35 protein-coding genes and 1 pseudogene are annotated in these 41,346 nt (G+C 40.5%); 22 read left to right on the top strand and 14 right to left on the bottom strand.

The genetic code is table 11. The annotated features are described in order from the left end of the window. Positions 1-87: 87 nt before the first annotated feature. The gene (gene dapE / locus AAEY57_RS10645) at positions 88-1,293 is read right to left on the bottom strand and encodes a succinyl-diaminopimelate desuccinylase (protein WP_350607833.1); all 1,206 of its coding nucleotides are present in this window, start codon (positions 1,291-1,293) and stop codon (positions 88-90) included. 71 nt (positions 1,294-1,364) lie between these two features. Continuing rightward, a complete protein-coding gene (locus tag AAEY57_RS10640; protein WP_013464459.1) occupies positions 1,365-2,783 on the bottom strand; it encodes an MATE family efflux transporter in 1,419 nt (472 codons plus the stop codon). A gap of 273 nt (positions 2,784-3,056) precedes the next feature. Here AAEY57_RS10640 and AAEY57_RS10635 point away from each other — a divergent pair, with 273 nt between their 5' ends. Beyond that, positions 3,057-3,710: an OmpW/AlkL family protein gene (locus tag AAEY57_RS10635; protein ID WP_013464458.1), complete on the top strand. Its 654-nt coding sequence runs from the start codon at positions 3,057-3,059 to the stop codon at positions 3,708-3,710. Positions 3,711-3,762: 52 nt separating this feature from the next. Here the strand turns inward: AAEY57_RS10635 and AAEY57_RS10630 are convergent, their stop codons facing one another. Further along, positions 3,763-4,299 (bottom strand): thioesterase family protein, encoded by a 537-nt coding sequence (locus AAEY57_RS10630; protein ID WP_016899430.1) that lies wholly within the window; start codon positions 4,297-4,299, stop codon positions 3,763-3,765. 112 nt (positions 4,300-4,411) lie between these two features. Continuing rightward, positions 4,412-5,968 (bottom strand): transcriptional regulator TyrR, encoded by a 1,557-nt coding sequence (gene tyrR / locus AAEY57_RS10625; RefSeq protein WP_013464456.1) that lies wholly within the window; start codon positions 5,966-5,968, stop codon positions 4,412-4,414. A gap of 743 nt (positions 5,969-6,711) precedes the next feature. On the opposite strand from tyrR, the gene AAEY57_RS10620 reads away from it, so the two are divergent. The 5 genes from AAEY57_RS10620 (at position 6,712) to AAEY57_RS10600 (ending at position 13,087) form a co-directional block, all read left to right on the top strand. Then, positions 6,712-8,211, top strand: coding sequence for a peptide MFS transporter (locus AAEY57_RS10620; protein WP_350607832.1), 1,500 nt, complete (start codon positions 6,712-6,714; stop codon positions 8,209-8,211). Positions 8,212-8,751: 540 nt separating this feature from the next. Then, the gene (hppD, locus tag AAEY57_RS10615; protein WP_016899429.1) at positions 8,752-9,798 is read left to right on the top strand and encodes a 4-hydroxyphenylpyruvate dioxygenase; all 1,047 of its coding nucleotides are present in this window, start codon (positions 8,752-8,754) and stop codon (positions 9,796-9,798) included. Between the two features lie 197 nt (positions 9,799-9,995). Next, positions 9,996-11,309, top strand: coding sequence for a fumarylacetoacetase (gene fahA, locus AAEY57_RS10610; protein WP_076921480.1), 1,314 nt, complete (start codon positions 9,996-9,998; stop codon positions 11,307-11,309). 142 nt (positions 11,310-11,451) lie between these two features. Continuing rightward, a complete protein-coding gene (locus tag AAEY57_RS10605) occupies positions 11,452-12,615 on the top strand; it encodes a M23 family metallopeptidase (protein ID WP_273001621.1) in 1,164 nt (387 codons plus the stop codon). Beyond that, complete coding sequence (locus AAEY57_RS10600; protein WP_013464451.1) at positions 12,605-13,087, top strand: bactofilin family protein; 483 nt, start codon at positions 12,605-12,607, stop codon at positions 13,085-13,087. The genes AAEY57_RS10605 and AAEY57_RS10600 overlap by 11 nt, the downstream gene beginning before the upstream one ends. Positions 13,088-13,164: 77 nt before the next feature. Here the strand turns inward: AAEY57_RS10600 and AAEY57_RS10595 are convergent, their stop codons facing one another. Next, positions 13,165-13,638, bottom strand: coding sequence for a hotdog fold domain-containing protein (locus AAEY57_RS10595; protein WP_016899426.1), 474 nt, complete (start codon positions 13,636-13,638; stop codon positions 13,165-13,167). Between the two features lie 184 nt (positions 13,639-13,822). On the opposite strand from AAEY57_RS10595, the gene AAEY57_RS10590 reads away from it, so the two are divergent. From AAEY57_RS10590 to AAEY57_RS10575, 4 genes and pseudogenes are all read left to right on the top strand, one after another. Then, entirely contained in the window at positions 13,823-14,998 is a 1,176-nt protein-coding gene (locus AAEY57_RS10590; protein WP_013464448.1) for a multidrug effflux MFS transporter, read from the top strand. Positions 14,999-15,223: 225 nt separating this feature from the next. Continuing rightward, positions 15,224-16,997: pseudogene (locus AAEY57_RS10585) on the top strand (S8 family serine peptidase). Positions 16,998-17,142: 145 nt separating this feature from the next. Then, positions 17,143-17,775: a LysE family translocator gene (locus AAEY57_RS10580; protein WP_041695849.1), complete on the top strand. Its 633-nt coding sequence runs from the start codon at positions 17,143-17,145 to the stop codon at positions 17,773-17,775. 15 nt (positions 17,776-17,790) lie between these two features. Continuing rightward, on the top strand, positions 17,791-18,255 hold the full coding sequence (locus AAEY57_RS10575) for a methylglyoxal synthase (RefSeq protein ID WP_013464445.1): 465 nt from the start codon (positions 17,791-17,793) through the stop codon (positions 18,253-18,255). 4 nt (positions 18,256-18,259) lie between these two features. On the opposite strand, the gene yegD is transcribed toward AAEY57_RS10575, so the two are convergent. The 6 genes from yegD to AAEY57_RS10545 form a co-directional block, all read right to left on the bottom strand. Then, the gene (yegD, locus tag AAEY57_RS10570; RefSeq protein WP_013464444.1) at positions 18,260-19,624 is read right to left on the bottom strand and encodes a molecular chaperone; all 1,365 of its coding nucleotides are present in this window, start codon (positions 19,622-19,624) and stop codon (positions 18,260-18,262) included. A gap of 79 nt (positions 19,625-19,703) precedes the next feature. Then, on the bottom strand, positions 19,704-20,546 hold the full coding sequence (locus tag AAEY57_RS10565; protein WP_013464443.1) for a DNA ligase: 843 nt from the start codon (positions 20,544-20,546) through the stop codon (positions 19,704-19,706). Positions 20,547-20,580: 34 nt separating this feature from the next. Next, complete coding sequence (locus AAEY57_RS10560) at positions 20,581-21,237, bottom strand: HAD family hydrolase (RefSeq protein WP_350607831.1); 657 nt, start codon at positions 21,235-21,237, stop codon at positions 20,581-20,583. Between the two features lie 96 nt (positions 21,238-21,333). After that, a complete protein-coding gene (locus tag AAEY57_RS10555) occupies positions 21,334-21,633 on the bottom strand; it encodes a hypothetical protein (RefSeq protein WP_013464441.1) in 300 nt (99 codons plus the stop codon). A gap of 115 nt (positions 21,634-21,748) precedes the next feature. Further along, positions 21,749-24,013, bottom strand: coding sequence for a TonB-dependent receptor (locus AAEY57_RS10550; RefSeq protein ID WP_350607830.1), 2,265 nt, complete (start codon positions 24,011-24,013; stop codon positions 21,749-21,751). A 348-nt stretch (positions 24,014-24,361) separates the two neighbouring features. Continuing rightward, positions 24,362-25,234 (bottom strand): mechanosensitive ion channel family protein, encoded by an 873-nt coding sequence (locus AAEY57_RS10545; RefSeq protein WP_350607829.1) that lies wholly within the window; start codon positions 25,232-25,234, stop codon positions 24,362-24,364. Between the two features lie 340 nt (positions 25,235-25,574). Between AAEY57_RS10545 and AAEY57_RS10540 the strand changes: the two genes are divergently transcribed. The 4 genes from AAEY57_RS10540 to AAEY57_RS10525 all read left to right on the top strand — a co-directional run bounded on the left by AAEY57_RS10540 (position 25,575) and on the right by AAEY57_RS10525 (position 30,871). Then, the gene (locus AAEY57_RS10540) at positions 25,575-27,710 is read left to right on the top strand and encodes a M3 family metallopeptidase (protein ID WP_350607828.1); all 2,136 of its coding nucleotides are present in this window, start codon (positions 25,575-25,577) and stop codon (positions 27,708-27,710) included. Between the two features lie 109 nt (positions 27,711-27,819). Continuing rightward, on the top strand, positions 27,820-28,665 hold the full coding sequence (locus tag AAEY57_RS10535) for a carboxylate/amino acid/amine transporter (protein WP_171039108.1): 846 nt from the start codon (positions 27,820-27,822) through the stop codon (positions 28,663-28,665). Between the two features lie 69 nt (positions 28,666-28,734). Continuing rightward, complete coding sequence (locus AAEY57_RS10530; RefSeq protein ID WP_350607827.1) at positions 28,735-30,060, top strand: glycerophosphodiester phosphodiesterase family protein; 1,326 nt, start codon at positions 28,735-28,737, stop codon at positions 30,058-30,060. Between the two features lie 61 nt (positions 30,061-30,121). Further along, a complete protein-coding gene (locus tag AAEY57_RS10525; protein ID WP_055011695.1) occupies positions 30,122-30,871 on the top strand; it encodes a dienelactone hydrolase family protein in 750 nt (249 codons plus the stop codon). Here the strand turns inward: AAEY57_RS10525 and AAEY57_RS10520 are convergent. Beyond that, complete coding sequence (locus AAEY57_RS10520; protein ID WP_350607826.1) at positions 30,851-31,771, bottom strand: LysR family transcriptional regulator; 921 nt, start codon at positions 31,769-31,771, stop codon at positions 30,851-30,853. The genes AAEY57_RS10525 and AAEY57_RS10520 overlap by 21 nt on opposite strands. Positions 31,772-31,924: 153 nt before the next feature. Between AAEY57_RS10520 and AAEY57_RS10515 the strand changes: the two genes are divergently transcribed. From AAEY57_RS10515 to AAEY57_RS10500, 4 genes are all read left to right on the top strand, one after another. Next, the gene (locus tag AAEY57_RS10515; protein WP_008108786.1) at positions 31,925-32,608 is read left to right on the top strand and encodes a type 1 glutamine amidotransferase domain-containing protein; all 684 of its coding nucleotides are present in this window, start codon (positions 31,925-31,927) and stop codon (positions 32,606-32,608) included. Between the two features lie 113 nt (positions 32,609-32,721). Further along, the gene (locus AAEY57_RS10510) at positions 32,722-33,327 is read left to right on the top strand and encodes a rhomboid family intramembrane serine protease (protein ID WP_350607825.1); all 606 of its coding nucleotides are present in this window, start codon (positions 32,722-32,724) and stop codon (positions 33,325-33,327) included. A gap of 17 nt (positions 33,328-33,344) precedes the next feature. Then, a complete protein-coding gene (yghU, locus tag AAEY57_RS10505; protein WP_350607824.1) occupies positions 33,345-34,187 on the top strand; it encodes a glutathione-dependent disulfide-bond oxidoreductase in 843 nt (280 codons plus the stop codon). A gap of 171 nt (positions 34,188-34,358) precedes the next feature. Beyond that, complete coding sequence (locus AAEY57_RS10500) at positions 34,359-35,687, top strand: MFS transporter (RefSeq protein ID WP_350607823.1); 1,329 nt, start codon at positions 34,359-34,361, stop codon at positions 35,685-35,687. Positions 35,688-35,702: 15 nt separating this feature from the next. Here AAEY57_RS10500 and AAEY57_RS10495 read toward each other — a convergent pair whose 3' ends face one another. After that, positions 35,703-36,311 (bottom strand): flavin reductase family protein, encoded by a 609-nt coding sequence (locus AAEY57_RS10495; RefSeq protein ID WP_350607822.1) that lies wholly within the window; start codon positions 36,309-36,311, stop codon positions 35,703-35,705. 104 nt (positions 36,312-36,415) lie between these two features. Here AAEY57_RS10495 and AAEY57_RS10490 point away from each other — a divergent pair, with 104 nt between their 5' ends. The 4 genes from AAEY57_RS10490 to AAEY57_RS10475 all read left to right on the top strand — a co-directional run bounded on the left by AAEY57_RS10490 (position 36,416) and on the right by AAEY57_RS10475 (position 39,581). Beyond that, positions 36,416-37,924 carry a cryptochrome/deoxyribodipyrimidine photo-lyase family protein gene (locus tag AAEY57_RS10490; protein ID WP_350607821.1) on the top strand — a complete coding sequence of 503 codons (1,509 nt, stop codon included), beginning with the start codon at positions 36,416-36,418 and terminating at the stop codon, positions 37,922-37,924. A gap of 2 nt (positions 37,925-37,926) precedes the next feature. After that, the gene (locus tag AAEY57_RS10485) at positions 37,927-38,061 is read left to right on the top strand and encodes a DUF2256 domain-containing protein (RefSeq protein WP_076921450.1); all 135 of its coding nucleotides are present in this window, start codon (positions 37,927-37,929) and stop codon (positions 38,059-38,061) included. A gap of 124 nt (positions 38,062-38,185) precedes the next feature. Beyond that, positions 38,186-38,614 carry an OsmC family protein gene (locus AAEY57_RS10480; protein WP_138607614.1) on the top strand — a complete coding sequence of 143 codons (429 nt, stop codon included), beginning with the start codon at positions 38,186-38,188 and terminating at the stop codon, positions 38,612-38,614. A 205-nt stretch (positions 38,615-38,819) separates the two neighbouring features. Then, on the top strand, positions 38,820-39,581 hold the full coding sequence (locus AAEY57_RS10475) for an EAL domain-containing protein (protein WP_024601923.1): 762 nt from the start codon (positions 38,820-38,822) through the stop codon (positions 39,579-39,581). A gap of 61 nt (positions 39,582-39,642) precedes the next feature. Here the strand turns inward: AAEY57_RS10475 and AAEY57_RS10470 are convergent, their stop codons facing one another. After that, positions 39,643-41,130, bottom strand: coding sequence for a dipeptidase (locus AAEY57_RS10470; protein ID WP_350607820.1), 1,488 nt, complete (start codon positions 41,128-41,130; stop codon positions 39,643-39,645). Positions 41,131-41,346: the final 216 nt, after the last annotated feature.

The raw sequence follows: 41,346 nt of genomic DNA, 5'->3' as shown, positions 1-41,346 counted from the left end.
TATGATAATTTAAACGAGTCAGGTAAAGTGGCCTGACTTAAACAAACTGGTCTCCGATGAACTCGGGGCGATTCAATTTCATATTTATCAAATCCCCTGATTATTAGACTGAGTAAATATATGTACTAATAGTTGAGTGTATATTTTCTCTATTTGTAACAAGTCGCTAATGGGCACATGTTCATTAACTTGATGAATGGTCTGGTTTAAAACCCCGCACTCTATCACTTGCGTGTTTTTACTTGCAAAAAACCGCCCATCTGAAGTCCCGCCGCTGGTACTAAGTACTGGATAGCTTCCGGTCACGTTAAATATTGCCTGCTCTAGCTGAGCGAGTAAGCAGCGCTCTGCCCTATGGCTTGTATAATAAGGTTCACATGGACGCTCCCATTGCACCGTTAAATATTCGTTTAAATCATTCAGTGCAGTAAGTACCAGCTGTTTCACATCTGTACTTTTATACCCATGGCTGTAGCGAATATTAAACGTAATATCACATTGAGCAGGCACTAAATTATCAAGCACGTTATCAATATTAATACCGGTAACTTGCAAGCTTGTTTTTGAGCTTGGCTCATCTAAAAGCCAATCAATTTGGATTAATCTATTCACTACTTCAGCGCTGATATGCGCAGCATTGATAGTATTTTCAGGATAGGCCACGTGTCCTGCTTTTCCTTGAATAGTTAAACGCGCTGACAGCGCGCCACGTCGGCCATTTTTTATGGTGTCGCCCACTTGCAAATGACTTGTAGGCTCACCAAAAATACAGCCATCAAGTACAACACCTTGTTGTGCTAGGCGTTTCGCAATCAACACTGAGCCATGCTCTGCCTCACCTTCTTCATCAGAGGTGATCAACCAATACAAGGTGCCCTGCTTTTGCCGCGCACTATGTATTAACGACTGCGTTGCACTGAGCATGGCTGCAATGCCTCCTTTCATATCGGCGGCACCACGCCCATAAATCGCATCATTAATTATTTTTCCATCAAACGGATCAGCTAACCAGCCACCTTGCGCAGCAGGGACCACATCAATATGACCAGAAAATGCCACCACAGGACCTGCTCCAAAAGATACTTTAGCAATTAAATTAGTGACATTATGGGTACTAAACTGCTCAATGCTAAAACCTAAATTAGTTAGCTGATGTGCCAGCCACTCAATACCTCCTGCGGAATTAGGCGTAATTGACTTAAATCGGATCAGCGTTTGTAAGTGAGTGAGCTTTTTTAACTGTGGAATAGTTAAGTACGGCGCGGGTACTTTTTTGTTGATAGCTTTTGTCATAATAAACACACCTCGTTTTAGCAGTGTATTTATTACAACGACTTTTTATGACCGCATTATGAAAATACAGGCTAACGTGTGCCCTCTTCTATTAATGTTTCTCGTGTCACCTGCACAATGTGTTTATCTTCTTTGGTTAATCTGGTTTTTTTCCATGCGCCACGCATAAACCAAGCGAACGCTATCAGTGCGATGGTTATGTTCGTAATCGCAAACGAATACCATATTCCCTGATCGCCAAGCAAAGTGTGATTAGAAAGAATATAAGCGGCAGGAAACTGCACCACGCATTGTGATAATAACGCGATAATCATGGCATTAAGCATATTCCCAGAGGCACGAAAAGCAGCAACAATACAAAGCTGAACACCAATTCCCCCCCAGCTTAAACACATCACTTGAACAAACTGCGCGCCTTTATTTATTACACTGTTATCTTCGGGAATAAAAAATGCCACCAGCGTATCAGCATACAAGTAAGCAATGCCCCCAACAAAAGAAAGGCCTATTAATCCCCACATACTGGCAAGCTTCGTTATTTGCTCAGCCCGTTTAATATTTCCGGCGCCCATATTTTGCCCCACCAAGGTTGATACCGCCATTGATAAACCCATGGCAGGGATCATCACCATTTGCAAAATATTAGAGCCCACGCCATAAGCCGCAATGGTAACGGTTCCAAAGCTTGCCACTAAAAATGACATGATAATCAAGCCAAAAGCACGTGTTGATAATTCAATAGAACCAGGCGCTCCTAAGAAAAAAGCCCGTTTCATATATTGCCAATCGGGATAGAAGCTTTTTAGCTGTAATTGAATCCCATGGCGACCGCGTAAAAATATAATAATTCCCGCCAGCGCCGCTAAACTTTGTGTAACCAAAGTCGCCAGCGCAGCGCCCATAACGCCAAGCCCTTCAAAGCGGCCGTAACCAAAAATAAATAGCGGATCGAGAATAAAATTAAGTAACACTGTGGTGCTAACTATGATTAAAGGTACTTTAGTTTGCCCAATGCCCCGCATTAGCGATTGGAACATGGCGTAAATAAACACAAAAATAACGCCAATAAAGGACACATGCATAAACTTAAGCGCATCACTGTAAACCGCCTGCTCAACGCCTAGCAGTTTTAAAAAGTATGGGGAAAGTACATAACCAAGTAGCCCTAACACTAAGGCGGTAAATGCAACCATTAACACCGTTTGCGCTGCAACATGGTTCACTTTATCTTGCTGACCTGCGCCCATGTATTGCGCCGATAAAATAGCACCGGCCATTGCAAGCCCAGAGCCTATAGCAATGACTAAAAAAGTGATCGGGGTACTAATAGACACTGCAGCGACTTGGGTTGCTCCTAATCGCCCAACCCAAAATGCATCCGTAAGCTGATAAGCCGACTGCAATATATTAATGAGGATAATAGGAATACCTAATTTCAACAGCGCTTTAGCAATGGAGCCTTGAAGAAATAGTTGACCAGAGGGATTCATGAGGTCGCTTACTTTTATTAAACCGTGAACATAGCCTTAGTTTAACAAAACTAGCTGATTATATTATGAATACTTCGTTTGCGGCTTGTATTTAAGTGATCAGTCAATAATTTTTAAGCACTAATTAAGTAAAAGTTTAATCTAAATCAATAAATAGAGGCTCTTTACTCATCCGCTTTTGAAACTTTGATCTAGAACAGGTTTTTATTTTTAACCTCGAGCAATAATAGCCTCAATCAACAAATAGTCACACAGTAGTTCACGGAGAACAACATGAAAACTAAACTAAGCATTGCAATACTTACTTCTTTACTGGCTCTTTCTCCTGCAGCACACGCTAACTTTAGTGTTAATGTTGGCGCAATTAATGTTAATCCAGATAACGATGGTTCAAAAATTAACGAAGCACCTACTCTAGGCTTAAAAGGCGACTCAGATACTCAGTTAGGTATTACTGTAGATTACGCATTTAACGACCAATGGGTATTAGAGCTTATTGCAGCAACGCCGTTTTCTCATGATGTAGAAGGTACTGGTGGTTTAGCTGGTAATAAAATTGCTGATATTAAACATTTACCACCATCACTGGTTGCACAATACCACTTTTTAGATAGCAGCTATGCACTTCGTCCGTTTGTAGGTGTGGGAATTAACTATACGACGTTCTTTGACGAACAGCCTTCTGCAGCACTTAAAGCAACGTTAGGAACTAACGATGTAGAAGTAAAACTAGATGATTCATTTGGTTTTGTTGCTCAAGTAGGTGCTAACTACAAGATTGATGAAAAATGGGGCCTACACGCTATGGTATCTATCATGGATATTGATACTGATGCGACTGTTTATGCTAATGGCGCAAAAGCATTAACATCAACCGTGTCACTTGACCCTGTTGTTGCCATGTTTGGTCTTAAATACTCGTTTTAATAACGTTTATGTGTGTGTTAAAAAGGCCGTTAGGCCTTTTTTTTGCCTGTGTTTAGCGAGGTAAGTTATTTACTTTTTTTTGCTCAAGCATTTCTTTCCAGTGAATTATTTCAGCCGGTAAAATGGGGGCAACCCCGTCAAAGCCTGCAACCTCGAGCATATGCTCAACACTGACCACCCCTTTCTTACTTTTAAACACGCCGCGCACATAAGCAATGGCATGTAAGCCACGTTCTGAATGAAACTTTTGTTCAATATAAAAGTATTTATGATCCCAGCCAACCAAACGCGTACTAATGGTAAAACGTTGCATTGGCTTAATATCGCGGATGTAGGTAATGGCTGTCGCATTAACAATAGGAAACCAACGACGTTTCATTATTTGCTTAAGCAAACCAACCCGTTCAGTCATCCAGGTACGCGACAAGTCCATCATCGCTAAATAGCGCGAATTGGTTAAATGCAAATTAATATCGCAGTCACTTGGTAATGCTTTGTAGTCTATATCAACCGTATCTAACAACGATTGATAGTCACGATTACGTTTAATTTTAAAAAATAACAGCAGTAGTCTAAAATATAAGTTCACAGTAGAGGTCTTACCAGTTGAGTTTTTATCAGTGTATCATAGCGATTGACTCCTTTGGTTGTTTTTAAACCAAGGAATCAATCACTAAATGAGGATGTTTGGGTATCTATCTTTAAACTTTAACCGTTTTGCGGTTAATGCCGTAATCACGCAATTTATTAGCCACAGCAGTATGACTCAGTCCCAAGCGTTTAGCTAACTGACGAGAGCTAGGATAGGCAGGATAAAGCTTACGAAGCAAGGTGGCTTCAAAACGCTTAACCGCTTGATCAAGCGAGCCCTCAAAATCAGACTCTAAATAGCCTAAATCATGGGTAAACGTGGGTAACTGTAAATGTTCAACGCGCAGTTCACTGTCTTCCAACAAAGATACCGCACGATAAATCGCGTTTTCTAATTGGCGCACATTACCAGGCCATGGGTAATCTTGTAAAAATGTTAAACATTCTTCAGATAACTCGGGGACTGTATGACCATTTTGCTGCGCATATTTTTGAATAAAGTGTTCAGCAAGTGGCCCAACATCCGCTTTACGATCTCTAAGCGGCGCAATTTCCAGTGTTAATACATTAATTCGGTAGTATAAATCTTCTCTAAATACGCCCTCTTGAACCATTGCAGGTAAATCTTTTTGCGTGGCAGCAATAATACGCACGTTCACTTTAACTTCGTTTTCGTCGCCAACTTTTCTAAATGTACCGTCTTGTAAAAAACGTAGCAATTTAGTTTGTAGCTGCGTCGACATTTCACCTACTTCATCTAAAAATACCGTTCCACCATCCGCTTGTTCGAGTACACCGCGTTTAGGGGCTGCGTTTTCTTCATACCCGGCATAACCGAATAGTTCGGACTCAGCAACATCATCTGGTAACGAGGCACACGATAAAGCAATAAATGGTTTTACTGAGCGGTTAGATGCATAGTGACAAGCTCGTGCTAGCAACTCTTTACCCGTCCCCGTTTCACCCGTAATAAGAATGGGAGCTTCAAGTTGCGCCATTTTTCTCGCTTCGCGAACCACACGGCGCATCGCTGTGCTAAAGTTATGAATAGTCGCAAAGCTTTCTTGGCCATAACGCCTAAAAGCACTCACTTGCTGACCTAAACGGCTTTGCGATTTTATATTAATTACCGCGCCCGCTAACACATCGCCTTCGCTGCCTTGAGGGACCGCAATAGGCAGAATATCAGCAATAAAATCTTCACCTGCTACTTCAACACGCGTGGTTTGCCCCAGTACTTCTTTGCCCTCTAACCAACGGGTAAAGTTAAAGCCTTTGAGCAAATTATTAATATTAGCACCGGTGACTTCTTTTTCTGTTAATTGTAAATCTTTGCAGGCTGCGTCGTTACACAGGCGCACCCACCCTTTAGCATCAATAGATATAACGCCATCAGGAAGTGCTCTTAATAAGGTGTTAAGTTCGTTGTGCTCACGTTCAGACGGTAAAAACGCGGTTGTGCGTACATCATGTACACCATCGATTAAGCGAATAGACGGCATGATTTTTTGAAATTGTTCAAATTCAATCTCAGGAAAACTCACATACATACGACAATTTACTGAGTCGACTTCAATCCCCTTTAAGTCAACATTGTAGCTAACTAAAATATTAAGAATCTCTTGAGCAATACCAACTCGGTCTGCACAGTGAATATCTAAACGCATACACCCTCAGGTAAGGAAAAACTAGTTGGCGTGAATAATACGCTAACTCTGTTTACGAGCATAGTTTATTGTAAAGAAATTTGGACGAAAAAATGTTTTTTTACTAACTAGAGGGCTTTTTCAAGCACTTAACGCATTCAAGCTTGGCTGTTCACTAAAAGTCGGGGTTATTGCAACTCAATTTAGTCAAGCTGGCCTTGTATAAATTATATGCTGCAATGAGCGAATCATTACTGTCCATACGCCAATATTCGCTCATGTTTAATCTAAGTGGTGATTATTAAATTAAAGTAGTAAAGGTTAACTATTATTAAAAATTTAGTAGCTGTAACTACGCGTAAAACAAAGCTTTTATTTATTTTTCAAGCTGTATTTAAACAGTGTTAAAGATAACGTTGGTATGACAATGTTACCTATGATGTTAAAGATATTTTTTGATAAGTTTAGGTGTTTACTGCAGCAAATAGGGGTTCACACACTGGTATTTAACAATTACATAACCGATGTATGATAGCGCGCTCAACGCTTCCCCTCGCACAAAGGTCTATGTATACTTAGGCGCAATTGTAACTAGGATAAGGGTGTGACGCTTACCTAAACGTATAGCTGCGTTTAGCAAACCATTACCTTAGCTGCATAAAAAACACTGATGATCGAGCATTTATTATACTTTTTATGAGTAAAAATTTAGCTAAATAAAAAACCACAAGGTCATCAAAACAATAATGAATTAGGAAGTAAATATGAGTTCAAATTCTGACAGTGGCTGGTTTGGTCACCCTAAAGGACTTTCAACCCTGTTTTTCACAGAAATGTGGGAACGAATGAGTTACTACGGTATGCGAGCGATGCTCGTATTATTTATGACAGCAAGTTTACAACAAGAAGGCCTAGGATTTACCGTTGCTTCTGCTGCTGCAATTTATGGCTTATACACAGGTTCAGTATACTTTTTAGGTTTACCTGGTGGTTGGTTAGCAGATAGATTATTTGGTGGTCAAAAAGCAGTATGGTATGGCGGTATTATTATCATGTGTGGCCATATTATTTTAGCCGTGCCACATGAATATTCATTTTTTATTGGTTTGATATTTGTTGCAACTGGTACTGGTTTACTTAAACCTAATATCAGTGCCATGGTTGGTCAGCTTTATACTGACGAAGATGAGCGCCGTGATGGTGGTTTCGCTATTTACTACATGGGTATTAACTTAGGCTCTTTAATTGGTTACTACGTGTGTGGTTACTTTATGGAAAACGTAGGTTGGCACTGGGCATTTGGTGCCGCGGCTGTCGGTATGGGTATTGGTTTAATTCAATACAAGCGTACACTTAAAAACTTACCAGATCACAGCGCCTTACCTGCTAACCCATTAAGCCCTAAAGGTACTTCGCGCGCATGGGGTGGTATTGCTGCATTTGTTATCGCGACCGCCAGTGTCACCGCTGCTGCAATGACAGGTGCTATTGTCATTAACCCATCGATTGTTGCAGGGTACACCGCAGTTATATTTACTGTTATCTTTTTCGTTTACTTTGGCCTTATATACTTCAAAGGCAAACTAACCGATGCTGAAAAACAAAGAATGTGGGCGCTATTTTTAGTCTGTGTCGCTTCAGCCTGTTTTTGGTCTGGCTTTGAACAAGCCGGTTCTTCATTAAATCTGTTTGCTCGTGACTATACAGACCGTCTGGTTGGCACATTTGAAATTCCAACGACTTGGTTCCAATCTCTAAATTCATTGTTCATTATTGCGCTATCACCATTCTTTGCCGCTTTTTGGATTAATTTATCTAAAAAAATGGTCTCGCCTACTTACAGCGTAAAATGTGCGTTGGGCCTCGTTATTATGGCTTCAGGCTTTTTAGTAATGTTTATGGCAGCACACTATGCCGCTGAAGGCTTAAAAGTAGCACCTTATTGGCTTGTTACTACGTATTTCTTACACACAGTGGGTGAGCTTTGTTTAAGCCCAGTTGCATTGAGCGCTGTAAGTAAGTTATCGCCTCGCCGCTTTACTGGTCAAATGATGGGGGTATTCGTACTTACATACTCTATCGGTAACGTTATTTCAGGATTACTTGCTGGTAACTTTGATCCTAACAATGTTGAAGAAATCCCGAACCTTTACCTACAAATTGCCTTATTTAGTATCGGTGTAGGTATCATCTTAGTACTGATGAGTTTTAAAGCTAAAATATGGGAAAAACAAGGTTTAGAACAAACCGCACCAACACAATAATTTAGATTTATCACACGCATAATTATGAGCTTTGATAAATGATATCAAATACCTCCTGTAGTTAACTGCAGGGGGTATTTTTATGGCCGCTAGATTAAACCACACAATTTTTACATTCAGCCGTTTATTATTTATACCTCATCACTGTGCACAAACGAGTTCATAGCAGCAAAGCATCAATACTCTTTGTTTTTATATATATCGCAGCTAACCATACTCATTAAAAGTGTAAATAATAAAATACAAAAACCGCACTTTTTTTAGCGCAAAAAAACTAAAAATACATATAAATAAATTAAATTAAACTATTAACAATCAATAATTTAACAAGAAAACCTGCACTTTTATCTCGCTACCTAATTTTTACTTTCACCTGCTCGTATGTAAATAAACAACATACTTTGATAACCGTCTCGTAAAATTTACACACGCGCTATTTACTAAATAACAACACCCTCTTCCCCAAAACACTAATCTGGTTAATCATGCAGGCAATACGATAACTAATAATCGCAGTGCTTAATTGCGGGAGTAATTATAATGAGTGAAGTAAATAACCCTTTAGGTTTGGTTGGTATTGAATTTACCGAGTACGCAACACCCGATGCCGATTACATGGATAAAGTGTTTACCGATTTTGGTTTTTCAAAGTTAAAAAAATTCAAAGGTAAAGACATTGTTTATTACAACCAAAACGATATTCATTTTTTACTAAATAATGAACGCGATGGTTTTTCAGCTGAATTTGCTAAAAATCATGGCCCAGCAATTTGTTCTATGGGTTGGCGCGTAGAGAACGCTCAAGCGGCGTTTGAAGCAGCGGTTGAGCGTGGCGCTAAGCCTGCTACTGATGCAGCAAATAAAGACTTACCGTACCCTGCTATTTACGGCATTGGCGACAGCTTAATATACTTTATTGAACAGTTTGGCGATAAAGGCTCTATCTACGCAAACGACTTTGAAGATTTAGCTGAGCAAAACGTCGTTAATGATAAAGGGTTCTTACGTATCGACCACTTAACCAATAACGTATATAAAGGCACGATGGAAACATGGGCTAACTTTTATAAAGACGTGTTTGGTTTTACCGAAGTGCGCTACTTTGATATTAAAGGCCAAAAAACAGCCTTACTCTCTTATGCATTAAAATCACCTTGTGGCACTTTCTCTATTCCAATCAATGAAGGTAAAGGTAACGACAATAACCAAATTGATGAATACCTAGGCGAATACAATGGCCCAGGTGTACAGCATTTAGCCTTTTTAACCGACGACTTAGTGAGCTCACTTGATAAGTTAGATAAATCAACTATCGCCACTTTAGATATTATCCCTGAGTACTACGATACTATTTTTGACCGTGTACCATGGGTTAAAGAAGACAAAGAAAAGATTCGTGAGCATCAAATCCTGGTTGATAGCCAAAGCGAAGATTGCTACTTATTGCAAATTTTCTCTAAAAACTTATTTGGCCCTATCTTCATTGAGATGATTCAACGTGTTGACGATGGTGGCTTTGGTGAAGGTAACTTCCAAGCGCTGTTCGAATCAATCGAGCGAGATCAAGAACGCCGTGGCGTTTTATAATTAAAATTATGACTCTAAAAAGCAGCGTATTTCGCTGCTTTTTGTCGTTTAATCGTAACTAAGAGAGCTTATCTCTCTTTGCGTGTTTAAATCGCGCTTTTCATCACCATATAACTAGTAGATATTTAAAATTTGCTGGTGCTATGTTCTTATCTAATAAATTGATATGCGCGACCAACTAAACCAAAGGAAATGTAATGAGTTTAATTAACGAAACCCATGATATAAATTTAACTAGCTGGGTTGCATCAGCAAATGATGCACAATGTGACTTCCCTATCCAAAATCTACCTTTTGCCGAAGTACGTCGCAAAAATAGCAACGAAGCTTTCCGTGGCGCGGTTGCCATTGGCGATCAGGTTATTGATTTAGCAAAAGTAAATGAACTCGCTATTTTTAGTGGCGATGCTCAAGTCGCCATTGCTGCAGCAAGCAATCCTACACTAAATGAGTTTATGGGTCTGGGTGAGCAATATTGGTCAGCCCTACGTTTAGCATTATCGAAAGCATTACGTGAAGGTTCTGAGCATCAAGAACAACTTACACACGCACTTATTGCGCAAAGCGAGATTGAATTTGCTCTGCCGTGTCGCATTGGCGATTACACCGACTTTTACACCTCGATTTATCATGCTACGGCCGTAGGTAGTTTATTCCGCCCTGATAACCCACTGCTACCGAATTACAAGTGGGTACCGATTGGTTATCACGGTCGTTCGTCATCTATTGGCGTATCTGGTCAGCAGTTCCATCGCCCTAAAGGACAAACTAAAGCGCCAGACGCAGAAGTACCTTCATTTGGTCCGTGTAAGCGTCTTGATTACGAGCTTGAACTGGGTATTTACTTGGGTAAGGGTAATGAGCTGGGTGATGCTATTGCCATTGAAAATGCTGAAAAACATGTGTTTGGCTTTTGTGTTTTCAACGATTGGTCAGCACGTGATTTACAAGCATGGGAATACCAACCGCTTGGTCCCTTTTTAGCAAAAAACTTTGCATCAACCGTGTCACCATGGATTGTAACTACCGAAGCACTTGCACCATTTAGAACAAGCTGGACGCGTGATGAAAATGATCCGCAACCATTGGAATATTTAGAATCAACGGCTAACCGTGATCAAGGCGCATTTGATATTCAAATGGATGTTAAAATTCAAACGCAAAAAATGCGTGATGAAGGCTACAACCCAACACAAGTGTCTAAATCTAGCTTTAAGCATTCATACTGGACTGTGGCACAAATGGTGACTCACCATACGGTAAACGGTTGTAACTTTATGCCAGGCGACATGCTGGGCTCTGGAACGCAATCAGGCCCAACTCATGAAGAAGCAGGTTCATTACTTGAGCTTTCTCGTGGTGGTAAAGAAAAAATCACCTTAAGTAACGGCGAACAGCGTAGCTTCTTGGAAGACGGCGACAACGTGATAATGCGTGGCTGGTGTGAAAAAGAAGGTTTTGCACGTATTGGCTTCGGCTCCGTGGAGAGTACGGTACTGCCTGCAAAATAATTGCAAAATCAATAAACTAGTAAAAAAGGGTGGCCGAATAAGCCGCCCTTTTTTATTAATTAAGCCATAGTTACAATTTTTTTCTGGCTTTTTTAGTTGAAATTGCTATCTTGAATCCGTTAATAGCCAGTATATATGTGACATGTCTGTATTCATAAAATCTTTTTTTCATAAAAACTTCCCAGCTCGCCAGCTGCTTATTCGCCAAAATGGCGAAGTAAAGCATGTGGTTTTGGCACCATGGTTACAAGTTTCTGTACTCGCTATTATTATCACCGCTATTGTGTGGATGAGTGTCTCTAGTATTCGTGTGTATATGCAAACACACCAAATATCTCATATCGAACAAACTCAACTTGATAAGCAAGCGCAGTGGCAACAAAAAGTAAAGCAGCAGCAGCAACGCTATGCATTACAACAAGAACAGTTAGCTGAACTAGAACAAAAACAAGCTTTATTACAAGGTATGATTGAATCATTGCCTGCTTCTATTAGCAAAGACGCCATTAAATTAGAGGGTGAGCTTGACTCCTCCCCTATAAATGAGAGCGAGAGCGAATTCCATGAACCGCTCGAAGATGACAAGTCACAAAACAAACAGGCCGACAATAATGCCACCAGTTTTGAGCAGCGCTACACTTTATTAAACCAGCAATACGATACTAATTTTACCTTATTAGCTGCGCAAATTAATCAACGCCACGACGCTATTTTAGAGATATTGCAAGACACAGGTCTCGAAAATGCACTTGCACAGCACCTCGCCTTAGCGGCACAAACAACGGCGCAAGGTGGCCCGCTGGACATACTTGATGAAAGTAAAATACCCAATACATTTTTAGCCATTGCCGATAAGTTGCTTGTTTTAAATCAGCTAGAAAACTTTTTAACCGCCTTGCCGAACACATTACCCTTACCTGCCGCAAAATATTATATTTCGAGCAACTTTGGGCTTCGAAAAGATCCCATGAATAAAAGACGCGCATTTCATAAAGGCGTTGATTTAGCTGGCTGGCATAAAACAGAAATTTTTGCCCCTGCCGATGCAACGGTACGCCGAGCTGGGCGCAATGGTGGTTATGGTAACTTTATTGAATTAGAACATAAAAATGGCGTTGTAACGCGCTTTGGTCACTTAAACAAAGTTAATGTTAAAAAAGGCCAAGTTGTTGCAAAGCATGATGTCATTGGTTTAATGGGCAGTACCGGAAGAAGTACAAGTACTCATTTACACTATGAAGTATTAATAGACGACAAGCATGTCAATCCACTAAAAATAACAAAGGCGCTTTCTCGTGTTTGGTAAAAATAAACAAGCAAAAACGGACTCATCAATCAAGCGAGTGAGTCATACTCCCTCAATTATTTCTAACGATGTGCGTATTACGGGCTCTTTAGTTAGCCAAGGTGAAGTGCAACTTGATGGACGTATTGACGGTGATATTAAAGCTGAGCATTTAGTTATCGGCTCCTCCGGTGTTGTTGAAGGCGTTGTTGAGGCGAGCAGCGTTGTTGTTAAAGGTAAAATCATAGGCTCTTTAAATGCAAGCGAAGTGAAGATCGAAAATAATGCCCATGTACTTGGCGATATTTTTCATGACACACTAAGCATAGAAGCCGGTGCGATTATTGAAGGTAGTTTAAAGCAGCGCTTTGAAAAAGAAGTCATTGAGCATGCTAAAGATAAACCAAAACCGGTTAACGATGTAAAAGCCATTGTTGATAATGAAGACAGTGGCCTTTCGTTTGTAAACAAGTCGTCTACTGCAAAAAGTTAAACCTGAACAAAAAATGGTTTAGTCAATAAACTAAACCATTGTTTTTAATGCTTTATATAAAAAATATAATTTAGCAATTACTTCTTCTTTGTGATGTACATGGTTATATCTGCAGTAAACACCAACTCATTTCGGGTATTGTAAAGCTTTACCGGCACCACTAAATCTTCTTTATCAATCCATTGATGAGGTAACTCAATTTCAGCAATCGCGGTAACGTCTGTGTCTACTTTAGCTAAATATTGTACTGTCATACCTTTAGGTATCCAACGGTGTGTTTTATACGGTACCGTCGCATCCACCATTACTCCTGCACACAGCTCAGCCAAATTACATTGAGCAATCGCATGAATTGTTCCAATGTGATTATGTACACGGCGTGTGTTTTTAACCACAGCACTACAGTGCCCTGCTTTTAAATCTAAAATAGTGGGTTTCATAGAGCCAAAATAAGGTGCCTTGAAACACACTGCTTTACTGAAAAGCCAGTTACCGCATGGCCACTTTTTAAATTTATGCCATGTTTTTATTAATGCAGACTCATTACTCATTATTATTTTTCCATTGTCTTTGCTTAAAAAGCAAATTAACACATCGGATCAGTTTAAAGAAGTGTGATACTTAAACAAAAATAATCATAATAAGGTTAAAAGTAGGTAAGTTGGCTGATACATCGGCCATAAGCCCTTTCTTTTTCATCAGTCGCCACTTAAAATACCGACAAAAGGAGACCTGATGCATACACAGCCCGCTAAACCCAATTTTACTTTATTACTTATCTTAGCGTTACTCGTCATTTTTTGTCCGATGGGCATTGATATTTACCTGCCTGCCTTTCCCACTATCGCAGAGCAATTCTCAGTGAGCGAAAAGCAAGTACAGCAAACGGTGGCTATTTTTATGCTTACTGTTGGTTTGGGGCAGTTAATTGCAGGTCCACTCGCTGATCGTTTTGGCAGAAAGCCCGTCGCCTTAACTGGGGTCGCTTTGTATGGACTGGCGGCATTGGGTGCATATTATGCTCCTAGCTTTTTAGTACTGATGTTTGCTCGTGCTATTCAAGGGTTAGGCGCGTGCGCTACCTTTGTTGTCGCTTTTGCAATAGTAAGAGATAAGTTTGGTAGTGAACGCAGTGGCCAAATAATTACCTATCTAAACGGTATAGTTTGCTTTATTCCAGCATTAGCGCCTATTTTAGGTGCTTGGCTAACCGTACAGTTTGGTTGGCAAATGAACTTTCTATTTTTAACCGGTTTTGCATTACTGGGGTTTATTGTCACCTTATTCTTGTTTAGGGAAACACGACCAGCAGACAGTCATTACCAGGGGCATATTTTAGATTTAAGACGCTTTTTCCCCATCATTTCAACCCCATTATTTTTATTTAATAGCTTGTTATGTATGGTCACTATGTCAGCTATATTGGTGTTTGTAACACTGGCTCCCGGTTGGCTCATTACTGAATTAGGTGGCAGCGTAGCCGACTTTACCTTTTGGTTCTCGCTCAATGCGGTGCTTAGTATTCTTGCTAGTTTTATTATGCCTATTTACATTAAACGCCAACCTAAAAGAGCCTTAAAAATAGGCCTTTTAGTGCTAGTGAGTGCCGGCTTACTTATGTTGTTATTAAGCCAATATAAAACGCCATTGGCATTAATGATCCCTATGTTCATTGCAGCATTTGGTTTTGCTTTAACACTTGGCTCTGCCGCTGGGCGTGCTTTGAGTTTATTTCCTAAACAAGCAGGCACCGCCTCTGCTCTTTTGGGAGCAATGCAAATGAGTGGAGCAAGCTTATTGGTTTTTATTACTCAATACTTAAACTTATCAACCCCAGAGCTTATTGGTACGCACTTTCTATTATTAATTCCTTTTTGTTATTTACTGTTTCGTTATGCTAAATATGCTTAGCCACTAACGCATTTTCAATACTTCTCTCATTTTGGCTAATTCAGGTGCTACTTGATTAGCCGCCCCTAATCCAAACAAAATATATATTTTTTGTTTAAAAATTGTTAATTTTAGTTAAGCAATTTCGTTTTTTGTAGATAAAACACCTTATTTTTTGCTTTTTATTATTTTAATGCTGGTTTAAGTTAACAATAAGTTAATAAATTAATTCTAAGATATTATAATATGAAAAAGAATAAACTCGCCTTAGCATTAGTTCTTACTGGTATTTTTGCAGCCGGAACTGCCCATGCTGCAAACGATCGCTTCATCATTCAAGTTGATAATAATAAAAAAGGTGTTGTTAAAGCGCTTACTAAAAAACTAGGTGGTGAGATTAAAGTAGATGGTAATGGATTTATTGCCGCAAAATTTACTGGTCAAGATTTAAGTAGCTTAAAAGGCCTACTCAACAACCCACATATTAAACTCATTGAAGAAGATCACAAGCGTGTACCTATGTCATTATTTAACGATGATGTAGGCGATGTAATGCAGCAGCAAATTACGCCTTATGCCGTTTATCAATCACAGGTTGATCAAGTAACTTTTGATGCCAATGCAGGCATGAAAGTCTGTGTTATCGATTCCGGCTTAGATAGCTCAAACCCTGACTTTATTTGGGGCAACATCACCGGTAATTGGTTTGATAATGGCGGCCCACATGGGAAGCATGTAGCCGGTACAATTGGTACTGCAGATAATAACCTCGGTGTTATGGGTATGGCACTGGGTGTGGCAATGCACATTATTAAAGTATTTAACGAATCAGGCTGGGGTTACTCATCTGATTTAGCTCAAGCGGCCGATTTATGTTCTCAAGCAGGTGCGAACATTATTAGTATGAGCTTAGGGGGCGGCGGCTCAAACAGTACAGAATCAAATGCGTTTGCTAACTTTACTAATGCAGGCGGCCTTGTTGTTGCTGCCGCGGGTAATGATGGTTGGTGCTAATGATGCCAATAATCAAATTGCTGATTTTTCACAATTCCCAAGTTGTTCATCAGGTCGTGGTAAACGTGCAACAAACGATGAAACCATTTGTGTAGAAGTAACAGCCGGTGGTGTTGATACGCTATCAACCTACCCTGCAGGTATGGCTACAGCAGCGAGTATGTCAGCCGATGGCACAGCATAAAATTCATCAGCAATGGAAAATGCAGGTCAAGTCACGGCGAGTGCCTACTTTATGGGGACCGGCGAAACAGTTGATCCAGCAGCGGCTGGTAAAGTATGTATGATTGACCGCGGCGTTGTTTCATTTTACGACAAAGTGGCTAATTGTGAAAACTCAGGCGGTTTAGGTGCGGTTATTATTAACAATGAAGCCGGCATGTTATACGCAACACTAGGTGATACCAACAATGCTTCAATTCCTGCTGTAGGCGCTGCATTTGAAGATCGTAGTACATTAATAGCCAGTGCCAACGTGACAATTAATATTGGCGCAACTGATTATGGTTTTATGAGTGGAACGTCAATGGCAACGCCTGCAGTTTCAGGTATTGCTGCGCTAGTATGGTCTAACCATAGCGACTGTACAGGCACAGAAATTCGCGATGCGTTAAAAGCAACTGCGCAAGATCAAGGGGCTGCTGGTCGTGATGATTACTTTGGCTATGGTATTGTAAAAGCGGCAGACGCTGATGCTTACCTTACAGCTAATGGCTGTGCGGGTGGCGGCACGGGTGGCGTTGATCCCGAGCCAGGCGTTGATGATATTTCATTATCAGCATCGGGTTATAAATCTAGAGGCAGTAGCTTTGTTGATTTAAGATGGAATGGTGCAGCAACAAGCCAAGTCGATATTTACCGAAATGGTAATAAAGTAATAACAACAACAAATAACAATGCCTACACCGACAGTATAAATACTAAAGGGGGTGGTACGTATACATATCAAGTATGTGAAGCGCTGAGCACTACGGTGTGTTCAAATAATATCACCGTTAGTTTTTAATAAATTTAGCACTTCGTTATGTTTAAAAGTATAACGGCTAGTTTTATAACAATTTAGTATCCTCAACTTAGCGGGCAATATGCCCGCTTTTTATTTTTCTCATTGCTTGATAAAATCACTTACCACTTCTTTTTCGTACTATTTAATGATCAACCCTGACTTTTTGCTCTCATTTTTACTCGCCAGCTTTTTAATGGCCGTTGCGCCTGGGCCATCAAACGCGTTTTTAATGGCGCAAACTTTTGCAAATGGGCGAAAAGCAGGTATGCAGAGTGCTTTTGGCTTTGCGTTAGGTGGCGTAGTACATACATTTTTTGCGGTTGTCGGTTTAAGCGCTATTTTAAAAGCCTCTGAAACTGCCTATGCCAGCGTACAATATGCAGGTGCAGCCTATTTATGTTACTTAGGGTTTATGATGCTTAAAGACACCTTTAAGCCCCCCATTTGCGAGCAAGAAGATAAGCCTCATGTTACCACCAATAAAAACAAAAACGTGATGTTTCAAGCTATGATGACCGAAGTACTAAATCCTAAGGTGGCTTTGTTTTTTATTGCTTTTATCCCACAATTTGTTGACCCTAGCTTGTCATCTGCAACCTTTCAGCTGGCGTTTTTTGGGCTACTGTATCCAATCTTTGCTTTTCCGATTGACTGCACGTATATTTATTTCGGCGATAAAATAGCTCAATTTTTTAGAAATCACCCAAATAGCCAGCTCTGGATTGATAGGTTCACAGGCATTGTATTTATTGCCTTGGCTATCAATTTATTACTCTAACTAATAAGAATCAGCATGGATCAAAAAATACAATCTCTACCTGCGCAAAAAAATATAGCCTTAGTAGCACATGACGGCAAAAAAGCCGCGCTTAAGTTATGGTGCGAAAAACATAAGGCCACTCTAAGTAAACACACTTTATATGGCACAGGGACTACTGGGCATTTAATTGAGAAAACAACAGGGCTTGATGTTATTCAATTATTAAGTGGCCCTATGGGCGGCGATCAACAACTCGGGGCGAAAATAGCGGAGCATGAAATACATGTATTAGTCTTTTTTTGGGACCCTTTAGCTTCGCAGCCTCATGATCCCGATGTTAAAGCTCTGCTACGTTTAGCTGCTGTGTGGAATATTCCTGTGGCGTGTAATGAAGTGAGTGCCGATATGCTACTTAGCTCACCATTAATGGATATAGAGCTTGAGCGAACATTGCCAGATTACGAAAAATACCTCGCAACCCGACAAATATCTCTATAGTAGCTTACTTATAAAGCATGCTGGCCCATTTAGTAAGGCCAGCAGTTACACTACCAAAGTGATCACCGTTCACCATTTTTATGTTGCCTAAATGCTCACTCAACGCTGCTTTAATTAATGGAGACTGAGCACTCCCTCCCGTTAAGTAAATCACATCGGGAGTGGTATTCGCATCAGTAATTGCCTGTTTAGCCAAGGTAACAATCTGACTAATGCTATCGTCAACAGCAAGCGCTAAATCAGCGACTGAAATATCTTTGCTTAATGAGTTATCTAAAAAGGCTAAATCACAATTAAAACTATTTGCGGATGTTAATGCAATTTTAGCCGCTTCAGCTTGTTGAACTAATTGATGACCTTGCTTATTTTGCTGTAAGTGAATAAGTCGTTTATAAAGTTCAGGGGCGCTGACATCGCGTAACTGCGCACTGAGTTCACGATAATGCTGGGCACTATAAAACTGGCTCTGTAAATTCACATCGTTAATTTTACAAGCTTGCCAAAATGGTTGATTAGGTAGTGGTAAACCTGATTTAAACGTACTGCCAAGCCCGAGTAATGGCATTAAACCATGGTAGCTCAAAGCAATATCTAAATCGTTTCCGCCAACACGTTTACCACTATGTGCTAAAAAGTCTGCATCTCGTTGTTGTTTATTCCTAAAACTTGGCCCCATTTGTACAAATGAGCAGTCACTGGTACCACCGCCAATATCAATCACCAATACTTTTTGGTCTTGCGTTAAATCACTTTCATAATCAATCCCAGCGGCGAGTGGCTCATATAAAAACTCAACATCTTTAAAGCCTGCTCGGTTTGCTGCGCGTGTTAAAATGCCCACGGCTTGTTGATTTGACTGCTCACCGCCAACCGCTTGAAAATTCACTGGGCGACCAATAACAGTTTGGCTCAGCATATACCCTAACGATAATTCAGCACGTTGTTTTATTTTTAAAATCATTGCTGTAGCAATATCTTCAAAAAAATTGATTTGCCCTTGCTTTAAGCCCGTTGCGCCAAAAAATGATTTAGGGGATTTTACAAAATAACCTTCTTCAGGAAATTGCACATATTCACTAATCGCCTCGCGGCCAATGAATAGGGTGTCGTCGCCGGCTTGTAAGTCTAGGTCTGATTTAATTCGCGGGAGCGTATTAAGCAAGGGTTGGCGCGCGGTTTTATAGGCATGCTCATGCTCTGAGCCCTGCAAATGCTGCGCAACAAAATCAACGACTAAGGCGCTATGATGAGTGTATAAAGTTGATGGAAGATAATGTTTGCCTTGCTCTAAAGGGATAAGCTGAACACGCTCTTCGTTTAAAACACCCATAGCACAATTAGAACTACCATAATCAAAACCAACAAACATAGATCACCAAACATTACCAAAAAGGCCGCGCAATTTAGCATAATTGCTAAAAAATATATACTGAATTGGCCTACACTCTTTATTTTTCGGGTCTTTCTCGCAAAAAGCTAGCAAAACGCGGTAAACCATTTTTAGTGTATCCGTGGTATCGATAAGTGATTGTTGAACCAATGGCTGGCGGACGCTTGCGTTCTTCATCACTAAAGCCCGTGCCAATAGAAAAGGTTACGCCTTGCTTGGTTTGCACTCGCAATGCCCCGAGCATACCTGTGTATTTACCTTTACCTGGTAAATATTCAATAACTAGCGCTTCAGCATCCAAATAAGGTTTGAGTTTTAACAATGCACTAGAGCGACCACTCGTATGCTTAGCCTCTGCTAAATGAAGCATAACGCCCTCCCCGCCTTGTTTGGTCACCTTATTAAAATAATCGCTTAGTTGCTGATTATCACTAAATTGATATTGTTTTACCGCCTTGATGTGAGGACTATTTAGCTGAGTAATGAGTGACAGGTAATTTTGATAGCGACGATGAAAAGGCGTGTTTGTATCTGGCATATCAAATACTTGATAAGTCACTGTTTGCCAGAGTAAGTCGTCGGGTATTTTTGTTCTAACAATACCACTGAGAACAGAAAATTGACCCCGCTTGGTCCATAACTCACCGTCTAACCAAACATCAGGCAAAGGGGCGGTAAACCACTTAGGAGGATTAATTGGATTACCTTGGCGGGTAACAAATTGTTTCCCCGTCCATATTGCTCTAACGCCGTCAAACTTTTCACTCACCAAATATTGGCGAATATCGTTATGCTTAGTTTCATCATAAACATCAGCGAGTTGCACCTGCGGCAATTGCGCTAATAAACTCGCACTAAAAAGCGTTAAAAAAATAAATAGGTATCTTTGAATAGTAACCATAACTGCATCCTTGCAAATTTAAATATGGCTTAAACTATAGTTGAGATTGAAGCCATTGCCAAAATTCTTCAAGGTTATCCATTTGCTGTGTTGCTTTACTGAAGTCGTGCTGCTCGGTGTGCTTATTAGCAATCGCTACAACGGCTAAGGCTGCATTATTTGCTGCTGTTACACCAGTGAAGGTATCTTCAACGGCAATCGCATTTTTTGCAGCGACCTGCATATTTTTAAGTGCTAATAAATAGGGATCACCGGCAGGCTTTGGATTGGTTACATCGTCTTTTGTAACCACCGTATCAAATAAATCATAAAACCCTAATCCTTTTAGTATTGGCTCAGCTTCATGGCGTGCGCTGCCTGTTACTAACGCCATTTTTAAGCCTTGCTCTTTAACCGCGAATAAAATATCTGCAGCATAAGGCATTAAAGGCGGTAAATTGGTTTGAACGAATTTGCTAAACAAACGGTATTTTTCATCCGCTAAATAGCGACTACTCACAGACAAGTTATGGGTTTGTTTTATTTCCTTTGCAGCGTCAATCGTGGGGCGCCCAGAAAAGCGCTGGCAAAAACCATCTTCGTCATAACGCACACCAAAAGGCGCAAGTAATTGGCTCCAACAGATATAATGCACACTTTCAGAATCAACTAACGTGCCATCCATATCAAATAATACCGCTTCAATAGACATACTTTCTCCTTGTTGTTTAGCTGTTTAGCTGTTTAGTTGTTTAGCCTATGCCCTGAATATTAAAAAAGGTGCCTAAGCACCTTTCATTAATGTGTGTTACTCAGTCAAGCCTGCTGGCGGCTCAGCATAAGCGTCTTCACCGGTGTTTACATCAACTAACTCGTAACCACGGGCTTTGCGCATCACTTTAAGTACGGGTTTCTCAAATGCGGTTTTTAAGCGCTCAGCATCATCTTTTAGTTCATCTAACGTGGTACCAAACGGCGCTGCACCCGTTTCTGACCAGTTAGTTACTTTACCATTTAGGTTATATTCCACTTCATGTATTTGATATTGCGCCGCTTCATCTTTGGTTGCTTCACAAAAAATTACACGGTAATTCCAAAATCCAGCCATTACTTTTTCTCTTTAATAAACATATGAGCGCTACTTTAGCAGCTCTACAAAAATAAAAAAGCCTGCACTAGGCAGGCTTTTATCAATAATTACAATTTAACGTTAAATTTTTCGATTAGAAAAAGTTAACTTTAAATTCAGCACCAATGTAACGCTCTTCGTTAACCATTGCTGTGTTGTTGTTGAAATCAACACCACCAATTGCTTGTTGCTCGTCAAATAGGTTACGCACGAATGCTGATACTTCATATTCGTAGTCGCCTTGTGCCCATGCATAACCAGCACGTAGGCCTACTTCTGTTAATGGCTTACCTTCAAACTCAACTGATTCATATAAGAAAAAATCAATTTCACTACGGTACGACACATCAGCGTAAGTGAAGAATTCACCTTCAGCGAGTTCTTTAGTGTAACGAAGTGTGATGTTAGAGATCCACTCTGGTGCATGCGGTAAGCTGTTGCCATCAAGCATAGCTTGATCATTGATGATTGGATCTAAAAGCTCCAATCGACTTGGTGCAGCAATACTAAGAGTATCGTCTTTAAGCTCTGTTTTGTTATAGCTTAAATTAAATGTAGCATTTAGCTCATCACTTAACACCCACTCAGAATCAAGCTCAAAACCATAGCCAGTTGTTTTATCTGCATTTAATAAACGGTTAAAGTTAGCACCACCACCTACAGCTGTTAGCTGTTGGTCGTCCATAGTGTAATAAAATACCGTTGCGTTAACACGGCCTTGGCCATCTAACACATCAGATTTAATACCTGTCTCAAACGAAGTAACCGTCTCTGAATCTGCAACGGTTACTTCACTACCAAATAAGATACGACCTTGAAGACTCGGTGCACGGAAACTGTTAGCAATACGGCCATACCAATTTACATCATCGTTGATTTTATAGTTAGCTGATAAATCCCAGCTTACGTGATCATCACTTACATCACGCTCAATAAATAACGGAGCACCTGCCTCACCTGGTAATGGACCAAATGTACGATTTGCTGAGAACTCTTTCTCATCATCTGAATAACGAAGACCCGCGGTTACTTTCAGATCATCAGTAATGGTGTAATCAACTGAGCCAAACACAGCCCACGCTTTAGTGTCTTGCTGCTGGCTAACAAAACCATTTAATACGCCATTATTAGCTGTATCATAGCTAAAGTTTTCAATTGTTAATGCTTCGTCGAAGTAAAAAACACCCACCTGGTAATTTACATCACCGGCAAAGTTACTTGATAAGCGAAGTTCTTGCGTGTATTGGTCTTGGTCTGGAATACCATCAGCACTTTCTGAAGAAAAAGGAGTAGAAGCTGGTCCCGTATAATTAGGAAGATTAGATGTATCCAAACCACCATCGATGTCAGCACGAGAGTAAATTTCTGCACTTTCCCAACCAGAGATTGACGTTACTGTATGGTTAGCTAAGTCCCACTCAAGCTTAAGGCTTGCACCTTGCGATTCCACTTGCTGCGTCGCACGAGATGCGGCATCGTGATACACCACGTCATTTTCAAAACCATCAACTAAATCGTTAGTACCAGGTTTGATAGTGTTAGCACGAAAGGCAATTGGAGAGCCATCTAAATCACGAACATGGTAATTAAATAATCCAGTGAAATCGTCACCTTCATATAAAAATTGAATACGGGCTGCTTGTTCAGTATAACCGCCTAAGGCATCTTTTTGCTCAAAACCTGGTGCACGATTATCAATGTAATCGTCTTTATCTTGCCAAAGTACTGAAACACGTGTTGATAAACGATCTGTTAATGAACCACCAACAGCGCCTTCAAAGTCAACAGCACCACGACTACCGTAAGATACAGAGCCATAGCCTTCAAATTCTTGGCTTGGTTTTACGGTATCAAATTTAACTAGACCAGCAGGCGTATTACGGCCGAACAACGTACCTTGTGGGCCACGAAGCACTTCAACACGTGCTACGTCAAATACAGGGAAACCTTTTAAGATTGCGTTTTCTTGTACAATTTCATCAACCACAAGCGACACAGGCTGTGAAGCATTCAAATCGAAATCAGTGTTACCAAGGCCACGTACATAAAAGCGTGGGAATGAACGGCCAAATGAAGATTCAATAGATAAACTTGGGATTTTCGCATTCATAAAACGAATATCCATACCAGCTGAGCTGTAAGCATCTAAGCTATCGCCTTGCAGGGCTGAAACAGCAACAGGAACCTCTTGGGCATTTTCTACTCGTTTACGAGCTGTTACTTGAATAACTTCTAGTTGGTTCTTCTTAGCAGTAGTTTCTTGCTCAGCGGCTACAGCTGAAATTGAAGTACCTGCTACGGCAGAGAACAACGTTGCATTGATAAGGGTTGCTAACGTAGATCTTTTCATTGCTTTCATGTCGGGGTTAACCTTTTTAGTGCACTCTTGTTCAACGGTTGATGTGTTGCGCAATTAAATAATTACGGATTCAGTCAATTTTTCGCGACTTGCTCTATGCGGCGCGGACCTTATTACCGAGAGTACAAAAACGGCATAAATAAGGCTGACTGAATGCGCGAGATTATACCATGCTGTAATTAATTTACCGCATACTGAGCGCGAAAAATATAAACTTATTTTTAACACTTAAGCGCACTATCCCGACTTTTAGTGTACTTTTAGCAACAAAAACACCCAAAAGCGGACATATGTCCTTACAATAAACCAGTAAAAAATATAGCCAAATATGGCGGTGCTTTTTAGATACTACTTTTTCACTAAAGAACGCGTCAGTGCAATTTCACCATCAATATGAATATCTCGCTGCGGGAATGCAATAACCACATTATGCTGTTCAAACACCGCATAAATACTAAAACGAATATCACTGCGCACTTGCCTTAAGCGAGTTTCAGACTCAGCGCACACCCAAAAAATAGCATTAAAGACCAGCGAGCTGTCAGCAAAGTCATCAAACAACACGGTTGATTGGGGCGTTACGAGTATGGCTTCATGTTCATCTAATACTTGCTGAATTAACTTTTTAACCAGTAATACATCAGAGCCATAAGCTACGCCTACGCTTACCGACGAGCGTGCATTGCCATCAATGAGCGTCCAGTTTGTAACCGTATTTTCTAATAACTGGCTATTCGGGATCAACATATGCACCCCGTCGTTTCTGCGAATGCGGGTAGAGCGAGTGTTAATAGTTTCAACCACCCCTTTTGCAGTGCCAACTTCTAGAAAATCGCCAATACGGATTGGCCGCTCCCACATTAATATCCAGCCGCTAATAAAGTTATTAATAATATTTTGTGCACCGAACCCCACACCAATGGCAATGGCACCCGATACAAAGGCAAATGCGGTTAGTGGAATGTTGAGCACCTCAAGGGAAGTAAAAAGTAAAATCGCAATACTTAAAATAAAATAAAAACGCGTGAATAAATGCACTGCATCTGGGCTCATTTTTCGAGCAAGTAATGACTTCTTAATCAATTTACCAATACGTGTAACCACAAACCACATAGTAAATAAAATCAGTGGGACTTGAATGACTTTAGCAACCGTAATATGTACGTCGTTATAACTAAACAGCACAAAACCTAGTATGTCGTTAATTTGTTCTATATTCATGATTATTCCATATAAAAATAAGCTAGCAGTTAGTAAATCAGTAAATGCTAATAATTGAGTGAGTCTAGCATGTGGTTAAATTAAATAAGTAACAGTCTGTTTAAAATAATGACGGTAAAACAACCGTGATTGCCTCGTGTCGACATGCTTGCATTGACCTTGGGGTAATTTGGGCTGTGTACTGCTGCTTTTATCTACTAAAGCTGTTTTTGCAATCTAATTTGCGTTTAAATCCTGCTTTAAATAGATAAACTTTGTTGTATATAAGTCAAAATTTGGTAAGTTAACTGTGTTTTCGACTCACTAAGCCTATTTCGGCTATTTTTTCTATGGAGTTATTATGCGTAAAACACTGATTGCCACTACGATTGCTAGTGCACTTTTATTATCTGCCTGCTCTTCTGAGAGCACTAAAGAAACAACACAAGAAACCGCAGCGCAAGTTCAAGACATTAACGCAAGCAATGTATTGTTCAAACCAAGTCCACTTCAATACATGGCACCTGAGTTTGATAAGTTTGGTACGACTGAATACGAAGCCGCATTTGATGCAGGTATTGCACAGCACAATGCAGAAATATTGGCAATTGCCAACAACCCAGCGCCAGCCACTTTTGAAAACACCTTAGTTGAAATGGAGCTGGCAGGCGAGCTACTAAACCGCGCATCAGCTGCGTTTTATAACCTATCAGGTCTTATTTCAAACGATGAATACCAACGTATTGATAAAAAAATGGCGCCAGTTTTCTCGGCTCACTCTGATGACATTTATTTAAATGGTGCATTGTTTAAACGTGTACAAACGGTATACGACAATAAAGATAAGTTAAGCGCTGAAGATCAACGCCTAGTCGATTTTTACTACAAACAGTTTGTAAAAGCCGGTGCAAAATTAAACGATGCTGAAAAAGCAAAAATGCGTGAAATCAACGCAGAGCTTGCAAAACTATCAACTGAGTTTTCTCAAAACGTATTAAAATCGTTTAAAGAAGACGTCATTATGGTTACTGATAAAAGCAAACTTGCGGGATTATCTGAAGGTGAAATTGCCGGTCTTGCAGCCGCTGCTAAAAAAGCAGGCAAAGATGGCTACATGATCACCTTAGTGAACACCACGCAACAGCCTATTTTAGCAAGCCTTGAAAATCGCGAACTACGTGAGCAAATTTTTAAAGCATCAACCAATCGTGCTGCTAAAACAAATGGCCCTATCATTATTAAAGAAACTAACCTGCGCGCACAAAAAGCAGAACTGTTAGGCTTTAAAGATTGGGCTTCTTATGTAATGACTTCACGCATGGCACAAACCACTGATAATGTGTTCGGCATTTTAGATGACTTAGCACCAAAAGCTGTTGAAAAAGCAAAAGCAGAAGCTCAAGCTATTCAAAAAGTAATTAATGACTCGGGTGAAAGCTTTGAGCTTAAGCCTTGGGATTGGGCATTTTACGCTGAAAAAGTGCGTGCTGAAAAATACGACCTAGATCCAGCATTGGTTAAGCCTTATTTTGAAATGCAGTCGGTTATCCATAACGGCCTGTTCTTCGCTATGGAAAAACTTTACGGCATTACCTTTAAAGAGCGTAAAGACTTGCCAGTTTACCACGATGATGTAATGGCATTTGAAGTATTTAACGCCGATGGCAGCGCCATTGGTTTATTTTACATGGACCCATATGCACGAGAAGGTAAACGTGGCGGTGCATGGATGAGTGCATACGTAAGCCAAAGCGGCTTAAAAGGCACTAAACCTGTTATTTACAACGCACAAAACATTCCAAAGCCGGCTGAAGGCGAGCCAACGCTCATGACGTTTGATGAAGTATCAACTATGTTCCATGAGTTTGGTCATGCGGCACACGGGTTATTCTCTGACGTTAAATACCCAAGCCTAGCAGGTACTGCAACAGCGCGTGACTTTGTTGAATTTCCATCACAAGCACATGAAGACTGGATGATTGAGCCAAGTGTATTAGCTAACTACGCTAAGCATTACAAAACAGGTGAGCCAATTCCTCAAGCACTACTTGATAAAGTACTTGAGTCACAAAAGTTCAACCAAGGTTTTGGTACCACTGAATATTTGGCAGCTGCACTACTGGATATGGAATGGCATTCTTTTGGCTCTGATAAAAAAGTAGCCGATGTACAGCAGTTTGAAGCTGATGCATTAAAAGCACATGGCATTGATTACTACCCTGTGCCACCGCGTTATAAATCAAACTACTTTAGCCATACCTTTGCAGGTGGTTATTCAGCCGGTTACTACGCTTACCTATGGACTGAAGTATTTGCCGCTGATGCCTTTGCCCATATGGAAAACAACGGTGGCTTAACGCGTGAAAATGGTGATAAGTTCCGTAAAGAGATCCTATCAAAAGGTAATAGCCGCGACTTAATGCAAAGCTACATTGAGTTTAGAGGCCAAAAACCAACCACTGATGCATTACTTAAACGCCGTGGTTTAGTTGATTAATTAATATTTTTAATCAACTGATATAAAAGCCCGCTTGCGGGCTTTTATTGTTTATAGAACAATATATAACAGATAAACTGACACCATTACTTAAGACAAGATGAGTGTTATGGGCTATTTATTTGCAGTTACCCTTCTTTGGGCGTTTTCGTTTAGTTTAATTGGTGTGTATTTAGCAGGCCAAGTTGATGCGTGGTTTAGTGTGCTAATTCGTGTGGCTTTAGCAGCGTTAGTATTTTTGCCTTTTTTAAAGAAAATCCCTACCCCACTTGCGTTTAAACTCATGCTGATAGGCGCACTGCAACTGGGGGTTATGTATGGCTTTTATTACCACTCATTTTTGTTTTTAAGTGTGCCAGAAGTGCTGTTATTTACTGTAATGACCCCGCTTTACATTACGCTTTTAAACGATGCGCTAAATAAACAGTTTAATCCGCAGTTTTTTATCGTCGCGTTTATTGCCGTGTTAGGAGCTATTACCATTCGTTATGAAAACTTAGACAGTAACTTTTTAGTCGGATTACTACTGGTTCAAGGCGCTAATATTAGTTTTGCTATCGGCCAAGTAACCTACAAACGATTAATGCTTAATAAACAACTCGATGATAAAACCGTATTTGGTTGGTTTTTTATTGGCGCACTAATTGTTGCAAGCGCCTGTTACGCCTTATTTGGTGATCTTAACAAATTACCAAGTACCTCAACTCAATGGGGCATACTGATTTATTTAGGCATTGTGGCCTCCGGTTTAGGCTACTTTATGTGGAATAAAGGCGCGACGCTTGTTAATGTTGGCGCGCTGGCGGTGATGAACAACTTGCTTATTCCTGCCGGTATTATTGTTAATGTACTGATTTGGAATAGAGACGCAGACCTACTTAGATTAAGTATTGGCGCGGGAGTGATGCTGTCTGCCTTAGTGGTAAACCAAATAATGGCTAAATCAGCAAATTAATCACTCTGTAGTGAAATTGTCATTAATAATTAGTAAGGTAGCGTCCACTTTTATTTTTAAGGACAAATAATGAAGCGCATACCTTTTCTAACAACTTTTTTATTATTAAGCTCACTCACTGGCTGTGATGACGATGTAAAAATAGTCGAAAAAGAAGTGGTTGTTACCAACACTGACGTTGAAATTGTTGAAGTGCCTACCCCGGTTATTGTTGAAGTAGCTCAAGGCACCAATACGCAACTAGGTACTCGCCCTGACTACTTAATTGACGATATGGCTGACAGCGCACTAAAAACACAATTAGAATCGTGTAAAGAAGGCCCTTTTTATCGTACTGATTTTTCAATTGGTCACCGTGGTGCCCCCATGCAATACCCAGAGCACACACAAGAGTCTTACTTAGCGGCTGCTCGTATGGGCGCTGGTATTGTCGAATGCGATGTAACCTTTACCAAGGATAAAGAGCTAGTATGCCGCCATTCTCAGTGCGACTTGCACACCACCACTAATATTTTAGCTATTCCAGAACTTGCGGCTAAATGCAGTGAGCCATTTACTCCAGCAAACTCTAACAGTGGCACGCCTGCTTCAGCTAAATGTTGTACCAGTGATATTAGCTTGGCAGAGTTTTTAACCCTTGAGGGTAAAATGGATGGCGCAAACACCAGTGCCACCAATGTTAGCGATTACATGAAAGGTACACCAAGTTGGCGCACTGACTTATACGCCACCTCAGGTACACTCATGACCCACAAACAAAGTATTGCACTATTTAAACAGCTCGGAGTAAAAATGACCCCAGAGCTTAAATCACCTCAAGTGAGTATGCCCTTTAACGGTATGACCCAAACGCAATACGCACAAAAAATGCTAGATGAATACACGCAAATGGAGGTACCCGCTTCGCATGTTTTTCCGCAATCATTTAATTTAGCTGACGTACAATATTGGATTAATACTAACCCTGAATTTGCAGCGCAAAGCGTTTATTTAGATGGCCGAGACAGCGATGCAGGGTTTGATCCTAACAACCCCGACACATGGCAACCTAGTATGGCTTCGCTTTTTAATGACGGTGTTAAAATTATTGCTCCACCCATTTGGATGCTATTAACCATAGATAATGAAAGTAATATAGTGCCATCACAGTACGCTATTGATGCTAAAGCCGCAGGGCTTAATATTATTGCATGGAGTCTTGAACGTTCAGGGCCGCTAAATAATGGAGGCGGATACTATTACCAGTCAATTAGTGATGTTATAGATAACGATGGCGATATGTTCACTGTGGTTGATGTGTTAGCGCAAGACGTAGGTGTAATGGGTATCTTTTCCGATTGGCCAGCTACGGTTAGCTACTACGCAAGTTGCAATAAAATGCCTGCAAGTATTTAAACTTTAGGGCGTGTTTATTTGACCGCGCTCAGCTATTATATTTATTTTACTGAGCGCTTTTATGATCATCCAACACCATAACGCTGACTTACCAACGCCTACAGGGTTAATGCGAACCACTATTTACCGCCCACAAACATCGGGGCAATACCCTGCCATTATTTTTTATTCTGAAATTTTCCAGCAAACGGCACCTATTGCCCGCAGTGCAGCTATTTTAGCCAGTCATGGTTTTGTGGTACTTGTGCCAGAAGTGTTTCATGAGCTTAACCCTATCGGAACTGTGCTGGCTTATGATGACGAAGGTAAAGATAAAGGTAATAACGATAAATGGGCTAAACCTTTAGAGCATCATGATAGCGACACACAAAGCCTTATCGAGTTTGTAAAACGACAAAGTTATTGTTCAGGAAACGTGGGAGCTATGGGTGTATGTATTGGTGGACATTTAGCTTACAGAGCCGCTTTAAACCCACTTATAAAAGCCGCGTTTTGTTTATACGCCACCGATATACACAGTAATACACTGCCCGCACAACCCGGTAATAACTCATTTGAACGCATGGCCGACATACTCGGTGAAATTCATTTTATATGGGGTAAACAAGATCCCCATGTTCCACAAGATGGCCGAGACAAAATATACCAGCAAGCTGTTCGCACTGGCATAAATTACCAATGGCAAGAAGTTAACGCGCAACATGCCTTTATGCGTGATGAAGGCGAGCGCTACGATGCAGCTCTCGCCATAGCAATGTATCAACAGGCTGTTGCCTTATTTAACCGAGCGCTAGCCCTTACGCATACCTAATGCCGTATGCTGTTTTACAAAATACGCTTTTAAATAATCAACAAACAAACGTAACTTTTTAGACCCCGTCGCTCCTGGCGGGAAAACTCCGTACAATTCAATGTCTTTGCTTTTGTAGTCGTCCATTATAATTTGCAGTAAACCCGCTTGTACTTTTGGCCATGCATCGTATAGCGGTATACGCCCTATGCCATGTCCTGCCTCTACAAATGCAGTCCGTGCAGCGGCATTATTGGTACTGAGCGATCCTTGCATGGTAATGTCGACTTTTTTACCATCTTTTTGCAAGGTCAAGATTTTGCTCCCTAACTGATAAACCACCCACTGGTGCTGTGCTAATTCATCGGGCGTAGTGGGCTTACCATAATGTGCAAAATAATTAGGCGCGCCACAAATACAAGTACTCATAGTGGCTAACTTGGTTGCCTGTAGGTTTGAATCGCGCAGCGCAACCCCCCTAATAGCAAAATCAAATCCGTGTTTAATAATATCCACCACATCATCAGTTAGCTGTAAATCTATATCAATTTTGGGGTATTGGCGCTTAAAGGTATTAATTGCAGGCACTATTAATTGCATCCCCACATTAACCGGGCAACTAATTTTTAATAATCCTTGGGGCTCACTTTTTATATTTTCTATTTGTTGATTGGCAGCATTAGCCTGCTCGGTAATAACTCGGCAACGCTCATAGTAAGCCATACCGGCTTCAGTAAGGGCCATGGTCCGTGTTGAACGATTAAGTAAGGTTACTTCAAGTTGCGTTTCTAGCTTTTTTAAATGATAACTGGCTACCGCCCGTGTTAACCCTAGTTGCTTTGCCGCTGCAGTTAAACTGCCCTGCTCAACTATTTGTGCAAATACCACCATACTTTTTAATTGTTCAAACGAGACTTTCATGGACGCTCCAGTGCGGTTTTAACTTCAACCCCTAATTGTATCAATTATTAAATCAATAAAGTTAAATTTATCATCGTTGTTTAAGGTTGGGTTAGTGCATATAGTAATTGCTAAGCAAAGATTACAATTTTAAATCATCAGAAGGAAAAAATAATGGCTAAGAAAATACTAATGGTACTTACTTCACACGCTGATTTAGGCAATACCGGTGAGAAAACAGGTTTTTGGGTAGAAGAATTCGCCGCCCCTTATTATGCATTTGTAGATGCTGGCGCAGAAATCACTCTAGCTTCACCAAACGGTGGCCAACCACCAATCGACCCAACCAGTACACTAGCCGACTTCCAGACTGATGCAACCAAGCGATACGACAACGACAGTGCAGCGCAAGCATTAATGGCAAACACAAAAGTACTAAGTGAACTGAATGCTTCAGATTTTGATGCGGTATTTTATCCAGGCGGCCATGGCCCATTATGGGATTTAGTAGATAACACAGATTCAATCTCGCTCATCGAAGATTTTGTAAAATTACAAAAGCCAGTGGCAGCAGTGTGTCATGCGAGCGCCGCATTTTTAAATACAAAAGATGCTGATGGCAATGCATTGGTTGCGGGTAAAAAAGTTACCGGCTTTAGTAACACTGAAGAAGCCGCTGTACAATTAACAGATGTAGTGCCATTTTTAGTCGAAGACGAGCTGATCAAAAAAGGTGGTGACTATCAAAAAACCGACGACTGGGGCGTGCTTGCGCTTGAAGACGGTTTAGTGATCACCGGTCAAAACCCTGCAAGCTCTGAGCTAGCAGCTAAAAAATTACTTACCAAGCTTGGTTAATTACAATTAATCAGCATAAAAAGCACAGTTTAATCGCTGTGCTTTTTAATTTGCTTTTCATTACTCACCACTATTCCTATACTGGCCACTCTTAATATAAATAAGGGCACCGTATGCAAAATAAACCATCCACCTTGTCGTTACTTAGCAGCACCCGTTTTGCCATTATAAGCATTGTGACTATTTGTTTTGTGTTGCAACTAATTAATAGCCTGCCAGGCATTAATTTAAACGGTTTAGGTATTTATCCAAGAAGTATTCAAGGGCTGATTGGTATTCTTTGTGCTCCCTTTTTACACGGTAGCTGGTGGCATTTTGCTAGTAATATGCTGCCCTACATTGTTTTAAGCTGGTTAATTTGCCAATACAGCGTAAAGCGTTTTTATAGTGTATTTATATTCACCGCATTAGTCGGTGGATTACTGGTATGGATGTTTGCTCGTGGCAATATTCATGTCGGCTTAAGTGGCGTTATTTATGGGTTATGGGGATTTATTTTATGCTATGGCATTGTAAGACGTTCTTTTAAATCTATTTTTATAGCCGTGGTGGTGGCCTTTTTATACAGTGGCTTTATTTGGGGCGTGTTACCACAACGGTTTCACATCTCGTTTGAAAGCCATCTGTTTGGCGCACTTAGTGGATTCTTTTTAGGGTATAAATTAGCAAAAGCAGATAAATTAAAAGCAACAACGGGCAAAGCAAATACGCACGTTTAAACGATTAGAGGCTATTTATGAGTGATAACAACGACTACACCCCAGCAAAAGTATGGACATGGGACAATGAAAGTGGTGGTAAATTTGCTAGTATAAATCGCCCCATTGCAGGCGCTACTCATGACAAAACATTACCGATTGGCGAACATCCATTTCAGCTTTATTCGCTGGCAACACCCAATGGCCAAAAAGTTAGTATTATGTTTGAAGAGCTTTTAGAGCTTGGCTTAACCGATGCCGAATACGATGCGTATTTAATTAATATTGGTGAAGGCGATCAGTTTGGCTCTGACTTTGTTGATATAAACCCGAACTCAAAAATACCCGCGCTGATGGATCATTCAACCACACCGCCAACACGCATATTTGAGTCAGGTGCTATTTTACAATACTTAGGCGAAAAATTTGATGCCTTTATTCCTAATGACCTCAAAGCCAAAACAGAGTGTCGTAACTGGCTATTTTGGCAAATGGGCTCAGCACCTTACTTAGGCGGTGGGTTTGGCCACTTTTACAGTTATGCACCGAGTAAAATGCAATACCCGATTGACCGTTTTACCATGGAAACTAAGCGCCAGCTTGATGTACTAAACCGCCATTTAAGTGACAATGAATACATGGCAGGCAGTAAATATTCAATTGCCGACATTGCTATTTGGCCGTGGTATGGCTCACTGGTTTTAGGTGATCTATACGACGCGGCAGAGTTTTTAGATGTTGCATCTTATACCCATGTGGTTCGTTGGGCTAAACAAGTGGCTGCACGCCCAGGCGTAAAACGAGGTCGTCGCGTTAATCGTACGTGGGGCCCGGAAGAAGAGCAAATGGCAGAGCGCCACAGTGCTCGTGATTTTGAATAAGACGCTGCTTTAGTACAAACAAAAAATCAGCGCTTAGCTGATTTTTTTGTGTTTATTTGGGGTTCCTTTATTCTTAGCAGGTAAAATGACTTTGTAATCCCAACAGTAGAAAAGTTAAGCATACCATCTTAATATATCTAAATATTTACACTGATAGCGTAGTTATTAATTGTGAAAAAACTGACAAAAGAACAAATCTATAAACGCTTAAACAATGAAGAAGACGCCCGAGCTTGCAAGGCCATCGACAACAATGCCTGTCAGGAAGTACCTGGTAATTTTATTATTTTACTCATTAGCCAGCTGTTTAGTAAATTTGCCGATGCACTGCTTAATCCAAAAATAACGCTGCCATGGTTAATGCAAAGCTTAAATGTACCAGCGAGTTTTATTGCTTGGTTAGTACCAATTAGAGAATCGGGTTCATTGCTGCCCCAACTTGCTATTGCTAACGTTATTCGCAAACTCCCCGTTCGTAAATGGGTATGGGTAATAGGTGCAGTGATGCAAGCAGGATGCATTTTAGCCATGGTTGCGGTGGCGTTCACCCTCAAGGGCGCACAAGCAGGCTACGCCATTATTGGCTTATTAATTTTATTTAGCCTTGCCAGAGGGTTTAACTCTGTCGCTGCAAAAGATGTGCTGGGCAAAGTTATTCCTAAACAGCAACGCGGTAATATTAGCGGGCTTGCTGCGAGTATTGCCGGTTTTGCCACCTTAACGTTTGGTCTCTTGATGTGGTTTTTTTCACAGCAAAAAGATCAAGATATTGTGATCATCGCTTTACTACTGGGTGCATTAATGTGGCTGATTGCCGCGTTTTTTTATGCACAAATTAACGAATATAGTGGCGCTACCGAAGGAGCTAATAATGGCCTATTGCACGCGTTTTCAAAGTTAAAAATTTTATACCAAGACAAACAGTTTGCGCATTTTGTTATTACACGTGCCTTACTGCTTTGTTCAGCATTGAGTGCCCCTTTTTATATTATTTTAGCCAGTAAACAGTCTTTTGAATTTTCTTTACTTGCCACCTTTATTGCCGTTTCCGGCTTTGCAAGCCTAGTCTCAGCGCCGATTTGGGGGCGCTTAAGTGACTTATCTAGCCAGCGAGTGCTGGTACTCAGTGCCACTTTGGTTACCATTAATGGGCTGGCTGTATTTGTTATTGCAACTTGGTATAACGAGCTGCTACTAAATTGGTGGGCTATGCCTATTTTGTACTTTTTACTCTCAGTTGCGCACCAAGGAGTACGCTTAGGGCGAAAAACGTACCTCGTCGATATGGCAGAGGGTAACAAACGCACCGATTATGTGTCGGTTAGTAATACCGTTATTGGGGTTTTATTACTGATGTTAGGCAGTATAGGCTTATTAGAATCGTTTTTATCAACCGCAGAGCTTATTTTGCTTTACAGTGGGTTAGGTTTTTTGGGGGGCAATGAGTGCACTGTTTTTACCAAAAACAGAGTAAATAGCGTGCTGTTTAACCTAATGTAATTAAAACGCTCACCTTTAAAGTTGTGGGCGTTTTAATGCAAACTTATCTTTGGTGGTGCTAAAGTAATCGCCGCCCATTTTACCTACTGCATCTAAACGTGTCGGATCTATGTAGCCATTTACCAACGTGGCGTCATCTATAAAAATTCCCACTACATCTAAGAGCATCATTTTGCCACCGCTTGGTTCATCTGAAATAGTGATCACTTCTCGAAGCTTACATTCATAGCGTACTTTTGAAGCTGCAACACTCGGCGGATTAACTAACTGGCTTGGGACTCTCTCTATGCTGGCCTCATCAAACTCACTGACATTATTAGGGTAATTAGCGCAGCTTTGGTTCATTTGCTCTACTAAGGCATGACTAACAATATTAACCACACATTCTTTGGTGGCTAGTAAATTTGTCAGTGTATCTTTATTGGCTTTATCGCTGGGGTTAACTTGAGTAACACTTAGCACTGCAGGCTGACAACTTGCTACGGTAAAAAAAGAGTAAGGTGCAATATTGCTTACCCCCTCATTACTTAGGGTGCTTATCCATGCAATCGGTCGTGGACTAATACCGCCAACTAAGTAGCTATAAACAGAGCGGTTGTTGTTTTGAATTAAATCTAAAAACATTATTTCTCACTTTTAAGTTAAAAACTAAACCCTAGTACTAGGCAATACGTACTTATAAGTTGGATCTTCATTAATACTACACCGTTAGCAAATAGTTTAATTTCATGCGCCAAAAAATAAACATTGTCTGGTTTAAACGCGATTTACGCTTAAGCGATCATCAACCGCTTAAACATGCGTTTAGCAATGGGCTTCCAACATTATTGCTGTACAACTTTGAGCCGCTGTTACTCGAAGATGCTCATTATAACGAGCGACATTGGCGCTTTGTGTATCAGTCACTATGTGATTTAAACCAACAACTTGATCGCTTTAATAGCTGCGTGTACATATTTAAACAAAATATGCAGTCGTTGCTTGAAGAGCTACTCACCCAGTTTGAAATAATTAATCTCTTTAGTCACCAAGAAATCGGCTTAAATAATACATTTGAGCGCGATAAAGCGATTAAAGCATGGTGCCAACATAATCAGATTAACTGGTTAGAGTCACCAACGGGGGCTGTCATTCGGGGTAAAAAAAATCGCAATAATTGGAATGAATGCTGGCAACAAACAATGCAAGCGCCAATTGCCATCCCAGATTGGAAACACATTAAAACAGTGACACTCACACACTACCAATCGCCAGAATTACCAGACAGTTACACAGCTGACGATGACAACTTTCAATATGGAGGGCCGCGACTTGCCCGCGATGTTATGCACAGTTTTTTTGCCGAGCGCGGTAAAGGCTATCAAAAAGGGATCTCTAGCCCGAGCTTGAGCCGTACGCATTGCTCTAGGTTATCGCCCTATTTAGCGTGGGGAAATATCAGCCTGAGGCAAGTGTATCAAATGGCGATTGACGCATACCATTCAACCCATCTCGATAAAAAAGGCTGGAAGCGTCCGCTTGCTGCGTTTGTATCTCGCCTGCATTGGCATTGCCATTTTATGCAAAAGTTTGAAAGCGAATGCAGCATGGAATTTAAAGCCTTAAATCCGGGTTACCATGCATTTCCGTATCGTGATGACGCTAAGGTTACTAGCGATATTGAACGCTGGGCACAGGGGCAAACCGGTATTCCTATTATTGATGCCTGCATGCGCTGTTTAAAAGCCACCGGTTATATTAACTTTAGAATGCGCGCTATGCTGGTGAGCTTTGTAACCCATCATTTAAACATCAGCTGGCAACAGGCAAGTATTCCGCTGGCTAATTACTTTTTAGACTTTGAGCCAGGTATTCATTATCCGCAAATACAAATGCAGGCATCGGTTACTGGCATTAATACTATTCGCCATTACAACCCCATTAAACAATCTGAAGATCAAGACCCAACCGGCGCATTTATAAAAAAATGGTGTCCCGAACTTGAAAAGATCCCCATTGAATATTTACATCAACCCTGGCAACAAACGCCAATGGAAGCGTTATTTAACGACTTTAAACTTGGTGAAGATTACCCAGAGCCGATGCTTGATTTAACTCAAGCATCTAAAGAGGCACGCGAGCGATTGTGGCAATACCGAGAGCGTAGCGATGTTAAACGTGCTATTCATGCCATACTAAAAAAACATGTAGCCATCACTCCCTCGGTACGTAAATCCAAAAAGCAGTCAGGCAAATAACTATGGCACATAAAAAACTAACCCTACCTGAAAAAATATGCCCTGTGTGTAATAAACCGTTTGCGTGGCGTAAAAAATGGCAACGAGACTGGGATAACGTTATTTATTGTTCTGAGCGATGTAAACGTAGCAAATAGAGATTGGCGTTTATCTTGCAGCCTCCATGTTACTACGTACATTTTTAAGCAATTATCGGATTATTTTACATACAACTGATATCAATGCTGAAAAATTTACATTAATCGCAACAAGGAGAACATGATGACAATTAAAAAAACGGCAAGCTCAAATTGGTCTGGCGATATTAAAAGTGGTAAAGGCACTATATCAACTCAAAGCGGTGCTCTCGATAACCAGCCGTATGGGTTTAATACTCGCTTTGAAGATAAGCCCGGCTCTAACCCAGAGGAGCTAGTTGGTGCAGCCCACAGTGCTTGCTTTAGCATGGCGTTATCGCTAGCGTTAGGAGATGCGGGTTTTACTGCTGACGATATAAGCACCAAAGCGACAGTAAGCTTAGATGAAGTAGACGATGGCTTTGCGGTGAGTGAAATTGAATTGGTAGTTAATGCAAAAATTACTGATATTTCCAATGAGCAATTTCAAGCCCTGTGTGAAGACACCAAAAAAGGCTGCCCGATTTCAAAACTACTCAATACCAGCATAAAGCTAACGGCAACACTTAACTAATTTTGTAAACCAATTATACTTTTTGCGTAGCAGTAAGATTATGTTTTCGCATAACCTTACTGCTAATTTTTCATGAATTAAATAAAAACTTTATTATGAGTTATATTAATGTTTACTAATATAATTATGTAAAATCTCAATACTTTGTTAGGATTATAAAAAACTTAACCATCTTTTAGTGTTGGTTAAATACAAAGGTGGATGAATGAACGAAAAATCACAAAGTTGCGAAAAAGTATCTTGTAGCAACTGCGCTGATTCTAGCGAACTAGACTTTGACTTTACCATGGCGTTTCAGCCTATTATAAATTGCCAGAGCAACACTATTTATGGCTATGAAGCACTGGTTCGTGGTTTAAATAATGAGTCGGCTTATTCTATTATTTCCCAAGTAAACGACGACAACCGCTATACCTTTGACCAACTATGTAGAATTAAAGCCATTGCACTTGCCTCTAAGCTAGGCATAAACACCATGCTAAGCATTAACTTTTTACCCAACGCTATTTATAAGCCTGAGCGCTGTATTCGCACTACACTAGAAGCGGCTAAAAAGTACAACTTCCCTACAACTAATATTATGTTTGAATTTACTGAAGTTGAAAAAATAGAAGACAGCAGCCACGTTGAGCGGGTTGTAAGCTACTACCAAGAATTAGGCTTTAAAACAGCTACCGATGACTTTGGCTCAGGCTATTCTGGATTAAACTTACTAGCTGACTTTCAAACAGATATTATTAAACTCGATATGGCACTTATACGCGATATCGACAAAGACACAAAACGCCAAACTATTGTGCGTAACTGCTTAAATATGTTTGAAGAACTGAACATAATGGCGTTAGCTGAGGGTATTGAAACAGTTGAAGAATATCACTGGCTAAAAAGTGTCGGCATTGAATTAATGCAAGGCTACTTGTTTGCAAAACCTGGGTTTGAGTGCTTACCAGACGTTAATTTTCAATAACATTTAGTTGTTATAAAAAAACCGCCATCAAGGCGGTTTTTTAGTTTTTGCTATTGGTTAATTACATATTTCCCAGCTCTATCATCATTGCGGTGTACATACGTAAATTAAGTGCTAGTTGCTCAAGCGTAATAAATTCATGTTCTGAGTGACCGGTGTAGCGTTTACCTGGCATTGATGGACCAAACGATACGGCATTATCAAATAACTTAGCGTTGGTACCACCACCAATAGAGACAAAATCTGCGTCTTGATCGCCAGTAAAGTGTTTAAAAATATCAAGTAACTTCTGCGCATGGGGCGCGTCATCAAGTAACATGGGTGTACCAATGGTGGTTTTAACATTGGCTAATGTTACTTTATTATCAGCTTGCCATTGAGTAAGCGCACTATTAATTTGCTGTTTTAGTAAGTCAGCCTCTTTACCCATAGGACGACGAGCATTAACCGCTAACGTTAGGTTATTACCGTCTCGTTCAATAACTGTGGGCGCTACCGTCATTGGCCCCATAAAGTCATGTTTATACGCAATATCACCAAACTGTTTACCGTGAATATCTAGGCCAATTAGCTGATTTACAAACTTAATGAGCTGCCCATCGCTGTTGTTTTCAAGCTCAACGGCTTTAAATAGTTCAGCCAAATAAGCAATGGCGTTAACACCTGACTCTGGCTCAGATGAGTGAGCCGACATGCCTTTAACACTAATTAAAGTCCCATCTAACTGATCATCAAAGGTAAATTCTACTTGCTTAAGAACCTTGGCTGTTTGTTTTAATTGAGCCATCAATTCAGTACTCGCATTATGCAAAGTTAAGCTGGCATCTTCAGGGATTTGGCTAGCAAAGGCACCACCCGTTACATTGCTGACATACACACCTGTTTGTGGTGATGTTGCATCAAATGTTGGCGCAATTAAGCTCCAGCCTTTTTCAGCAACCACTACAGGGTATGAGGCATCAATGGTTATCGCATACTTTGGTTGCTCATAGGTTTTCATAAACTCAGTTAACGGCCCCCAATCAGACTCCTCGGCCAAATAAACCATCAGCTCAATGCGGTTATCAAGGGTTATGCCTTTATCTTTTATGGCTTTCATCGCATATAAAGCGGTGGCTATAGCGCCTTTATCGTCTTCGGTACCTCGGCCAACTAATTTACCCGGCTCTGAGGTATCAATAATAAATGGGCTTTGTTTCCATTTGCTGGCGTTTGCAGGTTGTACATCACCGTGAGTCACTATGGTTACTTTTTCTTTTTGCTCACCCATGCCTATGAGTACGGTATAGCCTAAATCTTGGTAGTCAAAGCCAAGTTCAGCGGCTTTCATTTTTAATAACGCTTTAAAGCCTATAAAGTCGGGGTTTTGTGGTGCGCTGATCTCACTTTTATTAACCGTAGGAAACGATACTAAATTAGTAAGCGTATGCACCTGTGCATTTTGATAGTTATTAACTGCGTAATCGGCCACGCTTTCACTGTGTTTATTTAATTGTGCATGAGCGCTAAATGCACATAAGGCAATACTTGCTAAAGCTAGCTTGTTCAAAACAGATTCCATTTAATTAACAACAAAGAACACTAATTATAACCTCCTTGTAAAGTGACAAACAGCGCTTTGCGGCAGACCCACCACGGCAAGATCATTATAAATTGAACTTATAGAATATGTAGTGATCAGATCAAGACATAATAATCACCTTGGTCACGTAAAATATGAGCGCTACTTTTCTGAAACACTTTAATTCAATTACCGATCCTCGCA

The sequence above is a fragment of the Pseudoalteromonas sp. MER144-MNA-CIBAN-0113 genome (assembly GCF_040308965.1).
In the GTDB taxonomy this organism is placed as follows: Bacteria; Pseudomonadota; Gammaproteobacteria; order Enterobacterales; family Alteromonadaceae; genus Pseudoalteromonas; species Pseudoalteromonas tetraodonis.
Note: the sequence above shows the minus strand (reverse complement) of the source record. Positions and strands in the feature narration are given on the sequence as shown.

Excerpts from the sequence above, each read along its gene's own strand:
- AAEY57_RS10475 (WP_024601923.1), top strand. The coding sequence starts at position 38,820 with ATGAACGAAAAATCACAAAGTTGCGAAAAAGTATCTTGTAGCAACTGC.
- yegD (WP_013464444.1), bottom strand. The coding sequence starts at position 19,624 with ATGTTTGTTGGTTTTGATTATGGTAGTTCTAATTGTGCTATGGGTGTT.
- fahA (WP_076921480.1), top strand. The coding sequence starts at position 9,996 with ATGAGTTTAATTAACGAAACCCATGATATAAATTTAACTAGCTGGGTT.
- tyrR (WP_013464456.1), bottom strand. The coding sequence starts at position 5,968 with ATGCGTTTAGATATTCACTGTGCAGACCGAGTTGGTATTGCTCAAGAG.
- AAEY57_RS10530 (WP_350607827.1), top strand. The coding sequence starts at position 28,735 with ATGAAGCGCATACCTTTTCTAACAACTTTTTTATTATTAAGCTCACTC.
- AAEY57_RS10595 (WP_016899426.1), bottom strand. The coding sequence starts at position 13,638 with ATGAGTAATGAGTCTGCATTAATAAAAACATGGCATAAATTTAAAAAG.
- AAEY57_RS10480 (WP_138607614.1), top strand. The coding sequence starts at position 38,186 with ATGACAATTAAAAAAACGGCAAGCTCAAATTGGTCTGGCGATATTAAA.
- AAEY57_RS10545 (WP_350607829.1), bottom strand. The coding sequence starts at position 25,234 with ATGAATATAGAACAAATTAACGACATACTAGGTTTTGTGCTGTTTAGT.
- AAEY57_RS10515 (WP_008108786.1), top strand. The coding sequence starts at position 31,925 with ATGGCTAAGAAAATACTAATGGTACTTACTTCACACGCTGATTTAGGC.
- AAEY57_RS10580 (WP_041695849.1), top strand. The coding sequence starts at position 17,143 with ATGATCAACCCTGACTTTTTGCTCTCATTTTTACTCGCCAGCTTTTTA.
- AAEY57_RS10550 (WP_350607830.1), bottom strand. The coding sequence starts at position 24,013 with ATGAAAGCAATGAAAAGATCTACGTTAGCAACCCTTATCAATGCAACG.
- AAEY57_RS10490 (WP_350607821.1), top strand. The coding sequence starts at position 36,416 with ATGCGCCAAAAAATAAACATTGTCTGGTTTAAACGCGATTTACGCTTA.
- AAEY57_RS10640 (WP_013464459.1), bottom strand. The coding sequence starts at position 2,783 with ATGAATCCCTCTGGTCAACTATTTCTTCAAGGCTCCATTGCTAAAGCG.
- AAEY57_RS10520 (WP_350607826.1), bottom strand. The coding sequence starts at position 31,771 with ATGAAAGTCTCGTTTGAACAATTAAAAAGTATGGTGGTATTTGCACAA.
- AAEY57_RS10510 (WP_350607825.1), top strand. The coding sequence starts at position 32,722 with ATGCAAAATAAACCATCCACCTTGTCGTTACTTAGCAGCACCCGTTTT.
- AAEY57_RS10620 (WP_350607832.1), top strand. The coding sequence starts at position 6,712 with ATGAGTTCAAATTCTGACAGTGGCTGGTTTGGTCACCCTAAAGGACTT.
- AAEY57_RS10565 (WP_013464443.1), bottom strand. The coding sequence starts at position 20,546 with ATGGTTACTATTCAAAGATACCTATTTATTTTTTTAACGCTTTTTAGT.
- AAEY57_RS10605 (WP_273001621.1), top strand. The coding sequence starts at position 11,452 with ATGTCTGTATTCATAAAATCTTTTTTTCATAAAAACTTCCCAGCTCGC.
- AAEY57_RS10495 (WP_350607822.1), bottom strand. The coding sequence starts at position 36,311 with ATGTTTTTAGATTTAATTCAAAACAACAACCGCTCTGTTTATAGCTAC.
- hppD (WP_016899429.1), top strand. The coding sequence starts at position 8,752 with ATGAGTGAAGTAAATAACCCTTTAGGTTTGGTTGGTATTGAATTTACC.
- AAEY57_RS10635 (WP_013464458.1), top strand. The coding sequence starts at position 3,057 with ATGAAAACTAAACTAAGCATTGCAATACTTACTTCTTTACTGGCTCTT.
- AAEY57_RS10575 (WP_013464445.1), top strand. The coding sequence starts at position 17,791 with ATGGATCAAAAAATACAATCTCTACCTGCGCAAAAAAATATAGCCTTA.
- AAEY57_RS10535 (WP_171039108.1), top strand. The coding sequence starts at position 27,820 with ATGGGCTATTTATTTGCAGTTACCCTTCTTTGGGCGTTTTCGTTTAGT.
- dapE (WP_350607833.1), bottom strand. The coding sequence starts at position 1,293 with ATGACAAAAGCTATCAACAAAAAAGTACCCGCGCCGTACTTAACTATT.
- AAEY57_RS10555 (WP_013464441.1), bottom strand. The coding sequence starts at position 21,633 with ATGGCTGGATTTTGGAATTACCGTGTAATTTTTTGTGAAGCAACCAAA.
- AAEY57_RS10485 (WP_076921450.1), top strand. The coding sequence starts at position 37,927 with ATGGCACATAAAAAACTAACCCTACCTGAAAAAATATGCCCTGTGTGT.
- AAEY57_RS10525 (WP_055011695.1), top strand. The coding sequence starts at position 30,122 with ATGATCATCCAACACCATAACGCTGACTTACCAACGCCTACAGGGTTA.
- AAEY57_RS10540 (WP_350607828.1), top strand. The coding sequence starts at position 25,575 with ATGCGTAAAACACTGATTGCCACTACGATTGCTAGTGCACTTTTATTA.
- yghU (WP_350607824.1), top strand. The coding sequence starts at position 33,345 with ATGAGTGATAACAACGACTACACCCCAGCAAAAGTATGGACATGGGAC.
- AAEY57_RS10590 (WP_013464448.1), top strand. The coding sequence starts at position 13,823 with ATGCATACACAGCCCGCTAAACCCAATTTTACTTTATTACTTATCTTA.
- AAEY57_RS10560 (WP_350607831.1), bottom strand. The coding sequence starts at position 21,237 with ATGTCTATTGAAGCGGTATTATTTGATATGGATGGCACGTTAGTTGAT.